The sequence below is a fragment of the Methanoregula sp. genome (assembly GCF_028679125.1).
Lineage (GTDB): Archaea > Halobacteriota > Methanomicrobia > Methanomicrobiales > Methanospirillaceae > Methanoregula.
In genome coordinates, this window is the sequence record NZ_JAJRCG010000009.1 from 56945 (window position 1) to 106282 (window position 49338).

General features: G+C 55.9%; 44 protein-coding genes (1 of these 44 running past the window's edge). 19 read left to right on the plus strand and 25 right to left on the minus strand.

Annotated elements, in window-relative coordinates:
* Together ade and LUQ43_RS07945 are read right to left on the minus strand one after the other, a co-directional pair.
* On the minus strand, positions 1-288 hold the 5' end (the start) of the coding sequence (ade, locus tag LUQ43_RS07940) for an adenine deaminase (RefSeq protein WP_299966035.1). 1335 nt of this gene lie to the left of the window's left edge; only the first 288 of its 1623 coding nucleotides appear in the window; the start codon lies at positions 286-288; the stop codon falls past the left edge of the window.
* A 47-nt stretch (positions 289-335) separates the two neighbouring features.
* Positions 336-692, minus strand: a complete 357-nt coding sequence (locus LUQ43_RS07945) for a hypothetical protein (protein WP_299966037.1) — start codon at positions 690-692, stop codon at positions 336-338.
* 272 nt (positions 693-964) lie between these two features.
* Between LUQ43_RS07945 and LUQ43_RS07950 the strand changes: the two genes are divergently transcribed.
* The 5 genes from LUQ43_RS07950 to LUQ43_RS07970 all read left to right on the plus strand — a co-directional run bounded on the left by LUQ43_RS07950 (position 965) and on the right by LUQ43_RS07970 (position 8307).
* Positions 965-1852: an AAA family ATPase gene (locus tag LUQ43_RS07950; RefSeq protein WP_363318506.1), complete on the plus strand. Its 888-nt coding sequence runs from the start codon at positions 965-967 to the stop codon at positions 1850-1852.
* Positions 1843-4206 (plus strand): methyl-accepting chemotaxis protein, encoded by a 2364-nt coding sequence (locus LUQ43_RS07955; RefSeq protein WP_299966040.1) that lies wholly within the window; start codon positions 1843-1845, stop codon positions 4204-4206. Before LUQ43_RS07950 ends, LUQ43_RS07955 begins: the two co-directional genes overlap by 10 nt.
* 3 nt (positions 4207-4209) lie before the next feature.
* Positions 4210-4680, plus strand: coding sequence for a chemotaxis protein CheW (locus LUQ43_RS07960; protein ID WP_299966043.1), 471 nt, complete (start codon positions 4210-4212; stop codon positions 4678-4680).
* 73 nt (positions 4681-4753) lie between these two features.
* Positions 4754-7399, plus strand: a complete 2646-nt coding sequence (locus LUQ43_RS07965; RefSeq protein WP_299966046.1) for a methyl-accepting chemotaxis protein — start codon at positions 4754-4756, stop codon at positions 7397-7399.
* Positions 7400-7512: 113 nt separating this feature from the next.
* Positions 7513-8307, plus strand: a complete 795-nt coding sequence (locus tag LUQ43_RS07970; RefSeq protein ID WP_299966049.1) for a protein-glutamate O-methyltransferase CheR — start codon at positions 7513-7515, stop codon at positions 8305-8307.
* A 24-nt stretch (positions 8308-8331) separates the two neighbouring features.
* Here LUQ43_RS07970 and LUQ43_RS07975 read toward each other — a convergent pair whose 3' ends face one another.
* A complete protein-coding gene (locus tag LUQ43_RS07975; protein WP_299966051.1) occupies positions 8332-8592 on the minus strand; it encodes a hypothetical protein in 261 nt (86 codons plus the stop codon).
* 215 nt (positions 8593-8807) lie between these two features.
* On the opposite strand from LUQ43_RS07975, the gene LUQ43_RS07980 reads away from it, so the two are divergent.
* Positions 8808-9458 carry a hypothetical protein gene (locus tag LUQ43_RS07980; protein WP_299966054.1) on the plus strand — a complete coding sequence of 217 codons (651 nt, stop codon included), beginning with the start codon at positions 8808-8810 and terminating at the stop codon, positions 9456-9458.
* Between the two features lie 45 nt (positions 9459-9503).
* Here the strand turns inward: LUQ43_RS07980 and LUQ43_RS07985 are convergent, their stop codons facing one another.
* The 8 genes from LUQ43_RS07985 to thiC form a co-directional block, all read right to left on the minus strand.
* Entirely contained in the window at positions 9504-9692 is a 189-nt protein-coding gene (locus tag LUQ43_RS07985; RefSeq protein ID WP_299966057.1) for a hypothetical protein, read from the minus strand.
* Positions 9693-9719: 27 nt separating this feature from the next.
* Entirely contained in the window at positions 9720-9971 is a 252-nt protein-coding gene (locus tag LUQ43_RS07990; protein ID WP_299966059.1) for a hypothetical protein, read from the minus strand.
* A 217-nt stretch (positions 9972-10188) separates the two neighbouring features.
* Positions 10189-12042, minus strand: a complete 1854-nt coding sequence (locus LUQ43_RS07995; protein WP_299966061.1) for a DHH family phosphoesterase — start codon at positions 12040-12042, stop codon at positions 10189-10191.
* Positions 12043-12202: 160 nt separating this feature from the next.
* Positions 12203-13141 carry a ribonuclease Z gene (gene rnz / locus LUQ43_RS08000; protein WP_299966063.1) on the minus strand — a complete coding sequence of 313 codons (939 nt, stop codon included), beginning with the start codon at positions 13139-13141 and terminating at the stop codon, positions 12203-12205.
* Positions 13142-13178: 37 nt separating this feature from the next.
* The gene (locus LUQ43_RS08005) at positions 13179-13955 is read right to left on the minus strand and encodes a sugar phosphate isomerase/epimerase family protein (protein WP_299966065.1); all 777 of its coding nucleotides are present in this window, start codon (positions 13953-13955) and stop codon (positions 13179-13181) included.
* Positions 13952-14500 carry an AAA family ATPase gene (locus LUQ43_RS08010; RefSeq protein ID WP_299966067.1) on the minus strand — a complete coding sequence of 183 codons (549 nt, stop codon included), beginning with the start codon at positions 14498-14500 and terminating at the stop codon, positions 13952-13954. Before LUQ43_RS08010 ends, LUQ43_RS08005 begins: the two co-directional genes overlap by 4 nt.
* Positions 14454-15299, minus strand: coding sequence for an anaerobic ribonucleoside-triphosphate reductase activating protein (locus LUQ43_RS08015; protein ID WP_299966130.1), 846 nt, complete (start codon positions 15297-15299; stop codon positions 14454-14456). Before LUQ43_RS08015 ends, LUQ43_RS08010 begins: the two co-directional genes overlap by 47 nt.
* A 112-nt stretch (positions 15300-15411) precedes the next feature.
* Positions 15412-16689, minus strand: a complete 1278-nt coding sequence (gene thiC / locus LUQ43_RS08020) for a phosphomethylpyrimidine synthase ThiC (RefSeq protein ID WP_299966069.1) — start codon at positions 16687-16689, stop codon at positions 15412-15414.
* A gap of 256 nt (positions 16690-16945) precedes the next feature.
* Between thiC and LUQ43_RS08025 the strand changes: the two genes are divergently transcribed.
* From LUQ43_RS08025 to LUQ43_RS08060, 8 genes are all read left to right on the plus strand, one after another.
* Complete coding sequence (locus LUQ43_RS08025) at positions 16946-19336, plus strand: CDC48 family AAA ATPase (RefSeq protein ID WP_299966070.1); 2391 nt, start codon at positions 16946-16948, stop codon at positions 19334-19336.
* A gap of 33 nt (positions 19337-19369) precedes the next feature.
* Entirely contained in the window at positions 19370-19825 is a 456-nt protein-coding gene (locus tag LUQ43_RS08030; protein WP_299966072.1) for an Hsp20/alpha crystallin family protein, read from the plus strand.
* 696 nt (positions 19826-20521) lie between these two features.
* Complete coding sequence (locus LUQ43_RS08035) at positions 20522-21427, plus strand: class 1 fructose-bisphosphatase (RefSeq protein ID WP_299966074.1); 906 nt, start codon at positions 20522-20524, stop codon at positions 21425-21427.
* A 20-nt stretch (positions 21428-21447) separates the two neighbouring features.
* Complete coding sequence (locus tag LUQ43_RS08040) at positions 21448-22590, plus strand: class II fructose-bisphosphate aldolase (RefSeq protein ID WP_299966077.1); 1143 nt, start codon at positions 21448-21450, stop codon at positions 22588-22590.
* Between the two features lie 650 nt (positions 22591-23240).
* On the plus strand, positions 23241-24341 hold the full coding sequence (gene fbp / locus LUQ43_RS08045) for a fructose-1,6-bisphosphate aldolase/phosphatase (protein ID WP_299966080.1): 1101 nt from the start codon (positions 23241-23243) through the stop codon (positions 24339-24341).
* 75 nt (positions 24342-24416) lie between these two features.
* Positions 24417-24653, plus strand: a complete 237-nt coding sequence (locus LUQ43_RS08050) for an LSM domain-containing protein (protein WP_299966082.1) — start codon at positions 24417-24419, stop codon at positions 24651-24653.
* Positions 24654-24672: 19 nt separating this feature from the next.
* A complete protein-coding gene (locus LUQ43_RS08055; RefSeq protein WP_299966084.1) occupies positions 24673-25017 on the plus strand; it encodes a MarR family transcriptional regulator in 345 nt (114 codons plus the stop codon).
* A 222-nt stretch (positions 25018-25239) separates the two neighbouring features.
* Positions 25240-26925 carry a PAS domain S-box protein gene (locus tag LUQ43_RS08060; protein ID WP_299966086.1) on the plus strand — a complete coding sequence of 562 codons (1686 nt, stop codon included), beginning with the start codon at positions 25240-25242 and terminating at the stop codon, positions 26923-26925.
* Positions 26926-27417: 492 nt separating this feature from the next.
* On the opposite strand, the gene LUQ43_RS08065 is transcribed toward LUQ43_RS08060, so the two are convergent.
* The 7 genes from LUQ43_RS08065 to LUQ43_RS08095 all read right to left on the minus strand — a co-directional run bounded on the left by LUQ43_RS08065 (position 27418) and on the right by LUQ43_RS08095 (position 36360).
* Positions 27418-28167, minus strand: coding sequence for a lycopene cyclase domain-containing protein (locus LUQ43_RS08065; RefSeq protein ID WP_299966088.1), 750 nt, complete (start codon positions 28165-28167; stop codon positions 27418-27420).
* A gap of 530 nt (positions 28168-28697) precedes the next feature.
* Positions 28698-29972, minus strand: a complete 1275-nt coding sequence (locus LUQ43_RS08070) for a hypothetical protein (protein ID WP_299966089.1) — start codon at positions 29970-29972, stop codon at positions 28698-28700.
* 417 nt (positions 29973-30389) lie between these two features.
* On the minus strand, positions 30390-32456 hold the full coding sequence (locus tag LUQ43_RS08075; RefSeq protein ID WP_299966090.1) for an acetate--CoA ligase family protein: 2067 nt from the start codon (positions 32454-32456) through the stop codon (positions 30390-30392).
* A gap of 621 nt (positions 32457-33077) precedes the next feature.
* On the minus strand, positions 33078-34187 hold the full coding sequence (locus tag LUQ43_RS08080; RefSeq protein ID WP_299966091.1) for a glutamate-cysteine ligase family protein: 1110 nt from the start codon (positions 34185-34187) through the stop codon (positions 33078-33080).
* A complete protein-coding gene (locus LUQ43_RS08085) occupies positions 34171-34680 on the minus strand; it encodes a YkgJ family cysteine cluster protein (protein WP_299966092.1) in 510 nt (169 codons plus the stop codon). The genes LUQ43_RS08080 and LUQ43_RS08085 overlap by 17 nt, the downstream gene beginning before the upstream one ends.
* 4 nt (positions 34681-34684) lie before the next feature.
* Positions 34685-35557, minus strand: a complete 873-nt coding sequence (locus LUQ43_RS08090) for an ATP-grasp domain-containing protein (protein ID WP_299966095.1) — start codon at positions 35555-35557, stop codon at positions 34685-34687.
* Positions 35554-36360 carry a RimK-like ATPgrasp N-terminal domain-containing protein gene (locus LUQ43_RS08095; RefSeq protein WP_299966097.1) on the minus strand — a complete coding sequence of 269 codons (807 nt, stop codon included), beginning with the start codon at positions 36358-36360 and terminating at the stop codon, positions 35554-35556. The genes LUQ43_RS08090 and LUQ43_RS08095 overlap by 4 nt, the downstream gene beginning before the upstream one ends.
* Before the next feature lie 428 nt (positions 36361-36788).
* Between LUQ43_RS08095 and LUQ43_RS08100 the strand changes: the two genes are divergently transcribed.
* The gene (locus LUQ43_RS08100; protein WP_299966100.1) at positions 36789-37343 is read left to right on the plus strand and encodes a CBS domain-containing protein; all 555 of its coding nucleotides are present in this window, start codon (positions 36789-36791) and stop codon (positions 37341-37343) included.
* A gap of 105 nt (positions 37344-37448) precedes the next feature.
* The gene (locus LUQ43_RS08105; RefSeq protein WP_299966102.1) at positions 37449-37586 is read left to right on the plus strand and encodes a hypothetical protein; all 138 of its coding nucleotides are present in this window, start codon (positions 37449-37451) and stop codon (positions 37584-37586) included.
* A 30-nt stretch (positions 37587-37616) separates the two neighbouring features.
* On the opposite strand, the gene tpiA is transcribed toward LUQ43_RS08105, so the two are convergent.
* Positions 37617-38285 (minus strand): triose-phosphate isomerase, encoded by a 669-nt coding sequence (tpiA, locus tag LUQ43_RS08110; protein WP_299966104.1) that lies wholly within the window; start codon positions 38283-38285, stop codon positions 37617-37619.
* Between the two features lie 300 nt (positions 38286-38585).
* On the opposite strand from tpiA, the gene LUQ43_RS08115 reads away from it, so the two are divergent.
* On the plus strand, positions 38586-39632 hold the full coding sequence (locus tag LUQ43_RS08115) for a hypothetical protein (protein ID WP_299966106.1): 1047 nt from the start codon (positions 38586-38588) through the stop codon (positions 39630-39632).
* Positions 39633-39724: 92 nt separating this feature from the next.
* Here LUQ43_RS08115 and LUQ43_RS08120 read toward each other — a convergent pair whose 3' ends face one another.
* Together LUQ43_RS08120 and LUQ43_RS08125 are read right to left on the minus strand one after the other, a co-directional pair.
* A complete protein-coding gene (locus LUQ43_RS08120; RefSeq protein ID WP_299966108.1) occupies positions 39725-42370 on the minus strand; it encodes a U32 family peptidase in 2646 nt (881 codons plus the stop codon).
* Positions 42367-42915: a small multi-drug export protein gene (locus LUQ43_RS08125; RefSeq protein WP_299966111.1), complete on the minus strand. Its 549-nt coding sequence runs from the start codon at positions 42913-42915 to the stop codon at positions 42367-42369. The genes LUQ43_RS08120 and LUQ43_RS08125 overlap by 4 nt, the downstream gene beginning before the upstream one ends.
* A gap of 127 nt (positions 42916-43042) precedes the next feature.
* Between LUQ43_RS08125 and LUQ43_RS08130 the strand changes: the two genes are divergently transcribed.
* Both LUQ43_RS08130 and LUQ43_RS08135 read left to right on the plus strand, forming a co-directional pair.
* The gene (locus LUQ43_RS08130) at positions 43043-43675 is read left to right on the plus strand and encodes a type I 3-dehydroquinate dehydratase (RefSeq protein WP_299966113.1); all 633 of its coding nucleotides are present in this window, start codon (positions 43043-43045) and stop codon (positions 43673-43675) included.
* 113 nt (positions 43676-43788) lie between these two features.
* Positions 43789-44280: a hypothetical protein gene (locus LUQ43_RS08135; RefSeq protein ID WP_299966116.1), complete on the plus strand. Its 492-nt coding sequence runs from the start codon at positions 43789-43791 to the stop codon at positions 44278-44280.
* Between the two features lie 750 nt (positions 44281-45030).
* On the opposite strand, the gene aroC is transcribed toward LUQ43_RS08135, so the two are convergent.
* The 4 genes from aroC to LUQ43_RS08155 form a co-directional block, all read right to left on the minus strand.
* Positions 45031-46020, minus strand: a complete 990-nt coding sequence (gene aroC, locus LUQ43_RS08140) for a chorismate synthase (RefSeq protein ID WP_299966118.1) — start codon at positions 46018-46020, stop codon at positions 45031-45033.
* The gene (gene aroE / locus LUQ43_RS08145; protein WP_299966121.1) at positions 46017-47462 is read right to left on the minus strand and encodes a shikimate dehydrogenase; all 1446 of its coding nucleotides are present in this window, start codon (positions 47460-47462) and stop codon (positions 46017-46019) included. Before aroE ends, aroC begins: the two co-directional genes overlap by 4 nt.
* On the minus strand, positions 47405-48670 hold the full coding sequence (aroA, locus tag LUQ43_RS08150) for a 3-phosphoshikimate 1-carboxyvinyltransferase (RefSeq protein WP_299966124.1): 1266 nt from the start codon (positions 48668-48670) through the stop codon (positions 47405-47407). Before aroA ends, aroE begins: the two co-directional genes overlap by 58 nt.
* Positions 48667-49338 (minus strand): prephenate dehydratase domain-containing protein (locus LUQ43_RS08155; protein ID WP_299966126.1); only part of this gene is annotated, 672 nt, incomplete at its 5' end. The genes aroA and LUQ43_RS08155, both read right to left, overlap by 4 nt.

Genomic DNA, 49338 nt, shown 5'->3' on the forward strand with positions numbered 1-49338 from the left:
GGCAACATTGGCGATCTCGTGAGGGTCCGCGATGACCGTTGTCGTCCCGTGCAGGGCGACGAGCCGGGCATATTCGGGAGGAGTGAGCAGGGAACTCTCGATATGGACATGGGCATCGATCAGTCCCGGGACGATATATAATCCTGAACAGTCCCGGGTCTTTTTTCCCTCATAGTCCCCGATTCCGAGGATAGTACCGTTTTTTATCGCAAGGGTACCCGTATCCCATGATCCGGTAAACACGTTGTAGAGAAATGCATCGTCAAGAACCAGATCTGCGGGTTTCATGCCGCAGGCGGCATCGATCATATCTTTTGAAAAAGGTTCCATGGCAATCATACCGTAATATCGCGGATCACGGCGGTCTTCCGATCGCCGTCTTTGAGGATATACACATAGAGTTTGTAATTACCGGGTGAAAGTCCCACAGGTACTGCAACCGTGTTCTCCCCCGTTAAAAGAGATGCCGGTGCACTGACCACGCCATACGGTTCCTGCGTCAGGCCGGTAATCCGGTAGATGGTCACCTGAACGTGGACATCCGCCGGATTTCCCGTATTGCTGATGTTCACGAGAACCGACCGGTTGTCGTACCACGTATCACCGATGCCGGTTGAAACGCAGCCGGCACAGAGAATAAGTACCATGAGTGCAGCGGTTCCGGCAAGTACGGCAGATGGGTGACCTGTCATTAACCAGATGTACCCGTGCTATCATAAAAATCCTGTCGGGTGTCTACCCGGCCCGGTCAAGTCAACATGGAATACCACCGGATACACGGGGAAAAAACCATATCACAAGAATGATAAAAAGTATAGTGTCATGCGAATCGTGTCAATTATGTATAAAAAAGCAAAATCTTTAGTGAATATTTAAAAAAATGCGTAATTGACATTCAAAAAAAATCCATATCTTATTATAGTATGGTATATTAAAATCACAATCAGGTGATATCATACCCGTCATTACTTTTTCCCACCACAAGGGTGGCACTGGCAAGACCACTTCCTGTCTTAACATTGCCGGTTTCTTAGTTAAGGCTGGGAAAAAGGTCCTTGTTGTAGATTGTGATCCGCAGGCAAACGCTACCGCCGGTCTGGGGTACAGTACCCAGTCAGCGGGCAGGAATATGTATGATGTGTTCCTGAGCGGCTTTGAGGAGTTTCCCGAGACAAAAATGTCGGATATCATCCGGAAAACCCCGTCGGGAATCGATCTCGCCCCGTCGCACCTGGATCTTGTTGGTGCCGATCCCTGCCTTTACCGCAGGGAAGGGCGTGCCGGCATCCTCAAGGCAGCGCTTGCTCCACTTAAGGATCAGTATGACTTCATCTTTGTGGATACACCCCCGAGCATGGGGCAGCTGGTAATCAATGGTCTCTTTGCGTCCGATCGCGTCATCGTTACCCTTGATTCCGGAACCTTTGCCCTAGACGGGGTGTCGACATTATCAACCATCTTTGGGGACATGAAAGAGGATCTGGGCAGGGAAATCCAGCCGGATATTGCCATCGTCACCCGGTGGGGTGAGGGTGGAGCCTCTTCTGTCTCCCCTAATGAGACTCCGGAGAAAAAGGATATCTTCCTGTATCTGCGGGATCTCTTTTACAAAACACCCGCGCCGACACCGGAGGAAATCCGGACGGCTGACGAACAGAAAGCCGAACACGAACGGTTGCTCTCGATGCTCGTTGAGATCAAGAGGCTGTTCCGGACGGTATATACCGTGCCGTACTCTCCCCTCATTTATGAAGCACAGAAACGGGGACTTCCGATCTCTCATTTTGCACCGGATAGTAGTGCAGGTGCGGCTTACAAGACCATAATGGACGACGTGATACAATGGAATTGAACGAGTTAGAGGCAATTCTTGCACGAGCGAATAAAGGCGATTTTTCAAAGAAGATCGATGAACGGAGTGTTGACCCCGAATTACGATCACTTGCACAGCAGATAAACCGTGCAATTGACAATCTTTCAGAAGCTGCGGATACCAAACGAAAATCCGATGTGATGATCCGGGACAATCCCCTGGCAATCGCAGTACTCCGGAAAGATAAGAGCCGGATCTCCATCAATAAACAATATGAGATCGCATGGCGGGGAACCAACGAAGAGTTGATGAAGAAGAAGCTCTACGACTTCGACATCACGGTTCTGTCCGGTGAGCATTTCTATGCCTGTTTCGAGACCAAGAAACTTGCCGTAACAGAAGCGATGGTCAAGTTCCCGGATGGCGTCAAGAGTTACCTCACGCTCTACGCGATCCCTATCCTTGATGATGCCGGCGAGATTGATGGTGCGTTCTACGTCTGGGTGGATTACACGGATCTCCACGAGAAGATGGATGCCGTAAAGGAGATGGAGCACCGCGTCGATACGATGATCCGGGACAACCCGCTTGCAATTGCCGTGCTTCGGAAGGACAAGAGCCGGATCTCGATCAACAAACAGTATGAGAAAGCATGGCGGGGAACCAATGAAGAGCTGATGAAGAAGAAGCTCTATGACTTCGACATCACGGTTCTGTCCGGCGAGCATTTCTATGCCTGTTTTGAGACCAGGAAACTTGCCGTAACAGAAGCGATGGTCAAGTTCCCGGATGGCGTCAGGAGTTACCTCACGCTCTACGCGATCCCGATTCTCGATAATGCCGGTGAGATTGATGGTGCGTTCTATGTCTGGGTGGATTACACGGATCTCCACGAGAAGATGGACGCTGTCAAGAAGATGGAATACCGCGTCGATACCATGATCCAGAGCAACCCGCTTGCGATTGCCGTGCTCCGGAAGGATAAGAGCCGGATCTCCATCAATAAGCAATATGAGATTGCATGGCGGGGAACCAACGAAGAGCTGATGAAGAAGAAGCTCTATGACTTCAATATCACCGTTCTTTCGGGGGAAGACTTCTATGCCTGTTTCACGACAAAACGCCTGGCAATTACCGAGGCGCTGGTCACGTTCCCTGACGGAGTGAAGAAATATCTCACCCTTAATGCGATCCCGATTCTTGATGAGGCCGGAGAGATCGACGGTGCATTCTATGTCTGGGTTGATTATACCGACGCTCACCTGAAGATGGAAGAGATCAAGCAGCTGATGGACAGTTCACAGAAGCAGTCCGAACTCCTTTCCCGGAGTGCGAGCGACCTGGGCAAATCCATGAACCTGATGGCACAGGGAGACCTCCGTGTGCATGCCGATGTCCATGAGGGAGATCCGCTGGGTGCACTCAAGACCGATTTCAATAAGGCCATTGATTCGATCCGGACGGTAATCCTCGAACTGGAGAAGGCAGTAGCCCAGATGGAAGCCACCATGAAGGATACGGGCCGGAGTACCGCCGAGATCACCAAGTCTACGGAACAGGTGGCCGTCCAGACCCAGAAGTCAGTTGAAGGCTCAAAGAACCAGCTCGACGGGATCGAGAAAGTCGGCAAGGAAGTATCGGATCTCTCGGCATCGATTGAGGAGATTGCCAGCACTACGCACACCCTGATGGAGCATTCCCAGAAGGCAGCGAAGGAAGGCAACCATGCTGCCGAACTCGGGAAGACCGCCACTACAAAGATGAAGATGGTGGAGCAGATCTCCGGGGAGAGTGTCACGGAGATCAATGCCCTGAACGATCGGATGAAGGAGATCTCCAATATCGTCAAGATGATTGCGGATATCTCCAGCCAGACCAACCTGCTTGCGCTGAATGCTGCCATTGAAGCGGCCCGGGCCGGTGAACACGGGCGCGGATTTGCGGTTGTTGCCGGTGAAGTGCGTAACCTTGCAGGAGAATCCAAGAGTGCAACAAACCAGATCGGGGAGCTCATTGGATCCATCCAGGACAACAGCAACAAGACCGCTGATGCCATCAAGAGCTCGTATCATGAGATCCAGTCGGGTATCGAGAGCGTAAACAAGACCATCGAGGCACTCAACCAGATCACCTCCGAATCAAATATTGTTGCGCAGGGTGTGACCGAGATCACCAAGGCCACTGAAGAGCAGGCCAACGCCACCACCCGGGTCATGGAAGGTATGGAGACCACCCGCACGATCACCCGTGAGAACCAGGAACGGATGGAAGACATGGCCGCACTCGCTGAAGAAACCAGCGCATCTACCGAAGAGATTGCCAGTGCGGCAGCGGAACTTACTTCAATGGCCGAAAGACTAAAGAAGTTAATGGGACAGTTCAAGCTGAGGTGAATCGTGGCGGCAACAGTTGATATCGTAGAATTCGAACTGGGTGGCGAGAGGTATGCCCTCGACATCCAGCTGGCGCGGGAGATCGTGGAGATGATCCCCATCACCCCGATTCCCCGCGCCCCTGCTTACATCTCCGGGGTCATCAACCTCCGTGGTGAGATTACCAATATTATGAATCTCAATACGCTGCTTGGCCTTCCGGACCAGGAGATCCGGAACAACCAGAAGATTATCGTCCTGGTTCCTGAAGCGGCCGGCGGGAGCAATATTGGTATCATTGTCGATGATGTGAGCAGTGTCATCCAGATCTCCGAGGCAGATGTGGATAAGATCGGCCAGGGCTTTTCATCCGAGTTCTCGTCATTTGTAAAAGGGATCATCAAGATGAAGGCTGAAGATCAGGATGAAACAAAAAAGAACCTCATTATCTGGATCGACATGGAGAAGGTCATAAAAGATCTCGTAGAGAAATAATCCTTCACGAATTTGTAGTTATCAGGTACTGGAAGGTACAGATGATTTTTCAAAATACGGGGGTGGCATTGATTTGACAGAACGACCAGGAAGAAAAGCCCTTTTCAGCGGAGCGGTAACCCCGCCATCGTCGCCGGAACCATCAGGATCAACAGAAGAGATTGCCGAGCATGTCCGCCAGCTGAATGAGGAGATCGCAGCAGGTCTCTCATCAGCCGTGGCTGGAAGAGAGGTAAACCCTCTGGATGCCGTGAAGTTCGGAACCGAATATGCCACGCTCATCGGTGCGGTGAATGCAGCCTTTGAAAAACTGAAGGCCGACCGGATCTCTCCGCTGCCACAACCTGCCGAATCGCCCATGCCCCGGGAAGTGTCCGAGCCAGCGGCACCTGCGGTGCCGGTGGCGGATTTCAGCAGAGAGTCAGCTCAGTATGAAGCGATCATCCGCGAACTGAGGAGCAGTCTTGAAACGATGGTTGACCGGAACCCCGTCCCGATGCTGGTCACCACGCCGTCATTTGTTATCACCGGGGCCAACGATGCGTATGTCCAGATGAGCGGCCTGCAAAAAGAGGAGTTGGTGAACACCAGCCTCTCCTCATTCCGGCTCAGTTCCCAGACCGGGGAGGGCGCAAAGATCGCACTCACAGAAAAACGCCGCTCGTTTGGCGAAGTTGTTGTTGAACTGCCCTCAGGTCTGCATGTTCTGGAACAGTACGCTCTTCCCATGATCGGGGATGATGGATCAGTTTCGTCCCTGCTCTTTGTCTACTGGGATGTGACTGCGCAGAAGAAAAAGAATGACGAGATTGAGCAGCTCCGTCACCGCTCCGAGACTATTGTCCAGCAGAACCCGATGCCAATCCTCCTTGTTGACAAGGCATTCAACATCCGTGTCGTGAACGAGGCCTATATCACGTTCAGCGGGATCAAGCGGAACGATCTCCTGAAGATGAACCTGCGCGATTTCAGGATCCTTGAACAGACCGGGGAAGGTCTGAAACGGGTGATCAGTGACCGGCAACGCTCCAAAGGGGAGGTGCTGGTGGAGTTCCCGTCAGGCATACGGAGGCTCCAGCAGTACGGTATTCCCATCCAGGATGCGGGCGGGAGTATTTCCAGTATCCTGATCGTGTACAATGATATCACGGAAGATCGCAGGAAACTCGATGAGATCAATGCAATGGTTGCGAGCCAGCAGAAGAGCCAGCAGGATCTCCAGAAGAAGATGGATGAGGTCGCCACCCTCAAACAGCGTTCCGATATCATCATCAAACAGAACCCGATGCCCATCATGCTGATGGATACCTCGTTTAAGATCTTCATGGTGAACGAGGCTTATATCCAGCTCTCGGGTATCCCGAAGGAACGGCTCATCGGCATGAGTGCCAAGGATTTCCATATCTCCAGCCAGAAAGGTGACGGCTTAAAGAAAGTCATCAATGAGAAGAAACGGTGTTTCGGTGAGGTTACCATCGAGTTCCCCTCAGGGATGCGGATCCTTGAACAATATGGTATCCCGATCCAGGACGCGAAAGGAGATCTCACGAGCATTCTTTGCGTGTATAATGATGTAACGCAGCAGCGCGGGCAGGAAGTAAAGATCCGGGAGATGATGGATGCGGCAAAATCCAATGCCGAGCTGCTCACGGTCAGTGCCGCGGAATTGCAGACAGCGCTCGCACAGATCGCAGCGGGGGACCTCACTTATCGCGTGAGCATTGACGAAGCCGATCCCCTCATCAGACTGAAGGTCGATTACAATTCTGCCGCAGAAGCGATCTACACGGTTTTAACCGGCCTTGTCGATGCCATCAGCCGGCTCGATGGTACAATCAAGGAAACCATCAAGAGTACAGAAGAGATCGCAAAAGCAACGGAGCAGGTTGCACTCTCAAGCCAGAAATCCGCGGACAATGCAAAAACGCAGATTGACAGCATCCAGAAGATCTCCAACGAGGTCTCCGAGATCTCCGCATCTATCGAACAGATCGCGAGCACGTCTCATGATGTCATGACCCATGCGGAACAGGCTTCCAAGGAGGGGGCGGACGCTGCCGGGATTGGCAAACTTGCGACCAGCAAGATGCAGATCGTGGAGAAGATCTCCAAGCAGAGCGTGGACGAGATTATTGCGCTCAATGATCAGATGCGCCAGATCTCAAAAATTGTTAATCTTATTGCGGATATCGCCAACCAGACCAACCTGCTGGCCCTCAATGCTGCGATCGAAGCGGCCCGGGCCGGCGAACACGGCCGGGGTTTTGCGGTTGTTGCCGGTGAAGTGAAGAACCTTGCCGGTGAATCCAAGAAGGCGAGCGGCCAGATCGAGACGCTCATCCGTTCCATCCAGGCGCAGAGCGAACAGACCTCGACGTCTATGAAGCAGTCGTTTGAGGAGATCAAGAGCGGTATCGACAGTGTGAACAAAACAGTTGACTCGCTCAACCGGATTGTATCGGAATCCACTATCGTATCAGCCGGTGTGGGAGAGATCACCAAGGCGACTGAAGACCAGGCCAAGGCTACCAACCAGCTGATGATGGGGGTAGAATCATTCAGTTCGCTGACCAAGGAGAACCAGCAGCGTATGGAGGAAATGGCAGCACTTGCTGAAGAGACGAGTTCTTCAACCGACGAGATTGCCTGTGCCTCCGAAGAACTTGCGGCAATGGCAGAGCGCTGCAGAACGGATATGAAAAAGTTCCGTCTCAACTGACGGGACTGTTTCAAATATCAGTAACCGGATTTAATAATCCGGGGGAAAATCACCCGGTCCGGATGATCACAGGTACCTATAAAAAAACAACAGACACGTCAACGGGGATTCTGATGGATGATTTTGATGCATTAAAACGGCATATCGAACAGACGCTGAAGATCCAGTGTAACAATTACAAGGAAGATTATATCAAGCGCCGGCTGCTCTCACGGATGCGGTCAACGAATTCCACCAATTATGAGGAGTACCTCCGGTACCTCAAGACAAATCCGGCGGAGTACGAGGCGCTCCGGAACGCCCTCACGATCAATGTCACGGAGTTCTTCCGCGACAACGATGTGTACGAGTGCCTGAGAAAGGATGTCCTGCCGGATCTCTTCTCAAAACGCAAGCGACTCCGGATCTGGTGTGCCGGCTGCTCAACCGGCGAGGAGCCGTACTCGATCGCCATGATTCTCCACGACTTCCTGATCCAGGACAAGACGCTTGCAGCCCAGATATTTGCAACCGATATTGACAAGGTGGTGCTGGCAAAGGCCCAGGAGGGCATCTATTCCCAGAAAGCGATGGTGAAGCTCTCCGAATCGCAGATCCACCGTCACTTCACCAAGCTTCCGGATGGCACCTACCAGGCAAAACCGCACTTAAAAGAGCTCATCCGTTTTAGGCCTCATGACCTGATGGGTGGCACGCCCATCTCGCGCTGGCTCGATCTCGTGACCTGCCGGAATGTCACGATCTACTTTACGGAAAACCAGAAAGATGATCTTGCACGGCTCTTCCATGATGCCCTGGTCACCGATGGGTACTACATCATGGGAAAGACAGAGTATCTCGGGAGACAGGTCGAAAACCTGTTTGTGCCCAGCAATTCTGTGCATAAAATATTCATGAAAAAGGAATAATTCTCCTTTCCCTGAAGGGGAAGATCATAATTTTCTCTCTTGAGTCTCTTCACCGGGAGCAGCGCGCTGGAAATCCTTGGTGAGGTTCCGCTGGAGTTCCTGTCGTGCGGTATGGGCTTTGAGCTGGTTCATGACCGTGACGAGATTTATCCCGATAATGATAAGAACCAGAAAAAGGCTCACCCAGAGCATGATGCCTTGTGAAGAGAGGAACGCTGCCCAGAGCAGGACGACAAATGAGATAAGGTAGAATATTACCCATGTGCGAAGCCCTGGCACTTCCATACCCATCAATTTTCACGAGAGAGGATAATAATGTATCCGGCCCTGAACAGCGGGATTACCGGGCAGGTCTGGATTTGCTCCTGAATGGTGTGATATTTGCCCGTTTGCGGATGTTTTCCTGTTTTTTATAAAAAGAAGATATCGATAAAAAGACCGGTAAACTGCTTGCGGAAGTATAACGTCATGTTTTTTTACGCTTACTCCCAGTACTACATGTGGAAAAAGGAGATCTTCTTACCCTGGTTGTCGGCGTGGTCCTGGTACTCGTGATAGCTGTTGTGGCAAACCCGCATTACCTGTCGGGTCTTTCTCTTGCACCGGGAACCCCGTCACCGGCACCCGTGGTTACCACAGTCTCTACCGTCACCGTGACGCCGATTATTCCCCCGACGCCGGTTCCTACGGTTACTCCAACACCGGAAGCAACCATCGCACCGCCCTACCGGATCTTTTATAACAGCAGCCCGTTCACCTACCCCCGGTTCAAGATGCCGGACAATATGAGGACTTTTGGCGCCGGTGACCTTGCACTCCGAAGCAGGGAAATGGTGACCTTTGCATTTATCAATGAGACGCGGGGTGGTCTGACCCAGAAGTTCCGTGTTCCGTATCCGGTCTGGGTGCTCAATACCACGGTTATTGCAAACCGTACTCCCCAGTACGGGAATTTCCAGATGGTCCTGTGTTATGCAAATAATGGGACGGTCATTGACGGGGAGGAGATCCTGAACCGGGGAAGCATGTACCGGGTTGTTGAAACATCCGGAGCGGAAGTATATATGATCATTACAACCGCATATATCGACAGTTACCAGATCGATCTGGAGACCCCCCGGGATTATTACAGCCGGTATAAAACAGGATAGTTGCGGATCCGAGCGTGTGACCCGGATTTTCCCCCGTTTTTCAGGTCAGAGTTTTTCAACGGTGACGCGGACGCGATCGCCGCCTTTCAGGATATGTCCCTTGGGGATGTCGATGTTAAACCAGAGTGCCCCGGGGTCATCCTGTGTCGGGTCCTGCGACATCAGGCAGTCTTTCTGCTCGTTGATATTTGCAACGAATTCTACTTCTGATTCGAATTCAAGAACTTTCGTCATGATAAAAAGGGAATAAATGAGATTTGATCAGATGGCACGCGTGGTGACCATCCAGGTAGTGCTGTTGGAATAACTCCACCGGATGATATCCATCTCCTTACAGATTTCAGAAAGGATGGCCATGTTCGTTCCTACCTCTTTTGGCGAGAGGCCAAGGTCTTTGGCAATGTATTTTGATTTGAAGTAGTGTTTGCCTTTGGTAAGGCCTGAACTGAGATAGGAGACGATCTTGTGCTGGGTCTCGTTGTACGTCTCACGTAGTTTTTTGGTTGTTGACATGTTATGCCTCAGCATTAAAAACACATATGAATTAATTCCTATATATAAGTATCTATTTCGGTTAGGATAAATTCGGTCTTGTTTTTTTTACCCGGTCGAAATTTCAACCAGAAAGACTATATTCTGCCCGCCGGGTGCTGCGATTTATTCTGGGCGAAATGCGGGTATTTTTTCCAATTCCGGGGAAGAATCTGTTGAATTCTTAAAAAAAAGGGGATCAACCCTGCTGCTGGGTGGATGCATCGGCGATCTTGCTGATGAGAGCTTCAAGCACGACATCACGCATGCCCTCCACGAATTTTATACTGCCCACGACCAGGTGTCCGCCACCGCTGATCCCGCCGCCCGGGAGTTCGACGCGGAGTTCACGAACCATCTTCGGGATATTCATGAGCACACCCCGTGAGCGGAGCACGGCAAAATCCGGGCCAAATCCGATGGTGACCACCGGTTTTCCTGCATTCTGCCGGCAGAGCCGGTCATGTACTTCCCCGCTGGTCTTCCCGGGCGGGGGGAACGTGAACTTGTGGGCATGAATCTCAACATCGAGAAGGAAGAGATGCGCATCATTGGAAAGCACGCGGGAGACCACGTGGGGCATGGAGGCGCTCATCTGGTCCTCGATCATCGTGTTTGCTCCCTCAACAAGGAGGGCGATCAGTTTCTTGTGGCGCTCGGTATTGCCGGTGATATTCAGGATGTCCTTGATGATCTCGCGGCCGTCATTGAACCGGAGCCAGAACTGTTCGTAGTCCAGGGCCAGTGCGATGTCCTTGCAATCCTGTTCCGAGTACTGGTCTTTGATGAGGTTGAGGAAGAGTGCCCGTTCGGGGGCTTCGCTCCGGTCCCCGAAACCGGCAATCGCCGGCAGGTGGCGGATAAGGGATTCGACCTTCGGGTTGATCAGCCGGGCCACTTCCGTTCCCAGCATGCCGGCCGTGATCCCGAAATCGCCGCCAACATGGTAGGGGTTGACGTGGGCGAGCAGGTACTTGTCGATCGTTGCATCCGGGTGGTGGTGGTCGACAACTATGAACGGGATATCGTATACGCTTGCGATCTTGTAGGATGGCTCGTCCTCTTCGGTTGACCCGTTATCGGTCAGGAGAACAAGGGGCATCTTCTGCCCGAACCGGACATGGTCCTTCAAGGAGAAGTCAAGGTCGCGGGTGATATCCTCGATCTCGTAGAACGGTGCTTTTGAGGGAGCACGCTTGAAGAGGAAGTAATCGGCATCGAAGTCCCCGCCGGACTCCCGGATCAGGGAGACAACGGCCTGCTCGATCGCAACCGCGGAGCAGATGCCGTCAGCATCCGCATGGTGGCGGAGGATGATGGGCTGGGAGGTGAAGACCGCCTTACGGATGATCTTTGCCACCTTCTTCATCTCGGGGCGGAGTTTCTCCATGACCTCGCTCTTCACAAGGAGGGGAATATCTTCCGGCTCAGAGCGGGCATCGAGGGCTTTCTCGATCCTGTCCCTGACAGCAGCTGAGTCATCGCCATTCAGGACGGATATTGAGTCTACCTCGATTTGTAACTGGTTGTTCCGCCGCATCACTTCGCCAACAACCTGGACGATGTTCTCCAGCTCGACTTCCGGGAATGCCCGGACGCCGGCCTCCACGAAGGCTGCCGCATTCTGGGTCCCGGTCTCATCGACAATGGTGAAGATGGTCGGGCCGCTGGTCTGCTTGATCTGGGCAACTTCGCCTTCAATGGCAACGGTCTTCCCGATCTTGGAGGCCAGGTCGGCTATCCGGACGGTTGTTGATTTCCGATCAAGGTTCTGCACCTGGTAGACCTGGATCTGGATCTCCTCGAGATCGATATTGCCGTTCGGCCGTATCTGCCGGACGCGGACAAGGATGGAGTCGCGTTCATTGTGTTCGGCTTTGATGTTGCTCTTGTGCACAAGACCCTTGATCCGGTCGTTGAGCTGCACGAACATGCCGAAATTGGCAAACCCCTGGACTTTTCCCTGGTATACGTTTCCTTCCTCGATGTCGGCAAGGTCACAGCCATTGCCGAGCCTGTACACGAGGACATCGTCAGAATTGGTATCGCTCATAGTTTCCTCTCACCACACACAGCGTACGGACATATTGTTGCGATATGGTATGGTATCGTCAACGCTCCGCGGACATGAATGATTTATATGATCATCATGGGTGCGAGGGGGTTTAATTTACTTGTTATCTGCAAAAAAGAGAAGGGTAAAAAGCGGGCGGTCAGTCCCGGAACGGGATCTCGATCATGTCCAGATCGTTCGGGATAACGATCTTTCCGGAGTATTTGCCCTGTGCATCATGCATATGCGCCTGGCTGTCCGTGTAGCGGGAGCTGGTGTGGACAAGGACGAGTGTCTTTGCATTGAGGGCCGTTGCTGCCTCCCCGGCCTGCGCAGCCGTGGCATGATAGAATTCCGCTGCCCGGGCCACTTCAGACTCGTCATACGTGGCGTCATGGATCAGGAGATCGGCATCGTGAGCAATATCCATAATTGCCGGGTGGATGGCCCGGGTATCCCCGGTATAGACGATCTTCCGACCCGGACGGGCAGATCCCATGACCTGCTCCGGCCGGACTTCAGCGACCACATCGCCGTTTTTGACGGTAACTGCTTCTCCCCGCTGGAGTCTCCCGAAGAGCGGGCCGGGTGGCACGCCAAGGGCTATGGCCTGTTCCCGGTTGAACCTGCCCGGGCGGGGATCTTCTTCCAGCACATACCCGAGGGCCGGGAGGCCGTGTTTCACGCCAAAGGCCGTGACGGTATATCCTTCGAACCGGGCCCATGATCCGGGTCCCAGTTCAACGGAATCCATGGGGAACTTGAGGTTGAACCGTGCCACGTGGCGGAGCGTCTTGACAAACTCGTGCACCCATTCCGGACCGTAAATGGTAAGGGGTTCTGTCCGGCCATTGAACGACATGGTCTGCACAAGGCCGAAGATGCCGAGGAAATGATCGGCGTGCCAGTGGGAGACGAAGATGGCATTGATGGTGAACCCGCACCGCGCCCGCATCATCTGCTGCTGGGCGCCCTCGCCGCAGTCAAAGAGCAGGGTGTCCGAACCCCGCCGCACCATGATGCAGGGAGGATTGCGGGTCGGCGTGGGAAGCGCCCCGGCAGTGCCGAGGAAATAGACATGCATGGTCTCGCCGCTCATATCAGATGCCCCCCTGGTTTGCCACTCACCGTTCGTGTCACAGGAAATACCTCCGGAACACGGCAAGGCTCTTCTTTGCCTCCTCAACCGATCGACCTTCAACAACAATACGACGGTCTTTATACCGTGAGGAGATCTCTTTGCCAACCTTCTCCCAGGGTATCGTGCCTTCGCCGAGTGCAAGGTGTTCGTCCGACATGCCGTGGTTGTCGTGGATATGGATGTGGCTGGCTTTGTCAACATACCGGAGGAAATCGTTGACATGCCCGGTGGTGTTCGCGTGCCCGAAGTCGAAGGTCATCCCGGTGCCTTCGATGCCTTCGGTCATGCCCATCAGCTCTTCAGGGGCCCGGCAGAGGAATTCCTTGAAACTGATCATGTTCTCGAGGCAGGCCAGCACGCCGTGTTCGGTGGCGCACCTGCCGATCTGGCGAAGCGCCTCTTTCTGGAGTGCCCAGACCTTCTCCGGCATCATCTTGCCAACGGGCGAGATGTAGCCCGGGTGGATGGTGACCCGGTCGGTCAGCGGAGCAGCGTGTTCAATACAACTGCAGATCTGGCGGATCGATTCCCTCCATATGGGATCGTTGAGGGTGGCAAGGTTCAGATCCCCGTAGGGTGCATGAACCGAGGCACCAAGGTTTGTGGTTGCCAGTACATCCTGCACCTTCCGGAAACAATCCTTGTTCTCCAGCCGGTAATTGCCGTCGCTGACGATCTCCCAGCCGGTATACCCGGCCTCTTCGATACCGTACACCCATGCGATATCGTCCCAGACCTTGGCCGATGAGGAGAAATAAACGGAGAAACTCATGAGTCCCCCCGCAACCGGAGCAGGAGATGCTGGACAGCGTCAGAAAATTCCGCCAGCGTCCCCTCGTTCTCAAGGTGAACGTCTGCTTCTTTGAGGGCATTGCCAAGACCCCAGCCCAGTTCCCTCGTATCCCGGTTGTGCAGGGCATCGGCGGTGGTGAAATCATCCGACCGTGCGCGTGCGGCGATCCGTGCAAGCCGTTTCTCAAATGAGGACTCGATGCTGATCAGGGTGAAGCCGGGGAAGTTTTTCCGGAAGAGCGCAACTTCCGTATCCCCCCGTATGCCGTCCACGAGAACAAGGGGGGTGGATTGTTTCTGGATCTCGGGAATACAGAGCCGGGCGATTGCATCCATGCCCCGCTCGGCCCGGAGCCGGTTGGCCGTTGCCCCGAAGTTCGCATCATTGGGTATAAGCCCTGCATCCTGTACGGCTCTCCGTATCATGTCGCCCATGACAATGACAGGAATACCCGTTTCCTGTGCTATCCGGGAGAATTCACCTTTTCCGCTTGCGGGCATCCCGACGACGCCAATCACTCTCATAGGATATTTCACCAATCTCCCGTGTCCGAATCCGCACTGTCCTCCCCAGGTCATCGGCAATGGTTTTGAGCTCTGCCAGAGTCAGGGGAGGATGGTTCTCCTGAAGATTTCGTTGTTTACAGATATATTCCCCATTGGTCATATCTGGTGCAGTCTCGCGCATCCGGATGATCTTGTGCTCGCCCTGTTGGAGGACGAGCGGGGTGGTCCCGATCTCCGAAGAGATCTTCCCGATATAGTCCGCGTTCTCGTAAAATGCCGTGATGACAATCTCCAGTTCAGAGAGAATATCGTCCCGCGATGCTTTTTTGCAGATGCCAATCGACTGTTTGAGGTTCTTCTCATAGTTCGCAACAGGGAGCGTACGGTATCCGCCCTGTATGCCGGAGAACCCCTCCCATCGCGTCTTATAATCAATGGCGATCCGGTCCACCAGGCGCTCCTGGATGAGACTGTCCAGCGTGTCCGGGAAGAGGCCGTTGGTCTGGATCGCGACTTTCATGTCTAGTGTTCTCGCATACCGGGCGAGTGCGATGACAGCATCGCGCTGGAGCGTGGGTTCCCCCCCGGAGATCACGATGCCGCTGACAAAGGGGGCCGATGAGGCGATCATCTCCGTCACCTCATCGAGGTCGCGATAATCCTCTCCTGTCTGGATGGCCTCGTTCTGGCAGTAGGAGCACCGCAGGGGGCATCCCCGCAAAAAGATCGTGCAGACGGCACGTCCCCGCCAGTCTATTGTTGAAAGGGGAACAAAGCCGCCGAAATTGATCCTGATACGATCACCGTACCCGATTATTTATTATCGTGGTTATTTGAGGGTATTGAGATCCAAACAGAAACCGGTTGCAGGATTCCGAAATAAATCGCGATGCAATCCAAAAATGTGCGTGGTAAAAAAGAGATGTTAATCAGAACTTGAAGTGGCGGTTGACGATCTTGATTGCGCAATAATCGCCGCACATCGTGCACCCGTCAGTATCGGCAGGCATGCGCTCGTCGCGGATCTTCTTTGCCCGGGCAGGGTTCATGGCAACCGCGAACTGGCGTCCCCAGTCAAGGTCGCGGCGTGCGTGTCCCATCTCGAGGTCGGCTGCACGGGTCTTCTTCAGCTTGATCATGTCGCCGACATGCGCTGCGATACGGGAACTCATGACGCCTTCGTATACCTCTTCCGGTGTTGGCAGGGCAAGGTGTTCGGCAGGGGTGACGTAGCAGATGAAGTCCGCACCCAGCGAGGAGGAGATGGCAGCGCCGATGGCGGCAACCCGGTCGTCGTAACCCGGGGCGATATCGGTCACAATGGGGCCGAGCATGTAGAACGGCTTGTTGTTGGTGACCTTCTTCATCAGCTGGACGTTGGTTGCGATCTCGTCGATCGGCACGTGGCCCGGGCCTTCGACAATCACCTGGACGTTCTGCTCGTGCGCCTTGTCTGCGAGTTCTGCGTTGATGAGCAGTTCCTGGATCCCGGCCCGGTCGGTGGCGTCGTGGATTGCGCCGGCCCGCATGCCGTTGCCCATCGAGAGGGTGACCTCGTGCTCCTTCATGATCTCAAGGAGATAGTCGAACTCGGCGTAGAGCGGGTTCTCCTTCTCGTTGTGGAGCATCCACGCGGTCATGAACGCCCCTCCCCGGGAGACAAGCCCTGCATGGCGCCCCTGGTTCTTCAGGCGCTTGACCGTCTCCCAGTTGATGCCGGTGTGGATGGCCATGAAGTTGGTGCCGAGTTTTGCCTGTTCTGCCGTGATGCGGAAGAGGTCATCCTCTTTCATGTTCACGACAGCGCCGTCTTTCTGTGCCGCTTCAATGAATGCCTGGTACAGGGGAACGCAGCCGACACTGAGCGTGGTATTTGCTATGATCTGCCGGCGGATCTCCTGGAAGTCCCCGCCCGTTGAGAGTTCCATGAGGGTGTCTGCACCGGCGAGTTCTGCCTGCCGCGCCTTCTCGATCTCCTGGGGGATATCGACGATATCAGTGGAAGTCCCGATAGAGGCATTCACCTTGGTGCGGAGCCCTTCGCCGATACCGCAGATCTTCACCTTGCGATAGGGGGAGACCGGGATAACGATATGCCCTTCGGCAACGCTGCGCCGGACGAAGTCTTCGGTGACTCCTTCCTGCTTTGCAACGATCTTCATCTCTTCAGTGACGATGCCGCGCTTGGCATCTGCGACAATACTCATACTATACTGGTTTCGGTAAAGACCAGATAAAGGCTCGGTTTTTCAATTCTGGACTAAATCTGGCTTGTTAAGTGGACAAGTAAAGTTGAATTGGAATAACGCAGATTATTTTGTTCTGTAAATCTCTCTTAGCCACATGGCAATCTTCCCGCCACTCCCTTTCTTTTTGTAGAAACGGTCTTTGCATCTCTCGGAATGTTTATATATAATATTGCACTAACTAATGGTAAACCTTGAACAAACGAGGTGTTTTACGATGACAGAAGTGAATTATTTCGAAGTTACGGTAAAGGAAGCAGCGCATGATGATACCGGCCGGGGTATTGCGCGGCTCAGTATCGAGGTGATGAAGAAACTCGGGCTGGTTTCCGGTGATGTGATCGAGATCCAGGGCAAGAAGAAGGCCGCAGCAATCGTCTGGCCGGGATTTGCCCAGGATACCGGGTTTGCATTGCTCCGTATTGACGGGAACATTCGCGGGAACGCCGGTACCGGCATTGACGAGAAGGTCCGGATCTGCAAATCCGAGGCAGAGTACGCAAAGAAGATCGTTGTCCAGCCCACCCAGCCGATACGTCTTGTGGGAGGTGAGCAATACCTCTCGCGGGTATTGCGCGGGCGGCCGGTGATCGAAGGCCAGGCTGTCCGCGTTGACGTGATCGGGAATTCCATTACCCTCATCATCACCAAAGTTGCCCCCAAGGGCATGGTCATTGTTACTGATGACACCGAGATCGAGCTCAAGGAAGAGGCCTACAAACCCGAAGAGGGCAAACAGGAGATGTCCGATATCCACTACGAGGATATCGGGGGTCTTGGCCGCGAACTCCAGCTCGTGCGTGAGATGATCGAGCTCCCGCTCCGTCACCCGGAGATCTTCGAACGCCTGGGCATCCAGCCGCCCAAGGGCGTACTGCTCTACGGTCCCCCGGGTACCGGAAAAACCCTGATTGCAAAAGCCGTGGCAAACGAGGTGGACGCCCACTTCATCACCCTCTCCGGCCCGGAGATCATGAGCAAGTACTATGGCGAGAGCGAGAAAGGGCTCCGCGAGAAATTTGAGGAAGCAGAGCAGAACGCGCCTTCCATCATCTTCATCGATGAGATCGATGCGATCGCGCCGAAGCGTGCAGAAGTACAGGGAGAAGTTGAACGGCGCGTTGTCGCCCAGCTGCTGGCACTCATGGACGGCCTGAAAGGCCGGGGCCAGGTCATTGTCATAGCGGCAACCAACCTCCCGGACTCCATTGACCCGGCCCTCCGGCGCGGCGGCCGGTTCGATCGGGAGATCGAGATCGGTATCCCGGACAAGAAAGGCCGGCTGGAGATCTTCCAGGTGCACACCCGTGGTGTCCCGCTTGCAGACGATGTGAAGATCGACGAATTCGCCAATGTCACCCACGGCTTTGTCGGCGCGGATATCGCCCTTCTCGTGAAAGAGGCGGCAATGCATGCGCTGAGGAAGGTGATCCCGCAGATCAAGATCGACGAGGATATCCCCAACGAAGTGCTCGATGCGCTGAGGGTGACGAACGAGGACTTTTCCGAGGCCCGCAAACACGTGGAGCCCTCCGCAATGCGCGAGGTTCTGGTGGAGGTGCCTGATGTCACCTGGAATCATGTTGGCGGGCTTGAGGAGGTAAAACAGGAATTAAAAGAGGCCGTGGAATGGCCGCTCAAGTACCCGGATGTCTTCGACAGATTACACGCAAAGGCCCCGAAAGGAATCCTGATGTTCGGTCCGCCCGGGACCGGCAAGACCCTGCTCGCCAAGGCCGTGGCCAATGAGAGCGAGTGCAACTTCATCTCGGTGAAAGGTCCTGAACTGCTCTCAAAGTGGGTAGGTGAATCTGAAAAGGGGGTACGGGAGATCTTCAGGAAGGCCCGGCAGGCATCCCCGTCGATCATCTTCTTCGACGAGGTCGATGCGCTGGTGCCCAAGCGCGGGAGCTACCAGGGCTCCTCGCATGTCACCGAGAGCGTGGTCTCCCAGATCCTGACCGAACTGGACGGTATGGAGGAACTGAAAAATGTCACCATTATCGCGGCCACCAACCGGCCGGATATGCTGGACGATGCCCTGCTCCGCCCGGGCCGGCTCGAACGCCACATCTACGTCCCCGCCCCGGATGAGGAGAGCCGGAAGAAGATCTTCGAGGTGTACCTCGGCGGCGAGACGGGCAGCATCCTTGCAAAGGATGTGGATATCGGTGCACTGGTGGCCCAGACGGAAGGCTATGTCGGGGCCGACATCGAGGCGCTTGTCCGCGAGGCTAAGATGGCGTCTATGCGCGACTTCATCATACAGATGGGCGGGAGGACCGAGCAGGAACGCAAGGATGCGATAAAGAACGTGATGCTGACAAAAGCTCATTTCGATGCAGCAATCCTCCGGGTGAAGGGATCCCTTGACAGGGATGCAATAGAGATGTCCGAGCGGCAGGCATGGGCAATGCTCTACAACCAGGACCAGCGTGCCATCCTGGAGAAGGCAGTCGTGCTGATCCGCCAGGCCGGCATGGCCCATAAGAAATCTGATGACAAGCAGATCGGGGAATTGCATAATGCCGTCTATGCACGGAAGAAGGATCTTGCGGCAATTGCGAAAATGACCGAGTCGCTTGAGAAGAACCTGGAGAAAGCATAGAACAACCAACGAGGTTAAAACGAGGTGAGAGATATGAACGGAGATCCAATGGATATGTTCGAAGAGATGGATGAGATGTTCGCCCGGCTCTTCGCTCGTATGAATCAGGAATTTATGACCGGTAACCCGGAGGTATATGAGTACCGGATCGTTATCAGCAATGACAGAGCCCCCGGAAGGATGCAGGAGATCCCTGCCCCCGCATCACGGGCAGCCAGCGAACCATTTGCCGAGATCCACCGGATTGGCAATGAGACCAAGGTGATCACCGAGCTCCCCGGTGTAACCGATGAGATGATCCGGCTTGATGTGAAGGGGAGCACACTGATCATTGATGCCGGGGATGCGGAGCATCATTATCACACGACCGCAGACCTGCCCCCGGTTGATGCGGCATCGATGCAGAAGTCGTTCAGGAACGGGGTCCTGGAAGTGAGCTTCCGGAACCTGCCCGATGCAGCGTCTGTCCCGGAGCCCGGGAAGAACTAACCTTTTTTTTGGTGATTGTGTAACATCCACCAAAAGTGCGATAAACCTGAAATAAAATTTTCATTGCCGCTCTTAGGGGCCCCGGCAAGAATCTGCCCCCGCTGATCGGGCATCCCCCGGTTGCGCGTATTACCTGTACCTGTATGTACACCCAATTAAGGTAATGCCGAGGCATCGCACTGCGCCCCGTCCCCCTCGGGGGACTGGCGGCGCAAGAGTGGGGATATATTTTTTGTGTTCTCCGGAACACAAATCAAAAAAACTGAATTGGCTCAATACTGACCTGGGTTAGTGGTGGACTTTACTCACTCACCTTTTTTTAATCCTGCCTGCAGCGGGTTGCAGCCGGATTGCACATCACCTGCCCGGAAAAATCAATCGCGATGAAATGGGAGTTTGCGAGATGATAGCAGGTTAATTGACCTGCAATTTTTTCATCTCTCCCTAGTGAGTCCATGGGATGATCCCCCGGACCCTGCATAAAAAATCCTTGCGGGGTATGAGGGGGAGATGAAATTTTTCTCATCATGGGAACCTCATCGCGGATATTACCGGGTACACTTCTGGTTGTCCGAATGCCATTGCGTGGGATAATAATCCTGATAAACCCCGCCATCAAAAGACTACACACATCGGGGTGTCCGGCAGGACTTCCCGGGTTGCATGCCCGATTGTGGCAGAGGAAGGCGGTACCACATGAAACTCAAAGAATTCCTTGAGAGCACGGGAACAGAGAAGAACCTCGCGGAACTGATCCTCTTTCTTGGCAGGCAGGCACCCGCCATCAGGAAGGGATTTCTCTCAACCGGTGTGAAGCCAGCAGAGAAGGATAAGACGCGGAACGCGTATGGCGAGGAGCAGATGCCCCTTGACAAGTACGCGGACTCGGTCTTTGTCGAGGGAATACGATCCTCCCGCCTTGCCCGGTACGTTGCCACGGAAGAGCAGGAGAAGGTTGTCGAAGTCGAGAACCCGAAAGCCCAGTTCGGCGTTGTCATCGACCCGATTGACGGATCCTCGCTTATCGATGTGAACCTCTGTGTCGGGACCATTATCGGTATCTATCCCGGGCATGTCCTTGCAAAGGGGTCGACCCTGGTTGCTGCCATGTACCTGCTCTACGGGCCGGTCACGACCCTCACCGTCACCACCGGCAAGGGTGTCCACGAGTTTGTCATGGACGAGTCCGGTGAATATCTCCTGCGGCAGCGGGACCTGAAGATTCCCGAGGGGAAGGTCTTCGCGCCCGGCGCCCTCCGGAAGGACTACCTCCCCGCCCATGCCCGGTGGATCGCGCAGCTTGAGCAGGAAGGCTACAAGCTCCGGTTCAGCGGCTGCTTTGTTGCCGATGTCCACCAGATCCTCCACAAGGGCGGTGCCTTCACCTATCCCGGGGTGAAGGGAAAAGAGAAGGGAAAACTGCGTCTCCTCTACGAGGCCAACCCGATGGGGAAGATCATCCACGAAGCCGGTGGTGCGGTGAGCAACGGGAAGACGGATATTCTCGGCATTGCGCCCAAGGCCATCGACGATGTCACCCCGATTTATATCGGTGGCAAAAAGGAGATTGCGCTGATTGAAAAATTTATGCATGAAGGATGAATACACTGGAGTGATGCAGTATGGCAAAAACTGATTTTAGTCCTCTCCCCGGTTCGACTATCCTTTCGGCGGTCTCCGGTCATAAGGCGATCGTTATGGCGGCAAATATCCGGATCGCCTCGGTAGCGCAGGGTATCTTCAGGGCAGCAAAGGATACCGACTCGGCAGTCTTCATGGAACTGGCCCGGTCCGAGTGCGACCTCAAGGGAGGGTATACGGGGTTCACCCCGCAGGCATTCTCAAAACGGATGAGCGAGGATGCAAAGGCAGTCGGGTTCGATATCTGGGCCCTCCACGCGGATCACATCACCGTCAAGAAGGGCGATGCTGCGGAGATCGAAGGAACGAAGCAGCTGATCGATGCGCAGATCGCGGCCGGCTATACCTCGTTTGCGATCGATGCCTCCCATCTCTTCAATTTCGAAGGAAAGAATGTCCGGGAGGAACTCGACCCGAATATCCGGGTCACCACGGACCTTGCCCGCCATATCAAGAGCAGGATGAACGGGAAGGCATTCGGTCTTGAGGTGGAAGTCGGGGAGATCGGCAGGAAGGACGGGACCGGGCTTGTCCTCACCAAACCCGAGGAAGCGGTCGCGTTCATCAGGGCGCTCAACGAGGCCGATGTCTTTCCCAACGTTCTTGCCATAGCAAACGGCAGCACCCACGGGCACACCTACGATGCCCTCGGGAATGTTGTCGAACAGCTCTCCATCGACATCCCCCAGACAAAAGCGATCGCAAAGGCCCTGCGGGACAACAAGCTCCATGTCGGTATTGCCCAGCATGGGATCACCGGGACCCCCCGCGACCTGATCAACCTCCATTTCCCGAAAGGCGACATCATCAAGGGTAATGTTGGCACGTTCTGGCAGGATGTGGTGTTCAGCACCCTGAAAGTGTATGAACCCGCGCTCTACAAGAATATCCAGGAATGGACGCTGGAAAAGTACAAGCCCCTGAACGTTGGGAAATCGGACCGCCAGGTGTTTGACGGCAACTGCAAGATGGCGATTAAGGAGTTCTTCAAGGATCTCTATTCCCTTGATGAAGCGACCGAGCATGCCATCCGGTCCATGGCCTATGCCGAGAGCCTTGTCTTCTTCCGCGCGTTCGGTGCATATGGTTCAGCATCGCTGGTAAGGAAATCCCTGCACAAATAATCCCGCATTTTTTTAGCAGGGGGCTCCCCTCTTCTATAACCAAAGCAGGGGGGTCTCCCGGATACCCCCCCACCCCCTTGCAGGAAAACCCGGGCGATCATCTATTCCCATTCTCCGTTTTCTGACGGAAGACCCGTTTTACCGGCCCGGCACTGCACGGTTTTCTCTGCTGCAACCGGCCCTGCATGGGGGGGTATGATCGCGTTTGAAACCAAGCGGGAGGGGGGGTCTCCCGCTCCGGAAAAATAACCGGCGGGGGGGTATGCCGGATACCCCCCTCCTCAAAAATGGGATGTACGCATTATTGCACACGTGATTGTTAACGATTCTCCATGGCCGTTCAGACGGAGCTGTCTGTCTGCGAACCTACCCAAAAATGATCCCGGGGGGTCTCTTCGGGCCGGAGGGGGGGAGGGGTCTCCCGGACACCCCCCCACCCCCATGCAGGGGGGGTTGACGCGATTTAAAAAAAAGAAGGTGGGGGGGTATGGGAGAGACCCCCCCACGATTTCAGGATCCACCTGTTCCTCATCTCAATCTGTTTTGGGAACGGGGACCTTTGAAACCGTTGCAGTGAAGATTAAAAAACCGGTACTGCCGTTCCCGCAATTTTTTAGTATAGGGAAGCGATCTCACTACTGTGAAGTCTTATGCCGAAAACCACGATCTCGGTTATCAAGGCTGATGTCGGGAGTTACCCGGGACACTCCCGCATCCACCCCAGACTCCTGGAGAACGCCCAGAAGATGCTCAAAGAGGAGGAAGGTAATCTCCTTATCGATTCCGTTGTCACGCACTGCGGCGACGATCTCGAGCTGATCATGACGCATACCCATGGCGTGGATAACAAAAAAGTCCACAAACTGGCCTGGGATGTCTTCATGGAGTGCACGAAGATCGCAAAAGAGCTCAAGCTCTATGGTGCCGGGCAGGATATGCTCGCTGACGCGTTCTCCGGCAATGTCAAGGGCATGGGACCGGGCGTTGCCGAGATGGAATTCGAGGAGCGCGGCTCCGATCCTGTTCTGGTCTTCATGGCAGACAAGACCGAGCCGGGCGCATGGAACTTTTTCCTGTACAAGATCTTTGCAGACCCGTTCAATACCGCTGGCCTTGTCATTGACCCTTCGATGCACAAGGGGTTCGTCTTCGAGGTACACGACCTGATCGAGAAGCGCAGGATCCTGTTCAGCTGCCCTGAAGAGACCTACAACCTGCTCGCGTACATCGGAGCCCCCTCCCGGTACGTGATCAAGCATGTCTTCCGCAGGGATGGGGAGATTGCTGCCTCAACGAGCACGCAGCGCCTGAACCTGATGGCTGGCAGGTATGTGGGCAAGGACGACCCGGTGATGATTGTCCGGTCCCAGAGCGGTTTTCCGGCAGTTGGCGAAGCGCTGGATCCGTTCTGCACGCCGGTCCTTGTGGCCGGATGGATGCGGGGCTCGCATCACGGCCCGCTGATGCCGGTGGGGCTCTGCGAAGCGAACTGCACCCGGTTCGACGGCCCGCCACGGGTCATCTGCTTTGGTTTCCAGATTAACCATGGCGAACTGATCGGCCCGGTGGACATGTTCGATGACCCGGCTTTCGACCGCGTCCGGAGCCGGTGCAACGAACTTGCCGACCTCATTCGGGCGCAGGGACCGTTCGAGCCCCACCGTCTTTCGCTGGGTGAGATGGAGTACACCACGCTGCCGGGAGTGGAGAAGGAATTGAAAAAACGCTGGGAAGCCCTTCCCAAAGAGTAATTTTCAGGCCCCCTTGCGGCGGGGATATCGGATCATAAGCAAGCTTTAATTATCTTCCATCCCAAATTAGGGCAGATGGTTAACGGAATTGTTTTGCCAATAAAAAAGGTGTTTGCCCTCGTGGATTCGAAGATCTCCGTCGAGATCAAGGATGAGGGGAAGAAGCTTCAGGGACGTCTCGTTGCCGTGGATGAATACCTCAACATTCACATGGAAGAGACGATCGAATTCGTGGACAACCAGCGCGGCCGGAGCCTCGGGGTTGTCGTTATCCGGGGTAATAATATTCTCACCATTGCGCCGGTAATCTGAATTTATATGGGTGGAGCCAATGGACGATCCTGTTGATGAAGGGCTGAAACTGATCCAGTCAAAGCCGGAAGGAGTGCTCCAGAGCGAACTCTGGAAGGAGCTCGGCGTTGACAGCCGGAAGTGCTCCCGAATCGTGAAGAAACTGGAAGAGAGCGGGCTCATCGACCGGGTGGAATTCAAGAAGGATGGTATCAAGACCTATCTCCTGCGGGCAAAGCAGATGCCGGTCAACCCGGCCGATCTCCTCGCAGGCGATGAACTCATTCCCTGTATCGGGTGCGATCTCGAATGTGTTGTCGAGGAGTGCCACCCGCTGATGGACTGGATGTACCAGCTTGCCATCGTCTCCCAGACAGAGAAATAATCCGGTTTTTTATTTTTATCATTTTTTATTTTAAGACATACTGTCAGGTTTTGACGTGTTTTCCCGGGTCACCCCTGCCGGAAGATTGCGGTGTGGTTATCCCTGCCGGGTAGAATCCCCGACGGTTCATGAAACAATTCTTCCGGTTTTCAACAACTATTTATCGCTCCACCATCCACCTGATAATGATTATTCCAGCGCCGTTTTGCCGGAAGATGCGTGATGATCTCCGTCCTGTTTGTCGATGATAATTCCGATCTTTTTACCCGCATCCGTACTTTTTTAGAGAAGACCGGCGAGATCCGTATCGAGCAGGCCCACACCATCAAGCAGGCAACCGAGAAGCTCCGGGGCAGGACGTTTGACCTCATCGTCTCGTATGAACAGCTTCCGGATGTGAACGGTATCGAGTTCGTGCCGGACATGAACGGTATCGACTTCCTTAAGTACCTCAAGATGCAGGGAAATATTACGCCGGTCATTTTCCTCTGCCGCAGGGGTTCAAACAAGATTGCCCTTGAGGAAGTGAACAACGCGACCGAGATTACCCTTCCGCAATCAGGAGACCTCCGCCCGCAGCTCATGGAGATGGTCAGCATGATCAAACAGACCATGCTTAAGAAGAAGGCGGAACGCGAACTCAAGGGCCAGACCGATCAGCTGGCAACCATCCTTTCGGCAACGCCGCTGGGCATCTTCCAGATGCGCAACGGCATTCTCGAATGGGTGAACCGCCCGTTCGCCGCCATGCTTGGTTCAACGGAACCGGCGCTGATCGGCAAGAATCTCCGCACCCTGATCCGGTCAACGGACGAATACGAGCAGCTCTTCCGGGGCTTCCTGATTCGGAAAGATGTCCAGGGGCTCGGGCATGCAGACTGCCGGCTCACCCGGGTGGATGGATCGACCGTTCCCTGTCACATCCAGGTGCAGCCGCTGGATCCTACGGACATCGGCAAGGGCGGGACATTCGTCGTCACCGACAATACGGAGAAACAGAAGATTGCAGATGCCCTCCGTGAAAGCGAGGCAAAATACCGCGACGTGCTCCAGAACACCCAGAGCATCATCATCCGGATGGATACGCAGGGCAACATCACGTTTTTTAATCATTATGCGCTGACCTTCTTCGATTATACCTCGGAAGAGGTGATCGGGAAGAATGTTGTCGGCACCATCGTCCCTGAGAAGGCCCGTGCCCAGCACGGGCTCTCGATGATGGCAAACGACATCGGGTTCAATGCCGAGGGATATGCGGTCAATGTCAACGAGAATGTCCGGAGGAATGGCGACCGGGTCTGGATCGCGTGGATCAACAAGGCGATCCGGGATGAACAGGGCAGGCTCATAGAGATCCTCTGTATCGGCCACGACATCACGGACCGCCGGCGCAGCGAGGGGAGCGAAGTGCGGATCAGCACCGATACGTGGAAAGACACCGTTGTTGCCGATACCGATATACAGGAAGATGTCTTCGATGCAGTTTTCCATATCTGCACCGAGATCTCCCTTGAAGGCCGCGAAGGAAAACCTGTCGGGACAACATTCCTCATCGGGGATACGAAGAACGTGCTGGAGAAGTCGCGCCAGATCATTCTCAACCCCTTTGAGGGGCATCGCCCGGAACTCCGTGTCATCACCAATCCCGGGCTCAAGGAGAATATCAAGGCCCTTGCCCAGCTCGACGGGGCGTTTGTCATCACCGGTGACGGTTTTGTCGAATCGGTAGGCCGTTACATCACGGTGGATTCGAGTAATGTCTCCCTTCCGCCGGGCATGGGAACCCGGCACAACTCGGTCGCCGCCATCACGAGCGTGACCCATGCGGTGGGGATTGTCGTCTCGCAGAGCGGCGGGGGAATTACCGTCTTCCGGGAAGGCAGGATTCTGAAGAAGATCACGCTCTGATGAACGTGGCCGGGAGTGTGCACCGGCAAAGACATTTCAGACCGGATCTCCCTCAGTAACGTTTTCGTAAATCTCGCATATGGCGGTCTGATCGCTTCGGACAATCACCCCCGCATTTCTGCTTCCCTACCCTGCTACAGCTGGAACCTCGTCTCCCTGCCCTGCAGCCAGTCAGGAATGAAGGGTCCCGTCTCCACCACTACGGCTGTCTGACAGCACGCGCTCCGAAGACTACGGTCATGCGATAACTTGAAAATGTGGGACAGGCAGTATTCAAGTATCCATGGGTTATGATACGCAAACCAGGATCGTCGCCATCCCGTGATCCCGTCCGGGGAATGCCGGGAAATCACCTGACGGAGCCGTGCGTACAGGGTGTTCCGGACGGATACGTTTTTGGCCGGTGCGGCAGCCTGCCCGGATCAGATTGTCGGGCTCTGCCGTTGACCGCACGGCGGGATTCCCCACCGGCACCGCGTCCCTCCCGCGCCCTCATGCGTTTCCGGGGCCGGCCCGATCGGATACAGAAGTACCCGATATCCCGAAGCCGAAAAGGAACTTGTAGGCTGTTGCCGCCACGGCGCCATACAGGAAGCCGAATATAACTTCTTCTATCGGGAGATTGAACAGGAAGATTCCGCTCAGTGCGGGAATATTCCACGAAGAGATGAAACCGGGAACAATGAGGAAGGCAATCGAAAGGTAGACAGAATAAACGACTGAGAAAAGAATGGCGCCGGCAGCCAGAGTGCGGAGCAGGTCGGGGCGGAAGACCAGGACGGTTCCTGTCATGGAGATGAACAGAAGAAACGTGGTCCAGATGATGAGCCTTGGGGCCAGGAATGTCGCGATCGCAAACAGGATCAATGGAACCGGAAGGACAAACGGGAAATGTTTCCGATACTGTCGGGATTCGACCGGAACGATTTTTTTCGACAGGATTGCATAGGGCAGCGTGACGGCGATTCCGCTGAACCCGAAGTTGAACAGGAAGGACTCAACATCGAGTCCCAGCCAGGAGTTGAGGCCGGAGAGGGATTCGGGAGACCAGTAAATCCCGATATTGAGCGGCTCAAAAAAACCCCCGGCGAGAAAGAGCAGGCTGGTGACCAGCATCTCCCGGCGGCGTTCACGGTCCCGGGTCAGCCGGTACGTGAAAGCCCATACGGCACACCCGATGAGAGAGGATGAGGTAATACAGCATGGCCGCTCCGCATTTCCCGACAGGTTCTCTTTTTCCACTCAGTCGTGATAAAATCATGGTTGGATACCGGTTGTATTTACGGCCGGGGGATCGATCGATGACAGATAACCGGGCGCGATGATTCTTACGATTGCTAAAATACGATGCGGACCCGGATCCCGGAGCGGAAGGATCGAACGGTTTGTCAGGCCTGTGACCCCGGAGAACACGGGCCAGGAAAAACAATTGAAGAGACACCCGGATTTTCTTATCCAGGAGCGAGATGATGGTCAATATGTACCGGATCGCAATGGTTCCGGAAGATGTCTTAATATCCGGCTGGCGTTTTTACCCTTTAGTGACCATATCCGGCACCCACTGCCTGTTGAGATAGGTGTTTCCTTAGTTCGGGATCAAATTTCATGAAGTACTTGGGTCCATGAACCTGATTGGAATCAGATTCCCCGACGCTACATGCTGTGTCCGTGACACGCATTTTTTTCTGCAGTTACCTCCGAACCGGACGTTCAAAAGAATGCCCCGGACATTGTTAAGAATCCCGGCTGTTATGCATAAATAACCGGTCGGCTCATCGTTTCCGGGTATTCCCGATCCAGAAAACCAGGACTGTACAACCGATTACCGGCACGACAACCGTGACCGGCGCCGGGTGCGTGGTGGCAGATGAGGGAAGAGTATCCCCGGGGCTCGTCTGGTTTCCGGTTTGCGGGGTTAGCGAGGGGAGAATTGGCACCCGGGTCTCTTCCGGTATATCGATGATGAACAGGTGAAGGTATCCCTCCTCCCTCGTTTTATCGTCATTATCCGCGCAATAGAGAATCCTGTTCCCGTCCAGATCGAGGAGCCATGGACTTGATGCGGTGACATTAAGGTGTTCACGGGTTCCCGACTGCAGATCGTACACTTCGATCCACTTGGATGGCTCATCCCGTTGGTCCAATGCCGAATACTCAGTCCATGCAATCACATTCCCGGCAATGAGCGGCCCATATGACACTGAAAGCTGGTCGCTGATACGGGTCTCAGTTCCCGTAGTCATGTTGTGCATGTATATGGCAGGTCCGCCCTCACGGGAATCCTGCCATACCACGGTATTTCCGGAAATATCTGGTCTTGACTGAAGTCCGCGGGCCGTGCATACCGGTTTTTCCGTCCCGGTCTCAAGATCGGACAGATAAATATCCCCGGCGCCTGATCCGTCCCGCTTATCGGTCCAGACGACAGTTGTGCCGGAGATCCGCGGGTCGACCTGGTCACCCTTTGCGGTGCAGACCTCTCTTTGTTCTCCCGTGGTAAGATTCTGGATAACGATATCGTAGTCATACCCCTTGGTATAGGGTTTCTTCTTGGACCAGACAATCCGGTCACCGTCAAGAGACGGATAGTAGTTTTCCCGGGCCTCATCAAGGGAGTCGAATGAGCCGTCATGCGTGAGCGGGTATTCCTTTCCTTCAGAGATATTGAACAGGAAAATATTGTTGGCGCCCAGTTCGGTATAGGCTACAAGATCCCGCGACAGGGATAACGGGGGAAAAAGGGTCCCCTTGTGGGCAGCATCCGGCGCCCGGGCGATCGCCCGGGTTGTACCGGTTGTGATATTCAGCAGGTAAATCGTCTCCGTCCATACCGGTTGATCGACCTTTCGTTCGGACCAGATGTTCTTCCACACGACCCTGTCCTGGTCAAGGACAAAAAAATTGGAAAACTCGTAATATCCATCGGAATTTTCATTCAGGGTGATATTTGGTGACCAGATGATGGTATCCCTGCCGGTTAGTGCTGCCGCCTGGCCGGAACACAGGAGGAGGAAGCAGATGAGTGCTGCCGACAGTATTGCGGCCATTCTTCCGTGTACGGTGACACACGGTGCTGCGCAGGTCTGTACAGATCTGCCAGCATGTCCGGTCCCCGGGGAATACATCATGAAAATGTCCGGGTCCGGAACCCCCATAGTATTGCCGGAGCCGGTCATCTCCAGGGAATTGCAGGATTGTCCCAGTTGTATTATTCCCTTCTGCATTGGTGCATTCACTACAAGAAAAATCATGATAATGTATTATGGTTTAATCTTTCTGTGACAGAATTTTACCAAATAGGTTAATACGGTTATTTTCCAAGAATAAACAGATGCATCCGGCCACTGCCCTGTTCCGGAAACTGAAAACCGCGGCAGAAAAAACAGAGTTCAGAAAGAGGATTGGAAAATTCCTCAGAGGTTTCGCAAACGAACTACCACTCATAACGGTAACGTATCCCCACGCTACCCGTGCCGGCACTCCGGCATCTCCGAGCTGCACTTGTGCTTGCAGATATTCCCGACTGCCCGGAATGCATCTTCGAGATCCGGGAAATTGGGGATCTGGGAATCGCGGAGGATCCGGAGCGGGGTCTTCATGCTGTCCCCGCCGATCATGCATCCCACGATCATCTTGTGGGTGTGCTTCGAGAACCGGACGATCTCGTTTGCCACCCGGATCGGGTCCGAGATGGCGGAGGGAACGGCGACGACAAATGCGATGTCCCAGAGATCCTGGTGGTTGATCATGATATCGAAGGTGAGGGCGAACCGGTCGGCACTGGAGTCCCCGACCATGTCGATGGGATTCTCGCGGCTCCAGTTTGCCGGCAGCACGGCATCGAGTTCGGCAATGAGTTCGCTTGAAAATGCAACCATGCCGATGCCGAACCGCTCCGCATAATCCGATGAGAGGACCGCAAACCCCCCGGCATTGGTGATGACGATGGCCCGGGTTCCCCGCGGGTATCCTTCCGAAGCAAGGAGTTCTGCTGCCTGGAAGGCTTCACGGATGGAACGGGCCGGGATGACCCCGGCCTGCCGGAACGCGGCCATGTAGACGTCAAAACTTCCGGCCAGCGATCCCGTGTGGGACGAGGCAGCCTTCTGCCCGACCAGGGAGGAGCCGGATTTTATCGCAACCACCGGCTTTGTCAGCGACACCCTCCGCACGATCTCCATGAACCGGTGCCCGAACCGGATCTGCTCGATATAGAGGATGATGGCGCGGGTCTCGGGATCTTCTCCGGCATACCGGATGAAATCCTCGAACGACAGGTCGAGCTGGTTGCCGACACTGATCACCTCCGAGAACCCGATCTCTTCCGGAAGACTCCAGTCCACGATGGTGGTGATGAGGGCGCCGCTCTGCGAGATGAAGGCGATCCTGCCGGGTTTCGGGGAGACGGGATCAAACGTGGTATTGATGCCCTGGTGCGGGAGCATCATCCCGAGGCAGTTCGGCCCCATGATCCGCATGTCATACCGTTGTGCAATGGCGAGGATCTCCTCTTCAAGCCCGGCACCCCCGCTCCCGCCCTCCCGGAAGCCGGAGGATATGATGATGGAGAGCGGGATCTTCTTCTGCCCCGCCTCTTCGATCACCTTGGGAACGCCCGGTGCCGGGATCGCGATAACGGCAAGGTCGATATGTTCCGGCACGGATGCAAGGTCGGGATATGCCGTACGCCCGAGGATCATGGCTGCCTTGGGATTGATCGGGTAGAGTGCGCCGGGGAACGTGAGCAGGTTCCGGCAGATCGCGTATCCTACCTTGTTGGGATCCTGCGATGCCCCGACAACCGCGATGGACCGGATGCTGAGGAGACCCCGGGGCATCTCGCATGCCGGGGCACCGGGCGCGGCGGCAGGTGCATCGTCACGGTAGAACCGTGCATCGACCGCACACCCCCCGCTCCCGTACAGGATCAGGGGATTGATATCGAACTCCGTGATGCCGGCCTCAGACCCGAAGAGGTCTGCGGCAGCAGCAATGATCTTCACGAGCGCCGCCTCGTCCCGGGCAGGCTCGTTCCGGTAACCGGCGATCAGCCGGTAACCTTTCAGCTCGTGGATCATGGTGCGGATCTGGGACTCGTCAACGGGAAGCACGCGGATAGACACATCGCGTAACAGCTCCACCATCGTTCCCCCGAGGCCGATGGTCAGCACCCTGCCGAACGTGGGATCGGTCTTTCCCCCGATGATCAGTTCAAGCCCCGGGGCCAGCTGCTGCTCGACCATGATGCCGGTGATCGCAGCACCGGGAAATTTCGCCAGGGCGCTGTGGGTGATCCGGTCGAATGCAGATAGCACTTCTGCGGCAGAACCGATACCGATGATAACTCCGCCCGCATCGCTCTTGTGCACAATATCGGGCGAGATCACTTTCATGACTACCGGGTACCCGATGGTATCAGCGGCACGGACCGCTTCATCCGGGGTTGCAGCAACAATAGAGCGCGGTACGGGAATGGCATGGGCTGCCAGCAGTGCGTACCCTTCGGATTCCGGAAGTAATGTCCGTGTCATCGTAAACGGTCCTGAAATAGAATGGTACGGAACCGTTCTTAATGCTGATCGTCAAAAACTGGGTCCTGTCGACATCGTTTGATCAGGCACATGACGTTCTTTTTAGCGCGTGTCACATCAGCGTGCGCATCCCCCGGTTGCGATGCCCCGGAATTGCCTGCTCACAATCGGGAGAATTTTACCCGGTAATTTCGGGGCATTACTCATTGTACACCGTCCACCGTGGGACTGGTGGCGCAGGAGCGGGGTGATCTTAGTTTCCGAACCCGGTAAACGATGGAAAACAGTGTAAGTGATTGTGTAACATCCACTAAAAGTCGATAAACCTGAAACAAAATTTTCATTACCGCTTTTGGGGGCTCCGGCAAGTCCCCGCCCCCGCCGCTCGGGTATCCCCCGGTTGCGATAGTGCCGTAGTGTGCCGCCAATTAAGGTAATGCCGGGGCATCGCAATGCTTCCTGTCCCCCTCGGGGGACTGACTGCGCAAGAGGGGGGCTGTATTTTTTATGTTCTCCGGAGCGCAAATCCAAAAAAACCTGAATTGGCTCAATACTAACCATGGGTTAGGGGTGAACTTTGCCTAATCACCAAAGGGTAACCGTTGACGGGTAACAATCCCGTTACAACCCGTACGAACGGTTTGTTCTCAGGCAGTCAGCCATATCGTTCAACACGGAGGTGATCGGCTCTCCCTGGGAGATCCTGCGGGTCATCCGCTCCGCAAGACTGCCCTGTGCGATCCGGTCTTTGATAACCGGGAGATACTGGCGCTCGTCAGCGGTTGCTTTCTGCCACGCGGCATCGTACAACTGCCCGAGTTCCGCCTTCAAACCCGCAGTACCGTGCTGGATCGCGTCCTCCGCCAGATCCACCAGCGCAGTATGGTCGCTCTCCACCGGCAGGGCACGGCAGCGCAGGAGCGACCGGACAAATGCACAGACTGCCATATCGGACCGGATCGACTCCTGCTCGTCCAGCGCCTTGATCTCAAGGCACTTGCGCGAGAACCGGATGATGACGCCGCCGGAATCCACCCATTCTTCGCAGAGGATGTCCGCTCCCAGGGAGCGGAGCTCCGAGAAGATCTGCTCATGGCGGGCATGGTAATCCGCAACCGACCGGATCTTTGCCGGTATGATCCCGTTGCAGATCTGCGGGATCTCCTTCTGGTTCTCACGGTAATAGACGAGCCGGTTGTCGCAGGTGCCGGTCAGTCTTCCCTCAACGAGCGGGGATGATGCGGTCACGGCGATGAGATACGGGAGCAGGGTGCGGAGCTTGTTGTACGTGCCGACGAGATTCCTGCTGTTCCCGTACGAGAGATTGACCTGGAGTGCCTGGATGTTCAGCCATCCGTGCTGGCGGATGTTGAAGAGCCGGTCATAGACATCGTAATACTCCCCCTCGTCGTGGTCCCAGACCGGTATCTCGTCGATGCGGGCAAGCGGGTGCATGCCGAGGCCAAGGAGCTGGTACCGGCCGGAAAAGACATGGTTGAATTTGGCCATTCCCTTTGTCAGCTGCGCTTCCAGCGGCGCAAGATCCGCAGATGGCGAGCGCGGGACCATCTCAAGAACGGTCTTCTGGAGTTCCTTTCCCAGCAGCACGTCGCCAAAGAGGATCTCGCTCTCGAACCGCCCGCAGATCTCCCTGAGGATGAGATCCGAGACCGGGAGTGCATGGAACTCCCCGTCATTGATGGAGTATTCGTGTTCAGTGCCGGTGGTCATGCGGTTTCAGGTATACCCGCGGGATCTCCGCTACCTTCTCGGTCTCCGGCTCGTCAATCCGGCAGATGACGGCAAGTTCCTCTTCGGTCAGGTGCGCGACAAGCCAGGTGATATTCTGTACTGCCTGGATATACTGCTGGTTGTACGCCTCCGGTGTTTCCTTTAAAAGCCGGACGATCGGGCAGATGCTCTCAAATTTCAAGAAGATCTCGATCACATCGCCTTTCACATCGAACGTGAAGGGGCCGGCCCGGCAGGTCTCGGGTTTGATCCCGTGAATGGTGCATTTCCCGCCCTTGCTGAGCATACAGGTCCCGTCGTCGTGCGACCGGATATAGCGGTATCCGTTCTGTTCAAATGCACTCTTTTTCACACCTTCTCCAAGCAGTCTCTGGTAACAGTTCTCGGAGATCGGGGGGTGGGCGCCATCGCAACAATGTCCGCCGCAGGTAAAGCAGATGTCCTCTGCTTTGAGTAGCCAGTTTTCCGTCATGGTATCACGCAGTAATCAGGTGGTCAACGATCTGTTCGAAGACACGGGGATAACAGTCATCCTCCCCGCTCTCTATCGAGGGGTTATCATTCACTTCAATCACGTATGCATCGCCATTGGTATTCTTGATATCAACGCCATAGAGGCCCCGGCCGATCGCGTTCCCGGCCTCGATGCCGAGCCGGACAACCTGCGGCGGCACTTCCTTCTCCGGAACGCTTTCGACCCCGCAATAGACAATGTGCCCGTTGACGGATGCCTGTATCTTGAACGTGACCGAGGGAATGGTATACTTGCAGACGTACAGGAGCCTGCCGTTGAGGACGCCGACCCGCCAGTCGTACTTGCTCTCGACATACTGCTGGACCACGATCCAGTCCGAGAGCTTGATGAAGCGCTGTGCCACATGGAAGAACCCGGCAATGTCGGTCACTTTCTCCACCCGGAGCGAGAATGATGTCGATGGCTCCTTGACGATAAGCGGGGTACCCAGTTCATCGAACAGGTTCGTAACCCGCTCAACGGTCAGGTCATGTTTTGACAGGAAGACGGTCTTGGGGAGCGAGACCTGTTTTTTGATCAGGTGCGAGTACATGTTGATCTTGTCCGAGCAGATCCGGATGGACTCCGGGTCGTCAAGGACCGGTATGCCGTGGAGGCGTGCCATGCGGGCAGCCACATACGTGACATTCATCGGATCCGTACGGGCGCGGATGAAGAGTGCATCCATCTTCGGTATCTTGGCGATATCGACCGGGAAGATGAAGTCAACTTCATGTCCCTTGTTCTCGGCCACGTCCCGGCACCGGATCAGGGCATTGAGCTGCTCCGAGTTCGAGAGCGTCTTCCGGTCAACGAAAATCCCCAGGCGGCTCATAGGTGTTCCTGCCCGGTGATATACCCGGAGAGGATGGATCGCTCCTCCGGGGACATCTGCGAATATTTCACGGGAGCAAGGGACGAGAGGAGAGAGCGGTTCCCGTACTTCACATAGACCATGGTGACAAGCGGGAGTCCGAAGAGGTTGTATACTCTCTCTGCGATATCCGCGGTATGGCTGCACTTCCTGGCAGTCTTGCCAAAGATGGCAATACAGGATCCGATCTCAAAGCCATCGTCAAGTTTCTGGTAACAGAAGGGGTATTTCCCCTTGTTGGTGATATGCTTGACAACCTCCTTTGACTGCTCGCTGTCATGGATAATTGAATATTCCGAAGCCGTGGCAAAATAATTCAGGCCATAGACCATTGACGGGAGCGGGGCATACCCCTGCGAGATCCCCCAGTCGCATACCGGAATACCGGCAAGATGCGCCCGTTCGAGGCAGACCGGGACGACATATGCATCGATCACGTCCGCGCTTGCAGGCTGTACCGGCTTTCCTTCCATCTCCGTCTTGAGGATCGAGTAATAGGTCTCAGTTTTGTACGCGTAATCCTCGCTGATGATCTGCCATGCATTGTTGTGCCAGATGGTGTAGAGCGCATCGCGTGAGATCACGCAGTCTTTCCGCCCGGAGATCCGGTGGTTCGTCTTCCTGAGGGAGGGCAGGGTATGCTGGTCCGTGCCATCTGCCAGGGTATCCGTCACTCCCCGGGCGAGTGCAGGAATGCTGAACCGGGGATCCGGGGATACTTTCCCGTTCCCGCCGGCACGGGCTTCACAGCACCGACTGTTCATGGGGCAACCAGCCCCTTGACGCCGTTGGTATGGCAGGGCACAGGTGCGACAGCGGGAAGAACCCTCACAGAACCGGAACTGTGTCGGAGAATATCGTATAACGTTACAAAAACAGAGGAGAACAGCCGTTGGTTCTCTTCATCATCATCGCTTTCCGGGACCTCTATCATAGAGAACACGAATCCAGTATCCTTTCACTGGATTACTAATACCAAGTTTACCAACCAGGCTTTAAAAAAATTGTGCACAGGGACCCGCAACGGGTCTGGCGATTCCGTTTGTCATAACCAGTGATAATAATGTTTTAGGCCGTCCAGTCCCCCAACCAGTTTCACGGGCAAATCCGGTGTGTCCGATACCGTCGATGGGATGGCGATGTTCTCCCGGGGAGAAGGTTGATATCGTTCTATGACCATCAGTAATCAGACATGCATATACCAACACCCGAAGAACTCCGTACCCGCCGCGAAGCGCTCGGCATGAGACAGACCGAGCTTGCAAGGCGCGCGGGGATCAGCCAGTCCATGGTGGCGCGGATTGAAGCGGGGAACGTGGATCCCCGGGTCAGTACCCTCAACAAGATCATTGTCGTGCTCAACAGCGCGGAGCCAAAGAAGATCCGTGCATCGCAGATCATGCACATCCCGGTCCTGTCGGTCCAGCCGCAGGATGCGATCAGCCGTGCTGTCGAGATCATCGAGAAGAACAATATCTCGCAGTTACCGGTCATCGAACGCGGTGTCCCGGTAGGGTGCATCTCTGAAGCGGTTATCGTCAAGGCAATCGAGCAGCAGCGGATGCACAAGACCCATCTCTTCTTTGTCCGGGATTTCATGGAACCGGGGTTCCCTACCGTGCCTCCTGACATGGATGTCGAGACGGTTGTCAATATCCTCCAGCAGAACCACGCTGTGCTCGTTGTTGAGGGACGACAGGTCTGCGGTGTCATCACCAAGCACGACCTGATCTCCCTCATCATGTGACATCAGGTTCCCGCATTCTTTTTCCTGTCTGCCCGAGGGTAACCGGTGATATTCTCCCGTTACACAAAAAAATTATTACTCATCTGTGAGTATGATTTAGAGATCGTGGCGTCTGGCTGCGACAGAGTGTTTTCCATGGCAGAAGAGAAAGAGACTACAGAGATCAGCAGTATGACGGTAATCGGGATCGGGGTTGTACTATTCGTTGTTATTGTGGCGCTCTGGTACCTGTTCCTGAAATAATCGTATAATTATCCCATTTTTTAAAAAGGTTCAGAGTTTTGAGACGAGATCGCGAAGCACTGCGGCCGGCTCTTTGGATTTTACCACGCTTGATGCCAGGAGTACTCCGTCCGTCCCGAGATCAACGGCGATCTTCACGCATTCCCCGGACTGGATCCCTGCCCCGGTGAGCACCTTCACCTTCGGGTTGACGGCATGGACTGCGGCAACGGATTTCCGGATGATCTCCGGGTTTGCCTTGGAGACCGAGACGCCGCTGCCGATCAGTTCCGGCGGCTCGATGGCAACATAATCCGGTGCAAGGGCTGCTGCCATGGCACTGGTGCTTTCGTTGTTGGAACAGATCACGGCAACGAGCTGGTGTGCCTTCAGGCCCCGCACCGAGGCTTCGATCTCGGCAATGGTCAGGCGCCGTTCCGAGTGGTTGACCAGGGATCCGGCTGCACCGGCGACCTTGATAGCATCGACCGTGATATGCCCGGTGTTCGCTCCCGGCTCGCAGCCGTCCACGTGCTGCGCATAGACCGGGATGGAAAAGTGGTGGCAGATCGGGTGGAGGTCGATATACCCGGGCGCAATGCCGATCGTAACGCCGCTCTCCTGCGCAACCAGCTGGGCTGCCTGCGCGATCAGGTGAGCCCGGTTGCCGGTGCCCTCTTTGTATGTCTTCAGGTTAACCAGAATCAGGGGTGATGTCATGCGAGTCTCTCCGTTCCTTTCACGTTAGCGTAATTACTCCTTTTAATTCAGGTATGATGAATATTTGGGAGCGTGGCCGGCAATAAATCAACCGAATCGGATGTGGGAATCCTGGTGAATACCTTGATGTAACCGGCGTTCCAAACTATAATGTATATATCGTTCAGGATTCCTGTTCTCCGGTTCTTGTAAGAATGAGGTGAATATATGCGTTTGTCAGTCTCCTTCTGGTGTTTGGCCATATTCGGTCTTCTGTTCATAGGTGGTGTGGCATCGGCTGCCGTACCAGGTGAGAAATGGGTGCAGACCACGGCGTCTGCCGGGTTTCCGGACCGTGCCGGCCACGCAGGTCTCGTGTACGATGACAAGATGTGGATCATCGGCGGATCCACGGACAGCGGGATTACCGCGCTCAATGATACCTGGTATTCCACGGACGGGATCCACTGGATCCAGGCCACACCCTCAGCAGCATTCCCGGCACGGTACGAGTTTTCGGCACTTGCCTATGACGGGAAGATGTGGGTGATCGGCGGGTATGACTGCAAAGCCCCGCTCAACGATGTCTGGTATTCCACGGACGGGATCAACTGGACTCAGACCCCCTCATCGGTCAGGTTCAACAAGCGCATGGCCTTTGCAACGGCTGTATTCAATAACCAGATGTGGGTGATCAGCGGATATGACGGGTATTTCGCATGGGGGGATGTCTGGAATTCCACGAATGGTGTCAACTGGACGCTGGCGAACGAGACCCCGGGATTCAACAGCCGTTCCGGTCTTACTGCTGCCGCATATGACAACCGGTTGTGGGTGATTGGCGGGAGCAAGGGACATACTGCGCTGAATGATGTCTGGTATTCGTATGATGGTGTGCAGTGGACAGAGGCCACCGCAGCGGCAGGATTTGCCCCCCGTGCCGGGCATGTAAGTCCGGTCTATGATAACAAGCTCTGGGTAATCGGGGGAACCGATCCGGACCGGACCATGAACGATACCTGGTATTCAACGGATGGGATCAACTGGACGGAGGCGACCCCATCTGCCGCGTTCCCCGCACGTTTCTCATTCCCCGGGCTGGTATATAATGACCGGATGTGGGTGATTGGCGGTGCATCAACGGCGCAGTCCACGGTGGGTAATGATACCTGGTATGCATCCGCAGATGAGATGGGATCGCGGTCAGGAATTGTTGATTCCGGATATTGGCTCTTTATCCTGGCTGTCGTGGTCATTCTTGCCGCGGTTGCCGCCTTCGTTCTCCTGAAAAAACGAAAAACAGAACAGGATAGTAATGCCTCTAAAAAAGACCTTAAAGACAGGCACCACCGGAACAAAAAGAAGTGAGCGGGAATCAGGCCGCTCACTGGCATCCTTTTTTAGAGAAGTTTGTTGTGAGTCCTCTGGTGAACTCACGCTATCCCGTAGGTATGCCCGGATTATTCCTTAAGCCCGCGCACGAAATGTCCCGTGGTGATCCCCCCAAGGGCGATCTGTTTTACCTGCTCTTTTAATTGCATAAGGGTCGTGTCCCGGGATCTGCCGGTTTCGGTCCCGGCAGCCTGGATTGCATCCCGGTAGATTGCCGTTATTTTTCCCGTGTACGCCGGAGGACGATTGCGGGCATCGATGGCTATGTCGGCAATTCCCATATCCCGGATTGTGGGGAGCATATCGATGAGGCAGAGTTCGGATGCATTGCCGATCCGGGTCCGGCAACTCCCGTCAGATCTGACCGGGAACATCCGGCCGGTCTCGTCGCATATGCCAAGGAAAGCAGGTCCGTGAAGGTCGTCATGCACCGCACGGTCCGGGTGGCAGTGCAGGGCCAGGCGGGGGATGCAGTCCTCGGTGATCATCGCCTCGCTGCATCCCTGGACAATAAGGGAGAGGACCGGCAGGTGCTCTTGCTGCCCGGTGAGCGAGGCAAGGATGCCGATCTCGTCCCGGGAGAGTTCCGGAGAGATGGTCAGGAGCGCGTATGATGGCGACTTCTGCCCCACCGCGCGATGGTTGAAGACCGATAGTCCTGATGAACCGTGCAGGGCAAGCGGGGGAATGGCCCGGCTGATCGCACAGGCAATACCATGATTCCCGGTCATGCAGGCAGCAAGCCCGTGTTCGTGAAGAAAAACCAGATCCGGCATCAGGAGTGCAAGTTCAGTGTCATGGGTGATACGGGGGATCTTCCAGACCAGATGTGCCCCGGCCTCCCGGCAGGTGTCCAGCGCCGCAAGGACCTGTGCACGAAGCGTCGGGACCGGGATATCGCACCCGCAGGTATGGTTCGGTGTCGCAATCAGCGGCTCAAAACAGATCGTGCCGGCACCGGCACCAACCGCTTCACGAATCCCCTCCAGCGAATCGGTGTAAACGGAGAGTGAAAGGGGTAACGCCGGTACCGGGCCGGCAGGCAGGGCTGCCATGGGGGGAGTGACCGGCTGTTCCTTCAGCCGGCAGCGCGCCGCTTCAACATCCGCAGCGGAAGGGCGGGATGCAGCATCCAGCCTCTCAAGGGCAATCCTGAAGAATTCCCGCCGCAGATCGTTCAGCAAGGAAACTGGGGCAAAGAGTTGTTCGTTATACTGGATCCTGCACCGGCGGACGGCAAACGGTGTTCCCCCGGTCTTCCGGAACTGCTCCTCCATCTGCTGCCGGGTGAGCGGGTGCGTACGTGCGGGTTCCAGCCTGCGATCGGGATGGAATGAGACCGGGATGAGCGTGCCATCCGGGCGGGCGATCTCACCCTCGAACCGGATCGAACCCTCCGGATCCACCGAGATATCCAGGTCTACCTGCAGGGAACGGAGCAGGTCCGGGAATGGTTTAGCCATGATCCGGTGTGCCCGGTTTTCGAGATCGCGGGAAGAGGTGATGAAGACGGATGCGCCGTCCGGCACCGGCGAGGGTACGATAAGAGCGTATCCATCCCGGGTTGGTTTGGGGGTGGTATTGAGCGCGAACCCGCAGCCGGACTCCGGGTTCTCCGGGGTTACAATGAACAACCCGTCACCGGTAACCGGAAGGACCGGCAGAACGGAACGGATGATGGCGGTGCTGGTATCCTGGTACGATTTTATCACGCGCCCGATCAGCAGGCCCCGGTTGTCGGGAGCATCGCGGCCCATCAGGGAATTGTACCGGTCGCCGAAGAGGTACCCTTGGGTGAATCCCCGGTTGAAGGCGAGGAGGAGATCGCGGATCACCTCTTCGGATGGTTTCCAGGTGCCCGCAGCAATGGCGTCGAGTGCCCGGCGATACGACGATACGACAATGGCAACGTATTCCGGGGATTTCATCCGCCCTTCGATCTTCAGCGACACAACCGGGGAGTTCACCAGTTCCGGCAGGTGCCGGTACGTAGAGAGATCCTTTGGGGAGAGGAGATACTTCCCGTTCGTGGGGATCTCTCTTAGGTGTCCGGGCCTGCCGTAGGCATCGGTCTCCCCGGTCACCAGCGTGTAAGGCTTCCGGCACGGCTGTGCGCACATGCCCCGGTTCCCGCTCCTTCCACCAATTACGGAGGAGAGGAGGCACTGGCCGGAGTAACTGTAGCAGAGGGCACCGTGGAGGAACACTTCGAGGCCGACACCGGTATCTTCTGTCTCGTCAGCGATCCGGGTCACTTCGTCAAGCATAAGCTCCCGCGCAAGCACAACCCGGGAGAACCCGTGCCCGTGCGCCCAGCGCACGCCATCCGCATTGTGGATGGTCAGCTGGGTCGAGGCATGGATGGTGAGATCGGGAAGGTATTCCCGTGCGAGCGCGGCAAGGCCGGTATCCTGGATGAGGACGGCATCAACACCGATGGACCAGAGCCATGCAAGGTACTCCATGACACCGGCCAGTTCCCGGTCATGGATGAGGGTGTTTACCGTAACGTACACGCGGATGCCCCGTGCGTGCGCATAGGTAACGGCTTCCTGGATCTCAATGTCCGAGAAGTTAGCGGCATATCTGCGTGCTCCAAAGCGTTTCCCGCTCAGGTAAACCGCATCAGCCCCGGCAGCAATGGCGGTGCGGAACGCTTCCGGCGACCCGGCCGGGGCAAGAAGTTCCGGGAGGGTGGTGCGTGATGTCATCATGACCCCCCCGCAGGGAAGATAACTGCCATAATTTCCGTTGTCGTGCAGATGAGCGCAACCGATGCACTGCAGAAGCCGGCAAGGATCAGGGCGATCGATCGTTTCCGGTCCCAGCCACATACCCATGCAATGGGCGGGCAGAGGTAAATCCCGAGAACCAGGACGGCAATTACCAGCCCGAAGATGCCGTAGTCCGAAAGGATGCGGGACTCCCCGGCACGCTTCCGCGACTGCTCAAGAAATGCATGTACCCGGGCAGACTGTTCCCCGGCCGTATCGAAGAGTTCGAACAGGGCGAGAATGACACCAAGGGCAATGCTGGTGAGGGCAAGGAATACATAGACCGGTGAAAGGCCCAGCGCTATTCCCACCGGCGCTGCACCGTATTCGATGAGCAGGGCTGAGCCGATGAGGGCGAAGACGGACGTGAGCGGGAGGGTGAAGAGCAGTGCGGCACCCACCGGGAGCACGACAACAAAGAGCAGGCATATCGCTACTGCACGGGTAATGCGGGGGAGAACAGGGGAAGAAACGGCGTCGGTCATTGAGTGATCTGATCTATTGCCCGATGCGGTTAAACAGGTATCTTCCGGGATCAGAGCCATTCCGGGAGAGGTGTTCAGTCAATGCAGGGCGTATCTTTTTTGTTGGTGCCATCAAAGATGAGGGTACATGAAGATTGTTGCTGCGCTCACCGATCCCACGCTTGCCGCACAGGCAGAGCGGCAGGGCGCCGAGATTATCGAACTCCGCGTTGACCTGTATGACGGGAACGTGCCCCGGCAGGTAAAAGATGCAAAGGCCGCATGTTCCCTGCCGGTGATTATCACGCTCCGCTCTGCACAGGAAGGCGGGCAGTTCTTCGGCTCCCCGGACGAATGGATGAAAAAAATCGAACCGCTTATCCCGTTTGCGGATTACATCGACGTGGAACGGTCCTTTGCGCAGCATGCCCCCGCGATCCGTGCGGCAGGTAAGAAGATCATCGCATCGCACCATGATGGCCGGATGGTGCCGCTCTACATCCTGTTTGTCATGGAACGCGAGCTCCGGGCCTACGGGGATATCCCGAAGATCATTGTCACCCCGGCAAATGATGAGGATCTCATCGAACTTCTCACGTTCACGCAGGCAGCGAACAAGCCGATCTGCACCGGTGTCATGGGATCGGAGTTCCGGCACGCACGGGCCATACTCCCGCTCTTCGGCTCGGAGTTTGTCTACTGCCATACCGGCGAGCCGACTGCTGCCGGGCAGTACTCGGTTGAGGAGTTCGTGCAGCTGAAGAAACTGTCTGGCCGCTGAAGCCCCGAACCGTTTCCCGTCTCCACCAGCCACGTTTCTGCACGGGTATCCGGGTCATCAGCATACCCGTCAAACGCAACTGTGAAATAATGACCACGGTCAAACGTTCATCCATGACCCGTCCGGTACTCATCATCATCTCGTTTGCGCTCATTGCATGCGCTTTTATTGCCGGTTGTACATCTGACTCCGGGACAACTCCCGTAACAACTGCTGTGCCAGCCACTGCTGCCGCCACCCCGACAGCTGCCCCGGTCACGGTTTCAGCCACGGCATCGGCGGTCGTGTCGGATGCGGGATCCATCGAAGCCATGCCCTCCGCCCAGACTGTGAACCTGGAACTGACCAAGGACCGCCCGACCTCGAAGATCTCGCTGCTGTACCAGGGCGGCGCCGGGGAAGTTTTTACCCAGAAGATCACGATGAGGGTGTACAGCTCGGATACTGAATACAAGGAATATGTCATGAGTGATGGCGCCAAGCCTATCCCCGGCAATGAGATCATTGCCATGGGAACGCGCAGCGGCGACCGGTGCGTGGTGTATGTCCAGTCCGCAGGCACCACGTACAAGGTCATTGACAAGAAAGTCTATGCAGATCTCTGATCTGAATTCCCTTTTTACTCCGGATACCCGGCGGAACCGGTGAAGACCTGCTCTTCAGAAAGGAACATGAACGGCTGTTCGCACTTGAACCATGACCGATATTGATGCCCTGGAGAAAATATTATTCTGAATTGTGTATCACCCCCTTTGCGCCATCCCTGCCCCCGGGAGGGCTGGAGCGCTGTCGATGCCTGTGAATTACCTGTACAGAAACGTTTGTTTTTCGCTCTGTTGAAATCATTCAGTAATCTCAAGCGCTATCAGGGCTGCGCCCCGCACGCTCGCGGCATCCCCGGATGCGATGACGACATATTACCCTATCTCTACAATAAAAATTTTCGGGCTTCAGGAATGACCGGTAATTGAGGCCGCCGCGGGGCGCCCGTCGGGGCGGCGGCAGTTATCCTTAAGGGGTATGGGGGCATCAGCCCCCATCTTGGCGAAAGAGAATTTCCCCAGGGCTAAATTTTATAAACCGGTAATATGGTGTCATCGCAATGCACCTCGTCCTCCATGGGAGACGCATTCTCGCAAGAGGAACAATCCAACAAAGGGAAAACTGAATTCACGAGAGCAAAAATTGGTGGATTAATAGCCATTCTCTGGAGTATCGTACTATGCCTCACCTCGCTTTGGGGACAACGTGATGCATAGGGACAGCGATCATATCTGCTGAAACCGGTTTTCACCAGAGCATGAACTATCCCAACATAAACCGGGTTGGAGAGATCCCCTCCCCCTGCCAGAACATTATTTCCGGTACTTTGCCTGTTCCAGCACCGCATCGATGAGCACCAGCGCGAGCATTGCCTCGGCCACCGGAATGATGCGGGGTACGATGCAGGGATCGTGCCGGCCTTTCACCGTGATCTCGGCATTGTTGCCCTGGATGTCGACCGTCTTCTGGGGTTTCGCAATGGATGGCGTTGGCTTCACCGCGATCCGTACGACAATCTCCTGCCCGGATGAGATCCCCCCAAGAATCCCCCCGGCATTGTTGCTCAGGAACCCGTCCCGGGTAATGGGATCATTGTTCTCGCTCCCGAACCGGCCGGCAACGGCAAACCCGGCCCCGATCTCTACCCCTTTCACGGCGCCGATTCCCATCATGGCGCCCGCGATCTGTGCGTCCAGCTTGGCAAAGACCGGGTCGCCAAGTCCGCAGGGACAGCCTGTTGCCACGATCTCGGCAATACCCCCCACGGAATCCCCGGCATTTTTCGCCGCAAGAATCTCGGACTCGATCGCGCCCTGTCCGGTCCTGCCATGGACGGAGAGGATCCGGCCATGGATCGTGATACGCTGTTCTTTCAGGAACTTCATCGCGATGGCACCAGCCGCCACGCGCCCGATCGTCTCGCGCCCTGAGCTGCGGCCCCCGCCACGGTAGTCGCGGATCCCGTACTTCTGCTGGTACGTGAAATCGGCATGGCCCGGCCGCATGAGCGTGCGGAGCTCGTTATAGTCCTGCGAACGGACATCCTCATTTCTTACCAGCATCGCGATCGGTGCACCGGTGGTTTTTCCTTCCATGATGCCGGACAGGATCTCGATTCTGTCCTTCTCGTTCCGGGGAGAGACCAGCGGGGAGGTGCCCGGGCGCCTGCGGTCGAGCGCTGGCTGGATATCGTTCTCGTTTACTGCAATGCCTGACGGACAGCCATCGACTACGACGCCGACAGCGGCACCGTGGCTCTCGCCGAACGTCGTGATCCGGAAATTCGTGCCAAACGTGTTCATGGGAGATACTTCCTGAGATCCTCTGCGGTGATGTCGATCCCGAACCAGAGGTAAAACTGTTCGCGGGCCTGTTCTACGAACATCCCGGTGCCGGTGATGGTTTTGCACCCCGTTGCCAGCGCCCGCTCGATGAGCGGGGTGATAGGCGGCGTGTACACGAGGTCAAAGACGGTGAGATCCGGATACAGCTGATCTTCTGCAAGCGGGCTCCGGGTATCCGGTTCCATGCCCAGCGGGGTTGCGTTCACGACCAGATCCGGGTGGATATGGTCAAAGGCATCCCACGCAGCCCACCGGCATCCCGACCGCTGTGCAAGAGCCCTGGCATTCGCGGGTGTCCGGTTCAGGATCGTCACGTCCATGTCAAGGTCCATGAGGGCATAGGCTGCGGCGGATGCAACCCCGCCGGCCCCGAGCAGCACGGCCTTTGCGCCTTTCAGGTGGACAAGGGGCTTGCGGACGCCCAGCCAGTCCGTGTTGTACCCGATCGCGGCACCGCAGGCAAAGACCACCGTGTTCACGGCCCCGATCTGCTGTGCCGCATGCTCGTCCACCTCATCGAGAAACTGCATCACGTCCTGCTTGAACGGGATGGTGACCGAGAGGCCCTTGACGTCCATGGCTTTTGCAACCTGCATGATCCTGCCGATGTCCGGGTCCTCGAAGAAGGTGTAGTAGTTGTTGAGATGGAAATCGGTAAAGAGCCGGTTGAAGAGGCCGGGGCCCCTGCTGTGGGCGCACGGGTATCCTGCGACACCGAGTATGCGGATCTTTGGGTCGGCCGGGGGAGTGTTCAGGATCTGCTCAAGCCGCTGCAGCACCGGGGCAGGGAGCCTCCCGCCCCGGAAGAATGCGAGCCCGTCAGCCCGGGCTGCCGCGGAGGGAATCCCGTTTTTGAGCATGCTCATGATCTTCTCCGCGGCTGCGACGGGTGTCGTCCCGCTCGTGTCCATGCAGAAATCCGACGATGCATGATAGTGCTGCCGGCGCCGGTCCAGCATCTCTGCTATCTCCTCGTGTAGCGGCAGGTTTGTCAGCGGCGGGCGGGGCGAGCGGGCGATACGCTGTTCGATGGTGTCGATATCCGATGTGAGGAGGACGACTACGCTGTCTTTCCTGAGGCTTACCATGTTGGCCGGGTCAACGACCGCGCCCCCTCCGGTGCTGATAATGGCATCCGCTGCCGGCAGGGTGGCTATCACGTTGCGCTCGATATCGCGGAACCTCTCCTCGCCATCCTCATGGAAGATGTCGGGAATGGAGCGGCCGGTCTTCTGCTCGATGAGCGAATCCGAGTCCAGGAACGGCACGGCATATGCCAGCGCAAGGATCTTTCCGATCTCGGTCTTGCCGGTTCCCCGGTACCCTGTCAGGACAATCCTCTTCACGGCATGACACCCTTCAGGCAGTCCCAGAATCCCGGGAACGACTTGTTCACGCATGCTGCATCCGTTATCGTGATCCCTCCAATGCCCAGACCCAGCACGGCAAAACTCATCGCGGTGCGGTGATCATTGCCTGAGTCCAGGGTGCCGCCATGCAGGGGGGCAGGGCGGATGGTGATGGCATCGCCGCCAACGGTTACGTCCCCGCCCAGCGCCAGAAGGCGATCTGCTGTTCCATTGATACGGTCGCTCTCCTTGAACTTTAAATGACTGATTCCTGTTATCGTGGTAGGCGAATTGCAGGTTGCGGCAACCATGCAGAGGGTCTGGACCGTATCGGGAGAGGACCGCATGTCAAACGTGATGCCCTGGAGTTCCCCGGTCCGCTCAACGGTTACTGAGGTATCGTTGCAGGTGACCCTGCATCCCATTTCGCGGAGCGCGTTCTGGAACCTGCGGTCGCCCTGCACCGATCCCGGCGCAAGGTTCTTTACCGTGACCCTCCCGCCGCAGATTGCTGCAAGGGCAAAGAAGTAGGAGGCGGACGAATAGTCGCCTTCGACAGCATACTCCCTGCCCGTGTAATGATGACGGGTGCTGACCGTGAATTTTTCATATCCTTCACGTTCAGCCCGTGCCCCGAACGCGTGCATCACATCGAGCGTGATGTCGAGGTAGGATGCGGAAGCGGCAGGTTTCGGAAGCGTTACTTCGATCTCCCGTTTGGCATAGGGTGCTGCGATCAGGATCGATGAGATGAACTGGCTGCTGATCGAGCCGTCCATGGTCACCGGACCCCCTTCAAGGTGACCGTTCACTTCCAGCGGAGGATACCCGTCCTGGTTCAGGAAACGGACCGATCCTCCCAGCGGAATGAGTGCATCGGCAAGGGGGCCGATGGGCCGCTCCTGCATGCGGGCGCTCCCGGTGAGGGTGACCGGGTGCTGGCAGAGGAGCGCAAGCGAGGTGAGGAGGCGCAGGCTCGTACCGGAGTTGTCAAGATCCAGGGTGGTTTCCCTGACGGTGGGAAATGCACCATTGCATCCTTCAATCGTGATGCGGTCGCAGTCCCATACTGCCGTGACGCCAAGGGCGCGGAGTGCCGCGAGCGTGAGCCGGGTATCCTGTGCATCGAGCGGGTTCCGGATGGTTGTCCGCCCGGAGGCGAGCGCCCCGGCGATCATGGCGCGGTGCGTGTAACTTTTGGATGGGGGCGCCGCCACATGCATGTCAACACTGCCGATCTTCGGGAGCGTGACATTCATTCCGGCACCTCGATCTTCCGGTAACAGCCGAGCTCCTTGATCTCCGTGATCTTCCGGAGTTCGCAAAGCGCCTCGGCAGTCTTTTTTGTCCACCCGAGATCCAGGAAGAAGACATAGTTCCCGATCCCGCGTTTCGATGGCCGCGATTCGATCCGCGAGAGGTTGATCCCCCGTGAGGCAAATACTTCGAGGAGATCGTGGAGCAGCCCGGCCCGGTCGGTGCTCGGGTCGATAAGGAGGCTGCACTTCTCCGGTGTTTTGTCATGGGCGGGCTTCCTGGAGATGCGCACGAACCGCGTCATGTTGAACGCGCTGTTCTCTGTGTCCCGGACAATGACCGGCATATGGTAGATCTCCGCAGCCGTGGTCGAGAGGATGGCGCCGGCATTGGGCGTCTTCTTTGCCTCGAGGGCGCTCGATGCATTGCTGCTCGTGTGGATGACCGGGATCCCCCACTGCTCGATTTTGTCGCTGCACTGTTCGTGGGTCTGGGGATGGGCGTAGATGACGCGGATCGCTTCGAGCGGCACGAGCGAGGCAAGGTTGTGGTGGATGGGCATGTACATCTCGGCTGTGATGGAGAGCGGGAACCGGGTGAGGCCGTCAAGGGTCTCGCCAACGCTTCCTGCTTCGGAGTTTTCCATGGGCACGATGCCGTCGCCCTCTCC

Excerpts from the sequence above, each read along its gene's own strand:
- LUQ43_RS07945 (WP_299966037.1), bottom strand. The coding sequence starts at position 692 with ATGACAGGTCACCCATCTGCCGTACTTGCCGGAACCGCTGCACTCATG.
- LUQ43_RS07955 (WP_299966040.1), top strand. The coding sequence starts at position 1,843 with ATGGAATTGAACGAGTTAGAGGCAATTCTTGCACGAGCGAATAAAGGC.
- LUQ43_RS07970 (WP_299966049.1), top strand. The coding sequence starts at position 7,513 with ATGGATGATTTTGATGCATTAAAACGGCATATCGAACAGACGCTGAAG.
- LUQ43_RS07975 (WP_299966051.1), bottom strand. The coding sequence starts at position 8,592 with ATGGAAGTGCCAGGGCTTCGCACATGGGTAATATTCTACCTTATCTCA.
- LUQ43_RS07985 (WP_299966057.1), bottom strand. The coding sequence starts at position 9,692 with ATGACGAAAGTTCTTGAATTCGAATCAGAAGTAGAATTCGTTGCAAAT.
- LUQ43_RS07990 (WP_299966059.1), bottom strand. The coding sequence starts at position 9,971 with ATGTCAACAACCAAAAAACTACGTGAGACGTACAACGAGACCCAGCAC.
- LUQ43_RS07995 (WP_299966061.1), bottom strand. The coding sequence starts at position 12,042 with ATGAGCGATACCAATTCTGACGATGTCCTCGTGTACAGGCTCGGCAAT.
- rnz (WP_299966063.1), bottom strand. The coding sequence starts at position 13,141 with ATGAGCGGCGAGACCATGCATGTCTATTTCCTCGGCACTGCCGGGGCG.
- LUQ43_RS08005 (WP_299966065.1), bottom strand. The coding sequence starts at position 13,955 with ATGAGTTTCTCCGTTTATTTCTCCTCATCGGCCAAGGTCTGGGACGAT.
- LUQ43_RS08010 (WP_299966067.1), bottom strand. The coding sequence starts at position 14,500 with ATGAGAGTGATTGGCGTCGTCGGGATGCCCGCAAGCGGAAAAGGTGAA.
- thiC (WP_299966069.1), bottom strand. The coding sequence starts at position 16,689 with ATGAGTATTGTCGCAGATGCCAAGCGCGGCATCGTCACTGAAGAGATG.
- LUQ43_RS08025 (WP_299966070.1), top strand. The coding sequence starts at position 16,946 with ATGACAGAAGTGAATTATTTCGAAGTTACGGTAAAGGAAGCAGCGCAT.
- LUQ43_RS08030 (WP_299966072.1), top strand. The coding sequence starts at position 19,370 with ATGAACGGAGATCCAATGGATATGTTCGAAGAGATGGATGAGATGTTC.
- LUQ43_RS08035 (WP_299966074.1), top strand. The coding sequence starts at position 20,522 with ATGAAACTCAAAGAATTCCTTGAGAGCACGGGAACAGAGAAGAACCTC.
- LUQ43_RS08040 (WP_299966077.1), top strand. The coding sequence starts at position 21,448 with ATGGCAAAAACTGATTTTAGTCCTCTCCCCGGTTCGACTATCCTTTCG.
- fbp (WP_299966080.1), top strand. The coding sequence starts at position 23,241 with ATGCCGAAAACCACGATCTCGGTTATCAAGGCTGATGTCGGGAGTTAC.
- LUQ43_RS08050 (WP_299966082.1), top strand. The coding sequence starts at position 24,417 with ATGGTTAACGGAATTGTTTTGCCAATAAAAAAGGTGTTTGCCCTCGTG.
- LUQ43_RS08055 (WP_299966084.1), top strand. The coding sequence starts at position 24,673 with ATGGACGATCCTGTTGATGAAGGGCTGAAACTGATCCAGTCAAAGCCG.
- LUQ43_RS08060 (WP_299966086.1), top strand. The coding sequence starts at position 25,240 with ATGATCTCCGTCCTGTTTGTCGATGATAATTCCGATCTTTTTACCCGC.
- LUQ43_RS08070 (WP_299966089.1), bottom strand. The coding sequence starts at position 29,972 with ATGGCCGCAATACTGTCGGCAGCACTCATCTGCTTCCTCCTCCTGTGT.
- LUQ43_RS08075 (WP_299966090.1), bottom strand. The coding sequence starts at position 32,456 with ATGACACGGACATTACTTCCGGAATCCGAAGGGTACGCACTGCTGGCA.
- LUQ43_RS08080 (WP_299966091.1), bottom strand. The coding sequence starts at position 34,187 with ATGACCACCGGCACTGAACACGAATACTCCATCAATGACGGGGAGTTC.
- LUQ43_RS08085 (WP_299966092.1), bottom strand. The coding sequence starts at position 34,680 with ATGACGGAAAACTGGCTACTCAAAGCAGAGGACATCTGCTTTACCTGC.
- LUQ43_RS08090 (WP_299966095.1), bottom strand. The coding sequence starts at position 35,557 with ATGAGCCGCCTGGGGATTTTCGTTGACCGGAAGACGCTCTCGAACTCG.
- LUQ43_RS08095 (WP_299966097.1), bottom strand. The coding sequence starts at position 36,360 with ATGAACAGTCGGTGCTGTGAAGCCCGTGCCGGCGGGAACGGGAAAGTA.
- LUQ43_RS08100 (WP_299966100.1), top strand. The coding sequence starts at position 36,789 with ATGCATATACCAACACCCGAAGAACTCCGTACCCGCCGCGAAGCGCTC.
- tpiA (WP_299966104.1), bottom strand. The coding sequence starts at position 38,285 with ATGACATCACCCCTGATTCTGGTTAACCTGAAGACATACAAAGAGGGC.
- LUQ43_RS08120 (WP_299966108.1), bottom strand. The coding sequence starts at position 42,370 with ATGATGACATCACGCACCACCCTCCCGGAACTTCTTGCCCCGGCCGGG.
- LUQ43_RS08125 (WP_299966111.1), bottom strand. The coding sequence starts at position 42,915 with ATGACCGACGCCGTTTCTTCCCCTGTTCTCCCCCGCATTACCCGTGCA.
- LUQ43_RS08130 (WP_299966113.1), top strand. The coding sequence starts at position 43,043 with ATGAAGATTGTTGCTGCGCTCACCGATCCCACGCTTGCCGCACAGGCA.
- LUQ43_RS08135 (WP_299966116.1), top strand. The coding sequence starts at position 43,789 with ATGACCCGTCCGGTACTCATCATCATCTCGTTTGCGCTCATTGCATGC.
- aroC (WP_299966118.1), bottom strand. The coding sequence starts at position 46,020 with ATGAACACGTTTGGCACGAATTTCCGGATCACGACGTTCGGCGAGAGC.
- aroE (WP_299966121.1), bottom strand. The coding sequence starts at position 47,462 with ATGCGTGAACAAGTCGTTCCCGGGATTCTGGGACTGCCTGAAGGGTGT.
- aroA (WP_299966124.1), bottom strand. The coding sequence starts at position 48,670 with ATGAATGTCACGCTCCCGAAGATCGGCAGTGTTGACATGCATGTGGCG.